Below are 56760 nucleotides of genomic sequence, written 5' to 3' on the forward strand. Positions count from 1 at the left end.
GCCCCCCGGGTGGACGCGGACGAGCGGCTCGAGCCCGGCGAGGAGGACCGCCTCTACCGCCACTACGGCCGCTCGGCTCCGACGGCGCTGGCGGACACCGAGCGCGCGCAGAACGAGGTGGCCCTGCAGGAGGGCCCAGTCGGGAAGCAGCTGCGGGAGGGCCGCCTCCGCAGGCACCCCCTCGGAACCAGCATGAACCAGCCGATCCCGGTGCAGACCACGCCCGCCGACGGCACCCCGGTCGAGACGGACAAGGAGTCCTCATGAGCACGGATCCCGCTGAGGGACACGACGTGACCAGGTCGCGGGTCCCCGAAGGCTCGTCCGTTCCCCCGCCCTCAGCTCGGCCGGCCTCCGGCCCCGCCTCCGAGACTCCGCCCTCCGGGGTCTCGGAGGAGCGGCCGGGGCGGCAGGGCGTGTCCCGCGCCGGGGCCACCTGGACCGCGGTTATCGCGGGGCTCGTGGTGTTCATCCTGCTCGTGGTGTTCTTCATCCAGAACCAGGACATGGTCCAAGTCCACTTCCTCGGCCTGATCGGGCCGGTGCCGCTGGGCCTGGCGCTGTTCATCGCGGCGGTCGCCGGCGGGGTGCTCGTGGCGATCGCCGGGGCCATCCGCATCATCCAGCTCCGCGCGGCCGCGCGCCGCGCCCGGCGCACCACGCCCCCGGGGCGTTAGGGAGCATCTGTCCTGAACCGGGGCGCTCCCGTCTTGGCGGGAGCGCCCCGGTTCAGCTGTGTCTGGGGCCGTCAGGGGCGCTCCGGGCCGGCTCGCCGCCTCCCGCCGCCGGCGAGCGCCGCGCGGACGTTGCCCGCGAGGTGGATGAGGAAGGCCACCACAAGGAAGGCGGCCAACACCTCGCCGGTGGTCACCAGCACGGCCGGCCAGCCGCCGTCGAGCGTCGGATCGAGGAAGCTGTACACGTACCAGCCGTCGATCCCTCCCCGGATCCACGAGAACGCGAGGAACGCCGCCGGGTACGCAATCCAGGCCAGGGGGCGCCACCAGCGGCCGCGGACGGTCCGGGTGACCAGGAGCCAGTCGATGGCCATCACGAGCGGGACGATCCGGTGGTGGATCATCTGCGGCCAGTACAGCTCAAGGGTCCACCATGGTTCCTCGGGCGGCGCCACGAGCACCACGTAGATGATGCCCGTCATGACCAGGTAGAAGGCCAGGGCGCCGAAGAGGTGGTCCCACCAGCGCGGGAGACGGGTGCGGGGCCAGGCCGCCGAGGCGACCAGGACGAGCGCTGCGGCCAGGTTGGACTGGACCGTGAACTCGGAGTAGAGCTGGGGGATGTCGACGTCGTTGGTCGGCAGGGTGGCATCGAGGGTCTTCTGGATGAGGGCAACCAGCGCCGCGACCCCCACCAGGGCGCGTGCGAGGCGGATCCAGAGGCGGTCCGGATCCAGCGCATGCTGTGCCCCCGGGGCATGGGCTCCCGAGGGGAGCAGGGTCGGTGTCCCGCGCATCGCCCCAGTGTGCTCCGGCTCCCGGGGCGGCGCCCAGAGACAAAAGTACTGTGGTCCCTGCCCCCTCAGGGGGTTGCGGCCCCCGCTCAGGGGACAGCCGCGCTCAGAACCCCGAGGGCATCCTGGGCGTGTAGTGCTCCTCGAGGACCGAGGCCTCTTCCTCGGTGAGCGCCAGGTCGAGGGCAGCCGCGGCATCCGCGAGGTGGTGGGGCTTGGTCGCGCCGACGATCGGCGCGGACACCACCGGATTGCGCAGCACCCAGGCGAGCGCGACCTGCGCCATGGGCACGCCGCGGTCCTGTGCGACCTTCTGGAGGGCGTCGACGATCGGCCTGTTCACCTCCCCTGAGTAGCGGCTCTGGAGCGGGTCCGTGGTGGCGCGCTCGGTCTGCTGGTCGCTCCAGGGCCGGGTCAGGCGGCCCTTCGCGAGCGGGCTCCACGGGATGCTGCCCACGCCGGTCTCGGCCAGCAGCGGCATCATCTCGCGCTCGTCCTCGCGTTCCACGAGGCTGTACTGGTCCTGCATGGACACGAAGCGGGTCCAGCCGTTGGCCTCGGCGGCGTGCTGCATCGCTTGGAACTGCCAGGCCCACATGGACGAGGCGCCGAGGTAGCGGGCCTTGCCGGCCTTGACCACATCGTGCAGCGCCTCCATCGTCTCCTCGACCGGGGTCTCGGGGTCGAAGCGGTGGATCTGGTACAGGTCCACGTAGTCGGTGCCGAGGCGGCTCAGGGACGCGTCGATCTGCTCCATGATGGCCCTGCGGGACAGGCCGCGGCCGCCGGGGCCCTCATGCATGGGGAAGAACACCTTGGTGGCCAGCACCACGTCCTCGCGCCGCGTGTACTCCTTGATGGCGCGGCCCACGATCTCCTCGCTCGAGCCGTAGCCGTAGACGTTCGCGGTGTCCCAGAACGTGATGCCGAGCTCGACCGCCTGGCGGAACAGCGGCTCGGCCGCCTCATCGCCGAGGGCCCACTCGTTGTAGCCCCGTGAGGGGTCGCCGAAGCTCATGCAGCCGAGGGCGAGGCGGCTCACGCGGAGCCCGGAGGTGCCGAGGCGGGTGTACTGCATGGGAGGGACGTCCTTTCGTCAGCGGTACGGATGAGACCGACGCTACGCCGCCGGGCCACCACGAGGGAGGCCCTGGCAGGGCGAGGATCGGACGGTTGAACCGCCCCGACCGGATGTCCGAGGCTGGGGGGATGAGTGAAACCGTCTGCCGTGTCCGCATCCGCTGCACACCCGAGGCCCTGTGGTCCGCGCTCACCGACACCGACGTGCCCCGGCCGTGGATGGGCGGTGGGACGGTCCACAGCTCCTGGGCTCCCGAGGCGGCCTACGAGATGCGGGCAGCCGGTGCAGAGGTGGCGCTCGGGCACCTCATCGCGATCGACCCTCCGCGGCGGCTCAAGGCGACCTTCGACCCCCGGTGGGACCCGGCCGTGGTGAACGAACCGCCGGGAACTCTCGAGTACCGCATCGAGGACGCGGAGGAAGGCCTCTGCGAGCTCACGGTCACGATTGCGGGCCTGCAGGGCGCCTCGGCGGCGAGGGTGGAGCGGGAGGCGCCGGGGACCTGCTCCCGCCTGAAGGAATGGATCGAGGCCGGCGGCGCCCGGGGCGGGCGGGGGTGACCGGGCGCCCCGGGGCGGGCGGGGGTGACCCCCAGGAGGTGACCCCCAGGAGGTGACTCCCAGAAGCTGATCCTCAGAAGGGGCGCTCACTCGGTCTCCTGCTGGCGGCCCAGGCGCACCTCCTCGGCGTCGAGCTCGCCCTCGATGGTGCGCAGCACCGTGTCGTCGATCGTCTTCTCGTCCCGCAGGCGCACCACCGTGGCCCGTTTGTGGCCGATCAGCGCCAGCCGCAGCCGGGCGTACTGGCGCGTACGCACCACGGCCGGGTGGTCCTCGTCGTCGAAGCCGGCGGTCATCGCCGCCAGATGTTCGTCGTACTCGGCATGAATGCGCTCGAGCACCTCGTCGTCCACGTTGATCTGGCGGGCCAGATCGGGCAGCGCCTTGAACGCCTCCTCCGTGGCCGTGCGCTTGGCGAGCAGGATCTCCTCGGTGACCTTCGTGTCCTCGGGGATGCGGGACCACCGGATGACCCTCGGCAGCACGGAACCCTGGAGCGCCAGTGACGCGACCACCACGAAGGCCGTGACGAACACGATGACGTCGCGCGCCGGGTAGTCCTGCGGGACCGCGAGCGCGACGGCGAGCGAGACCGCGCCCCGGACGCCCGCCGTCGTGCTCATGACCCGGGCGCGGTTCGTGGTGCGGAGCTTGCGCTGGTGGGGCCGGCGGTCCACGGCCCTGATCACGTACGCCGAGACCACGAGCACCGCCAGCCGCGTGACGAGGATCGTGCCGTACACCGCCGCGCCCACGAGCAGGACGGTGCCCAGCGGCTGCCCGTGCCCGGACTGCCCGGCGAGGATTCCGCCCATGGCAGAGGGCAGGGCGAGGCCCACCAGGACGAACAGGGCGCCGTTGAGGAGGTAGCTGCCGATCCGCCAGACGGCGGCCGTCTGCTGGCGGGTGTAGGCGGAGATGGTGAGCGGCGCGGCCTGGGAGATGTACAGCCCGCACGAGACGACGGCGAGCACGGCCGAGGCGTGGACGAGCTCGCCCCCGAGGTACGCCACGAAGGGGGTCAGGAGGGTCGCGGCGTTGCCGGCGAGCGGGTTCTCGATGCGCCGGCGCACGGACAGCGAGGCCCACGCGACGGCGACGCCCACCGCCACGCCGCCCACGAACGAGTACAGGAACTCGCCCGTGACCATGAGCGGGGTGATCTCCACGGACCCGGTGGCGAATCCGACCGCGACCCCGTAGACCACGAGCGCCGTGCCGTCGTTGATGAGGCTCTCGGCGTGCAGCACGGTCATCTGCCGGCGCGGGAGGAGCCCGTGGGCGATCGCCGCCACCGCTGTTGCGTCCGTGGGCGCGAGGGCCGCCCCGATGATCCACGCCGGCCCCCAGTCCATCCCGAGCGCGTGCGCCACCGCCGCGACGGCAGCCGCGGTGAGGACCACGAGCAGCGTCCCGCTGAGGATGATGCCGCGGATGAACCTGCGGATCTCGCGCAGCGACGTGGTGAGGCTCTCCCAGTACAGCAGGGCCGGGAGGAACAGCAGCAGGACCGTCTCCGGCGGCAGCCCCACACCGCGGAACTCCGGGACCAGGGTGAGCGCGAGGCCGAGGATCACGAGCAGGAGGGGCTGGGTGATCCTGATCCTGGGCGCGAGGAGGCTCGCGACGACCACCGCCGCCCCCAGGGCGACGACGAGTTCCAGACCGAGCATGTCCAACCTTTCGCGCAGGGCCCCGCACTGAATGTAACGCCGCGCCGCGGCCCGTGGGAGGCACTCCCCGTCCGAGGACCGGCCCTGCCTCCCGCCGACGGCCGCGAGCGCGTTGACTGGTGTGGTTACCCGCTGGACCCACGGAAGGAAACCCATGGACGCCTCACCCGTCTGGCTCATCACCGGCTGCTCCACCGGACTGGGCCGCGCCCTCGCCGAGGCGGTCCTCGCGCGCGGCGACCGCGCCGTGGTCACCGCGCGCGACGCCGGCTCGGTCGCCGACCTCGTCGAGGCCCACCCGGACACGGCCCTCGCGCTCGCGCTCGACGTCACCGACGCTGCGCAGGTGGCCTCCGCCGCCGCGGCCGCGCAGGACCGCTTCGGACGCATCGACGTGCTCGTGAACAACGCCGGCTACGGCTATCGGGCAGCCGTGGAGGAGGGCGATGACGCCGACGTGGCGCGCCTCTTCGCGACCAACGTGTTCGGCCCGGTGGCCCTGATGAAGGCCGTGCTCCCGGGCATGCGGGCCCGCCGCTCGGGCGCGATCGTGAACATCTCCTCGATCGGCGCCCGGCTCTGCCCGGTGGGCTCGGGCTACTACTCGGCCACCAAGGCCGCGCTCGAGGGCATCTCGGGCTCGGCCCAGAAGGAGCTCGCGCCGCTGGGGATCTCGGTGACGGCCGTCGAGCCGGGGGCATTCCGGACGGACTTCGCGGGCCGTTCGCTGACGCAGTCGGCCGAGCCCATCGCGGACTACGCCCAGACCGCCGGGCAGCGGCGCAAGGAGCACGACACCGTCCACGGGACGCAGGCCGGCGACCCGGCCAGGGCCGCCGAGGCCATCATCGCCGCGGTGGACGCAGAGCACACACCGGCGTTCCTGCTGCTCGGTCAGGACGCCCTCGCCGGCTACCGGGCGGTCGCCGAGGCTCAGGCGGCCGAGGTGGCCGCGTGGGGGTCGGTGAGCGCGTCCACGGGGTTCGAGGACTGAGGGGCTGAGAGTGCGGGGCTGAGGGCCAGGGCCGAGGGGGCACCGGACGGTTCTGCTCAGACTGGACGTGCTCGGACCCGTGGGCCCGGCGCGTCTGTCCCGCCACGCCGGGCCCTCCCCGCCAATCTGGGCAGGAGCGGACGGCGTCAGGCCCGGGTATGCTCGGCGGGCACCGCGCCGTCGTCCTCGTAGCGCTCGGCCCGGGCCAGCTCGCGGCCGGCGACGTACCCGAAGGTCAGCGCCGGCCCGAGGTTGATCCCTCCGGCCGGGTAGAAGCCGCCCATGATGCTGGCCTGGTCGTTTCCCGCCACGTACAGCCCCTCGACAGCGGAGCCGTCCGCCCGGAGCACCCGCGCCCGCCCGTCTGCCGCGAGACCGGCGAAGGTCCCGAACGAGCCGGGCACCACCTTGACCGCGTAGAACGGGCCCTGCTCGATCGGCGCGAGCGAGGGGTTCGGCCCGACCTTGGGGTCGCCGCCGTACCGGTTGAACTCGGTCTCGCCGCGCTCGAACTCAGGGTCTGCCCCGCGCCGGGCGCCCTCGTTGAACCGCTCGACCGTCTCGCGCAGCCCGGCGGGGTCGATGCCGCACGCCGCGGCGAGCTCCTCGAGCGTCCGCCCGCGCTTGAGGTAGCCGGAGCGCAGGTACGGGAACAGGGGCACGGGAAGCGGCTTGGCCATGCCGAGCGGGTACCTGCGCACGAACCGCGAGTCGGCGATCTGCCACGACTCGACCGCTTCGCCCTCGGGCGTCGCGGCGACGAGCGCGGAGACGTAGTCGTAGTAGCCGTTGGCCTCGTTGACGAACCGCTTCCCGTCCCGGCGCACGCCGATCGATCCGGGCTTGGCGCGGTCCATGATGTGCGGGAAGGTCCCGACCCGGCCGCTGCGGTACGGGACGAGCGAGACGGGGCACCACGCCGCGGGCGACTCGACGTCGGTGACGAACTGCGCCCCGACCGACTCGCCGAGCGTGATCCCGTCGCCGTCGGCCTCCTTCGGCGCGAGCGTCCAGTGCTCGCGCCCGGTGGGCGTCTTGGGGAACAGCGCGGCGCGCCGCTGCACATCGTTCGGGAATCCGCCGGCCGCGAGCACGACGCCGCGCGCGGCCTCGATCTCGTAGCGTCCTTCCGGTCCGCTCACCACGGCGCCGGTGACGCGCCCCGAGTCGTCGGTGGTGAGCCTGACGGCGGGGGTCGAGACCCGTACGTCGACGCCGAGGTCCTCCGCGCTCTGCAGGAGCCGCCCCACGAGCGCGATCCCGTTCACCAGGTGCATGCCCCTGCGGTGCACCGCGAGGTCGAGGATGTGCCGCCCCACCCGCCAGGCCGCGTACGCGAGGCCCTGCAGCGAGCCCTGGGACGCCGAGAGGAACCTGGTCAGGTCCGGGCCGGCCATGATGCCCATGCCGAGGAACGAGGTCTCGTAGAGCTGACCGCGCAGGAGCCTCCGCACACGGGGCGAGAGGCGGCGGGCGCTGATCGGCGCCGGGCCGACGGAGCGGTGTCCCGTCCCCGCGCCGGGGGTCTTGCCGTAGATGTCCCTGATCTTCGCGCCGGGGGTGAACTGCAGCCGCGTCCTGTCCTCGAAGAAGCCGACCATGTGAGGCACGGCCTCGAGGAACGCGTCGATGCGGGCGGCGTCGTACCGGTCTCCGAGCCGGTGGCGGAGGTAGGTGCGGAACTGCTCGGGATCCTCGTCCACGCCGTCGGCCTTCGCGAGCGGGTTGCCGGGGGTCCACGCCCAGCCGCCGGACCATGCCGTGGCGCCGCCGCAGACCTCGGCCTTCTCGACCACCACGACGCGCAGTCCGTGGTAGGCGGCCGTCACGGCCGCGGACAGGCCGCCGGCGCCGGAGCCGATGACGAGGACGTCGGTCTGGACGGCGGGGGCGGCAGAGGATGTCGGGGCGGGGGCGGTCATGCGGAGGCTCCGTTCGGTGCGGTGCGGGTGGGGTGGGCAGGCCCGGTGGCCCGTGCTCGGACGAGCGCCTCGGCGTCCGCGAGCACGCGGTCGGCGCCCTGCTTCAGGCGCCGCGCCCAGCCGAGCGCGCCGAGGCGCTCGACGTCTCGCGGTGACGGCGTCTCGACGCTCACCGGCAGCGCCGGGGCCAGGGCGGCGACGATCTCGGCGAGCGCGAGGCCTCCCTCGCCCGGGACCAGGCGGGCGGCGCGGGACTCGTGGACGAGGCCCTCGCGGTCGCCGGGGCGCTGGGCGGGGGCGTCGCAGAGCTGGAGCATCGGGACGAGGTCGGCGATGGCCGCGAGCTCCCCGAGCGTGCCGCCGAAGCGGCGGAAGTGCAGGGTGTCGACGACGACCTGGGCGCCGGCGGCCCGGGCGGCCGTCGCGGCGGCGGGCAGCGAGCTGATGCGCTGGTAGGAGATGGGCTCGAGCGTGGGGGTGATGCCGAATTCCCGTCCGTCCTCGGCCATCCGGGCGAGGTTCTCGGCGAACCGGGCAGGCTCGGGATCGGCTCCCGCCACGGTCATAGTCCGGGCGCCGAGGGCGTGCCCGGCCTCGAACATGCGCAGCCAGGCGTCGCGCTGGCCATGGGCCCCGCTTGTTCCGTCCATGAGGAGGAATTCGATGTCCACCAGGCGGACGCCGGTGGCGCGGGCGTTGGCGAGCGTCTGGGCGAGCATCGGCGAGCCGGGCTGCAGGTCGTACGGCCGCTCGGCCGAGGTCACGGGACGGACGCGGGCGCCGATGAAGTCGAACCCCGCCTCGGCGGCGACGAGGACGAGGTCGGGCGGGGCGGTCCCGAGGAGGGAGAGCTGGGCGAGGCCCACGGGGCGCCGCGGCGCGGAGGCGGTCTGGGCGGCGGTCATGCAGATGCTCCTTCGAGGATCGGGGCGGAGGGGGTGGGCGATGCGGCGGGTGCGAGGGCGGCGGCGAGGCGCTGGGCGGCGTCGTACCCGCTCTTGATCGCATTCGACGCCGTGGGCGGGGTCTGGTCGACCACAGTCCCGGCAAGCACCACCGGAACGCCCGCGCCGAGCCCGAGCGCGGCCTCGCGGCCCTCCCGGTCCACGGCCGCGCTGAGGGGCACCACGCCGCGGGAGACCAGGAGGGGTCCGGGCGCCCCGAGCCACCGCTCGCCGTCGGCCCCGACGACGCGGACGCGGCCTTCCGGCGTGCCGGGCGCAACCGCCTCGATGATGCGCGCGTCGAGCACGATCCGCACGTGCGGACTGGCCTCGAGCCGCGGGACGGCGAGGATCTTGGCGCGGCGCCCGGATTCCGGGGCGATGGCCTGCTCGGGCCCGATGAGCAGCACGCGCGTGCCGTGGGCCGCGAGGGTGTCCGCCACAGACAGGGCCACCGAGTCGGCGCCCCAGATCGTCACCGCGGCGGGCCAGGCGCCCTCTTCGGCGCGGCGGTCGCCGTCGAGGAGGCCCGGGCGGGCGGCGAGCCAGTCGCGGACGTCGAGCACGCCGTCGGGCGCCTCGGCGCGACTGCCGGTGACCGGAAAGCCGGGTGCGGGGCGGGCCCCGCCGGTGGCGAGGACGATCCCGTCGGCGCCGAGCGTCTGCGCGAGGCCTGCGAGGTCCCGGACGTCCGCGGCGGCGCCGAGGCGCACCTCGACCCCGAGGCGCGCGAGCTCGGCGCGGTTCCAGTCGAGGTAGCGGTGGAAGTCGGGAGTTGGGCGCATCCCGGCGGCGAGCGCGAACTGGCCGCCGATCCGCTCCCCCGCCTCGAGCAACGTGACGCGCGCACCGGCCTCGGCGAGCTCGCGCGCGGCGGTCAGGCCCGCGGGCCCGGCGCCGAGGACCACGGTGCGAGGCGGGGCGGGGCGCACGACGGCGCCCGGCCGCCCCGCGTCGTCGGCCGCCACGAGGCGCGGGGCCGCCACGGGAACCCGCGAGCGCCCGACCGCTGGATTGACGGTGCACGTCACCTGGCCAAGGCCGAGGTTGTCGATGCAGACGTTGCAGGCGATGCACGGCCGGTACGGCGAGCCGTCCAGGACGCCCCGGACGAAGGCCGGGTCGGCGTGCACCGCACGGCCGAGGGAGACGAAGTCGCACACGCCGTCGGCGAGCACCGCCTCGATGGCCTCGGGCGAGTTGAGCCGCCCCGCGAGGCCGAGGGGCAGGCCGAAGCGCCGGTAGGCGCGGGCGTAGTCGGCGAGGATGCCGGGCCTCCACTCCCCCGGCTGCACGATCCACTCGCCGGCCTCGTAGGAGCCGGCGGAGAGGTCCAGGAAGTCCAGCGCCGCCAGGTCGAGCCGCGAGACGACCTCGAGGGTCTGCTCGGCGCCGAGTCCGTCCGGGACGCCCTCGAGCACGGAGAGGCGGATCCCGACGAGTGCCTCGGGCGCGGCCGCCCGGACAGCCCGGATCACGAGGTTGGCGAACCGCTCCGGGGCGCCGAACTCGTCGGAGCGGCCGTTGGTGCGGGCGGACATGAACTGGTGGACGAGGTAGCCGTGGCCGCCGTGGATGCTGATGGCGTCGAACCCGGCCGCGACGGCCCGGCGGGCCGCCTGGGCGTAGGCGTCCACGAGCTCGTGGCACTCGCGCGTGCTGAGCGCCCGGGGCAGCTCGCCGCCTGCGACCTCGCACGCAACCGCGGCGGGCGCGACGGGCGGGAGCCCGCTCACCGCGGACTGCGCGGTGCATCCGCCATGGTTGATCTCGACGGCGGCGAGCGCACCCGCTGCGTGGATGGCGTCGGTGAGCTCCCGGAATCCCGGGAGGACGGCGTCGGTGTGCAGGCCGAGCTGGTGGGTGCGGCCCTTGCCGTCGGCGCGCACGTACGTGGCCTCGGTGGTGACGATGGCGAGGCCTGCCCGGGCGCGGGCCACGAGGTAGTCCGTGTACTGGGCGGTCATGCGACCGTCGGTGGTGCCGTAGTTGCGCTCCATCGGGGAGCTCACGAGCCGGTTGCGGAGGGTGCGCGCCGGGCGGCCGTTGCGGCCCAGGACGAGCGGCTGGGAGGCATGGTGGGTCATGAGGCACCTTCTGGGGCGGCGGCGGGCTGGGCCAGGCGGACCGGACGCCCGGTGCGGGAGGACTCGTAGACGGCGAGGAGGATCGTCAGGGCCGCGGTGGCGTCGCGACCCGTGACGGCGGGCGCGCGGCCGGCGCCGAGGGCCTCGACGAAGTCGCGGATCTGGGTGGTGTGGTGCGGGACGAGCTGGCCGTTGATCGTGGCCAGGTCCACGTCCGGGTCGATGCCGGCGGGGTGAGCGGGCTGGGACTCAATGGTGCGGCCGCGGGCGAGGATGGTCACCCGGCCGTCGGTGCCCTCGGGGAACTCCGTGAGCTCGGCGGTCGCGCCGGTCTCGCCCGTGATGCGGATGCTGACCCCGAGGCTCGGGGCGGCGGCAGTCGTCGCGGAGAGCGTGGCCATCGCCCCGGAGGCGAAGCGGAGCAGGGCGGCGGCGGTGTCCTCGACCTCGATCGCGTGCGTGAAGGTGCCGAGGCAGCCGTGCACCTCGACGACCTCGCCCATGAGCCACTGCAGGAGGTCGAGGTAGTGGATGGCCTGGGTCATGAGCACGCCGCCGCCGTCGGTGGCCCACGTCCCCCGCCAGGCGGCCGCGCTGTAGTACTCCGGCTCCCGGTGCAGCAGCACCGAGGCGTGGCCGAGGATCGGCCGCCCGAGCGTGCCGTCGTCCACCGCGGCGCGGAGGCGCTGCGCGGCCGGCCAGAAGCGGCGCTGGAACAGGACTCCCAGACGCACGCCGGCGGCGTCGCACGCGGCGACCATCCGCTCGGCGGAGGCGAGGTCGATCGCGATCGGCTTCTCGCAGAGGACGTGCGCCCCCGCCGCCGCGGCGGCGAGGACCACGGCCTCATGGGTGGGGTGCGGGGTGCACACCGAGACGAGGTCGACGCCGGCGGCCAGCAGCTCCCCGACCGAGCCGAACGCGTGGGGGATCCCCCAGCGCTCGGCGGTCTCGCGGGCGCGGCCCGGGTCGACGTCGCACACGGCCACCACCGCGGCCTCGGGGATCGCGGCGAACGCCTCGAGGTGGTTGCGGCTGATGGCTCCGCAGCCCACGATCCCGACGCGGTAGGGCGCGCTCATGACACCTCCGTTCCGGCCCGCGCGGCCAGCTCGAGGAAGTGGGCGCGCATGCGGGCACGGTCTGCGCGGCGGCCGGTGAAGAGCTCGAACGAGTCGGCGGCCTGCGCCACGGCCATCCAGCCGCCGTCGAGCACGCGGCACCCGGCGGCCAGGGCGGCCTTCACGAGCTGGGTCTCGAGGGGGCGGTAGACGACGTCGGCCACCCAGTGCCGCGGCGTGAGCGCGGAGGCGTCGAAGGGGGTGCCCGGGTGCCCGACCATGCCGATCGGCGTCGCGTTGACCACGCCGTCGGCCCCCGCGAGGCGGGTGGGCACCTCGTCGAGGACGACGGCGGCGACCCGCCCCGCGCCGTCGGCCGCGGCTGGGTTCCCGGCGCGGTGCCCGGCGAGGCGGGCAGCGAGCTGCTCGGCGCGGGCGGGCTCGGCGTCCGCCACGAGCAGGGTCCCGGCGCCGGCGTCGAGGAGGGCGCGGGCCACGGCCGAGCCGGCCCCGCCCGCGCCGACGAGCAGCACCGTGCCGAGGGCCGCCCCGGGCAGGCCCTCCAGGAGCGCTGCGCGGAAGCCCGTGTGGTCGGTGTTGCGGCCGGTGAGCCGCGCGGCGGCGCCGGATCCGCCGCGGCGCGGGCCGCGATCGTGCGTGTCGATGACCACCGTGTTGACCGCCCCCAGCTCCCGCGCGTCGTCGGAGAGCCCGTCGAGGCCGGCGATGACCGACTGCTTGCACGGGTGCGTCACGTTCAGGCCCGTGTAGCCGAGCCGGGCGGCGTCCCGCGCGAGCTGCCCGGCGTCGTCGGGCGCGAGGCCGAGCGCGTCGAGGTCCAGCGTGCGGTAGGCGTAGCGGAGGCCGTGGGCGGCGGCCTCGCGCTCGTGCAGGAGCGGGCTGAGCGAGCCGGCGACGTTGGCGCCGATGAGTCCGATGAGGTGGCTGGGGGCGGTCATGGTGGTCCTTGTCGGTGGGGGTCAGTAGGTGGCGCGGCCGCCGGAGAGGTCGTACACGAACCCGGTGGTGTAGGAGGCGCCCCGGGAGGCGATGTACTCGACGAGCGCCGCGGCCTCCTCGGCCGTGCCGAGCCGGCCCATCGGGATCCGGGCGAGGTCCGCGTCCGTCACCGCGAGGTCCCGGATGAGGGGCGTGGCGACCTTGCCGGGCGCCACCGCGTTCACGGTGACGCCCGAGGCCGCGCACTCCTTGGCCAGGGCCTTGGTGAGGCCCATGAGCCCGGCCTTGCTCGCGGAGTAGGCGGCCATTCCCGCCACGCCCTCCTTGCCGGCGGTCGAGGCGAAGTGGATGAGCCGGCCCGAGCCGCTGCGCGCCAGGTGCGGCAGGACGGCCCGGGAGACGAGGAACGCCCCCGTGAGGTTGACCCGCAGCATCCGCTCGAAGGACTCGACGGTCTCCTCGGCCGCCGGACGGACCTCGCCGACGATCCCTGCGGTGTTGACGACGACGTCGAGCCGCCCGCCGGTCTCGGCGAGGGCCTTGGCGACGCCCGCCTCGACGGACGCCTGATCGGAGACGTCGAGGTCCACGTGGGCCACGCCGGCGTCGGCGCCGTGCCGCGGGGCACCGGGCAGGTCGGCGGCGACCAGGGCCGCCGCGGCAGGGGCGAGGCGCTCGACCACCGCGCGGCCGATGCCCGACGCGGCCCCGATCACGAGGCACCGGCGCCCCGCAGGGACTGGCCCACTGCGCGCCATCAGTTCCCCGCCGTTCCAGGGGCCGGGACGGCGAGCGCCTGGGCCGGGTCCGCGCGGCGGGAGCGGCGGCCGAGCTCGTCCTTGGGCACCCGGTACGTCTCGCGGGCCGAGAGCACGGCCAGGGCGGAGACGAGGCAGAAGGCCACCGTCATCCAGCCCACGGGGCCCCAGTTGGCGGAGTTGCCCGCGGTGATCGCGGCGCCGATGGCCGGGGTGAAGCCGGCCACGACGAGGCCGAGCATGAGGCTCACTGCCATGCCGGAGTAGCGCGTCCTGGCCGGGAACAGCTCGGGGAAGTAGGCGGGGTAGACGCCGTTGGGCATGGCGTAGAAGATGCCCGTGAGGCCGATCCCGGCGGCGAAGATCAGCGGCCAGCTCCGGGTCGAGAGGGCTCCGAAGAACACGAAGACCATGACGGCGCTGCCCAGGGCGCCGACGATGAAGACCGGCTTGCGGCCGATCTTGTCTGCCAGGAGTGCGAAGAGCGGCTGCGTGAAGACCGTGACGGCATTGGCCACAGCGATGACCACCAGCATGGTCGGCTTGTCCAGCTTCACCACCGCGGTCGCGTAGGTCAGCGCGAAGACGGTGAAGACGGTGCCGACCATCGTCACGAGGGCGGCGAGGGTCACGCGGACCACGTTGGGGAAGTCGTTGCGGAACAGGTCCACGAGCGGGACCGCGGCAGTCTGGGCGTCCTCCTTGATCTCGGCGAACAGCTCGGGCTCCTCGAGCCGGCGGCGCAGGTAGAAGGCGACGAACGTGACCACTGCGCTGAGCAGGAACGGGATGCGCCAGCCCCAGGACATGAGGACCGGCTGCGGGAGCATGGTGACCGGGATGAACACGATGCTCGAGACCACGATGCCGAACTGGATCCCGCTCATGGTGAAGCTCGTGAAGAAGGCCCGGCGGCCCTCCGGCGCGTGCTCGAGCGTCAGGGAGCTCGAGCCCGGCGACTCTCCGCCGGCGGAGAGCCCCTGGATGAAGCGCAGCGCGATGAGCGCGGCCGGGGCGAGGCCCCCGACGGCGCTGTAGGTGGGGAGGCAGCCGATGAGGAACGTCGAGGCGCCCATGAGCACGAGGGTCAGCAGCAGGACGTTCTTCCGCCCCATCCGGTCGCCGAAGTGGCCCCAGATGACGGCGCCGAGCGGGCGGGCGACGTAGGCGACCCCGAGGGTGGCGAACGAGAGCAGCGTCCCGGCCGCGCCGGCGTCGGGGAAGAACAGCTTGCCGAAGAACAGGGCCGCGGCGGAGCCGAAGATGAAGAAGTCGTAGTACTCGAGCGTGCTGCCCAGGAAACCGGACAGGGCCGCAATCCGCGCGTTCTGGGTGCGCGGCGTGCGGGAGTCGGTGGATGTCGACGCTGACATGGATGCTCCCTTCGGGTGATGCCGCCCACGGGAGGTGGCGGCTCATCCAGCATGGGGGCGCCCATTGTGGCGCGTCCAACACTTAGTTGATCTAGGACTATGTGCGTATCACGCACAATTCTGGAGGGTCACTCCACGGCGGGGGCCGCGGCCTCCTCGGGCCGGGCCTGCGAGCGCGGGCGCCGGAACGTGAGCAGGAACGCGATCACGGCCGCCACGAACAGCAGGCCGGAGACCCAGGTGTTGACCCGGAGCCCGAGGATGAGGTTCGCGTAGTCCGAGCGCATGAGCTCGAAGACGAACCGCCCGGCCGTGTAGACGGCAATGTAGAGGGCGAGCACGCTCCCGGCGCCGAGCCGGACCTTCCGGTCGAGCCAGATGATCGCTGCCGCGGTCGCGAGGCACCAGATCGACTCGTAGAGGAAGGTGGGCTGGAAGTAGCCGAGCACGACGGGGTTGCCGGCGGCATCCGTGACCGCACGGCCCGTGGAGAGGTCCATCTGGTGGATCTGCAGCCCCCAGGGAAGGTCGGTCGGGTCGCCGTAGAGCTCGTTGTTGAACCAGTTGCCCCACCGTCCGATCCCCTGGGCAGCGAGCACCCCGGGCGCCACGGCGTCCGCGAACGCCAGGAAGGAGGCGCCCGCGCGTCGGCACCCGATCCACACGCCCACGGCGCCGAGCGCCACAGCGCCCCAGATGCCGAGCCCGCCGTCCCAGATCGCGAACGCGTTCCAGGGGTTCCTGCCCGGCAGGAAGTACAGCTCGGGGTCGGTGATGACGTGGTAGATGCGCCCGCCCACGATCCCGAACGGAATGGCCCACAGGCTGATGTCGATCGCCTCTCCGGCCCGCCCGCCCCGCTGCCGCCACCGGCGTGCCGTGATCCACACGGCGACGGCGATGCCGAGCATGATGCACAGGGCATAGAAGTGGATGGTCAGCGGCCCAAGGGGGAAGCCGCTCACTGTGGGGGAAGGGAAATAGGCCGGAACCGACGCGTTCACGCTCACTGCCGGATCCTACCAATTCCAGGTGGCCGGGAACCGGGCGCCGCGGGTCAGGCCGGGGTGGGCAGCACCTGCTCGGCAACCTCGAGCACGTGCGGCAGCACGCGCGAGGGGTTGGCGGGCGCCCACGCGAGCCCGTGCTGGAGGTAGGGCTGCGGGCCGGAGAGCGGGATGTACACGGCCCCGTGCGGCAGGATGTCGCTCATGCCCTCGCTCACGAGGCTCACGCCCATCCCGGCGGCGACGAACGTGAGGATCATGAACGGGTCGCCGATCGTCTGCACCACGCGCGGCCGGAACCCCGCCGCGACGCAGGCGGCCGTGGCCGTGCGCTCGAGGTCCGACCCGCCGCCGGAGGGCATCATGACGAAGTCCTCGCCGCGCAGCTCTGCGAGGTCGAGCGAGGGCCGGTGGGCGAGGGCGTGGTCCACAGGGACGACGGCGCCGAGCGCCTCCCGCGCGATCAGGCGGGAGGCGAGCGGGGACGGGTCGAGCGGGAGTCCCACGAAGGCCAGGTCGAGCGTTCCCTGCATGAGCTGCGCGACGGCGTCGCCCGTCACCACGCGGCCCTGCAGCGAGAGGACCACGTCCGGGTAGCGGCGGCGCAGCGCCCGGGTGAGCCGCGGGAGGGTGCGGTGGTTGATGGCGCCGGTGAAGCTCATGGTCAGGTGCCCGTAGACGGTCCCCACGGAGGCGTGGGCGGCCTGCCGGGCGACCTCGAGCTCGTCCAGGGCGCGGTAGGCGTGCGGCAGCAGGGAGCGGCCGGCGGGGGTGAGGGCCACGCTGCGCGTGCTGCGGTCGAACAGCGGCACGCCCATGTCCTTCTCGAGCTTGCGGATGGTCTGGCTCAGCGGCGACTGGGCCATGTGCAGCCGCGTGGCTGCGCGCCCGAAGTGCAGCTCCTCGGCCACGGCGACGAACGCCTCGAGCCACCTGATCTCCACGGGCCCATTCAAGCACCTGCCCAGCCGCTCCCGGCTCCCCGCCCCCGCCGGGCGGCTGAGTAGGGTGGACGGGTGACCGCGGCGAAGGACTCCCCCACAGCACTGCCCACCGAGGGGATCCCGGACCGGGTGCTGATGTCCATCGGCTTCCTGTCCTTCTTCGACCGGTTCGCCACTCCCCCGATGCTCGTGGTCCTCGCGGCCCGGACCGGCATGTCCCTCGCGGAGGCGGTGGGACTGGTGGCCGCCTACTCGCTCCTGTACGCCCTCGGGCAGCCCGTGTGGGGGTTCATCAGCGACCGGTTCGGCCGGGTGGCGGTGCTCCGCACGGCCCTGGCCGGCCTGGCCGTGGCGGCGGTGGCCAGCACGCTGTTCAGCGCGCACGTCCCGCTGCTCGTTGCCCGCTCGGCCGCCGGGCTCATGGCCGGGTGCCTGTACCCGACACTCCTGACCATCATCGGCGACACGCGCACCGGCGTCGCGAAGGCCCGCGGCCTCTCCGAGCTGCAGGTCTACTCGGCCCTCGGCACCACCGGGGCCACCCTCGCCGCCGGCACCATCGCGGCGTACACGGATTGGCGGGTGGTGTTCGGGCTGCCCGCCCTCGGCTGCCTCGCCCTCCTGATCCTCCTCCGCCGCGCGCACGACGGCGGCACGCACCGCCGCGGTCCCGTCGACTTCCGCGCGGCGTTCTCGGGCGCGGCCCTCGGCGTGTACGGGGTGGCCGTGCTCGAGGGCGCGGTGCTCATGGGCGTGCTGACCTACTTCGTGCCGGCACTGCAGCACGCGGACGTGCCCATCGCCCTCGCGGGAGTGCTCGCCGCCGGCTACGGCGTCGGGGTGATTGCGGGCGCCCGGCTCATGCGCCGGCTCGTGCAGCGCCTCTCGCGCACGCGGCTCATGGGCCTGGGCGGGGCGGTGCTGCTGGTGGGCTATGCGGCGTCGTCGGTCGTGCAGAATCCGGCGGCGATCACCGCCACCGCGGTCCTCGTCGGGGCCTCGAACGCGATCCTGCACTCCTCGGTGCAGGGCTGGGCCACCGAGGTCGCGCCGGCGGCCAGGGCCACCGCGGTGGCCCTGTTCGCCTGTGCGCTGTTCCTCGGCAGCTCGGTGGGGACCTTCCTCACGGCGCCGCTCGCCGGGGCCGGCCAGTACGGGGCGATCTTCCTGCTCGGGCTCGGCGCCACGGCGGTGCTCATCGCGGTGGTGACGGCCGGGCACTCGGCGTGGCAGCGGCGTCGGGCGCGGTAGGGGCGGCCAGGAGATCGCCCCGGTCAGAACATGTCCGGTGAGTCGACCCGCTCCCCGACGGTGATCTGCGGGGCCACGGTGAGGTCGGCGCCGACCGTGCCCATGAAGTCCCGCAGCGCCGGATCGCTGAAGAAGCTCTCGAACTCCTGCGCGGATTCCCACTCGTCGTTGATGAGGATGTAGCCCTCTCCCACACCGAACTGGTGGTGGAGGGCGCCGTGCTCCTTGGCACTCGCGGCAATCTTCCGGTACTCCTCAGCATGGTCCTCGAGGGACTTCGTGAAGACGCCTGTGTCCCCGGAAACCTTGACCGCGACGATGACAGACATGGCGATTGACCTCCTGCTAAGTGAGACCGCTGCTCATGGTAGGAAGCGGTGCCGCGGCCCGCAAGGGTGCAGGGCGGCCTTCCCGCGGGCGCCCGGCGGGCCTACCCTGAAACCGTCCACAGAGACCGTCCCCGCTGGGAAGCTGGAGGCTCGTCTGGGGCGGCTTCGAGTCCAAGGAGCACGCCATGAGCACCAACGCGTCCATCAACACCGTCACGAGCCTGAACGTGAAGTCCCACGACGACCCCGACGAGAAGCGCCGGCCCGACAAGTCCGAGATCGACCTCGTGACCGTGGGGGACTACACGATCGGGCGCCTCACGTTCGCCCCCGGCTGGCGCTGGTCGGACTGCATCAAGCCGGTCGCGGGTACCGACACCTGCCAGAACAACCACGTGGGCTATTGCGTTTCCGGCACCCTCGAGGTCCGCCTCGCCACGGGTGAAAGCGCAACGATCACGGCCGGCAGCTCGTACACGATCCCGCCGGGCCACGACGCCTGGGTCGTGGGCGAGGAGAAGTTCGTGGGGCTGGAGTTCCTCAGCGCCGCGGTCTTCGCGAAGCCGGAGTGAGCCACGCCGTGGGCGCCATTTGACGGCGGGGGCACCGCGCGGAAGCCTTGGCACCATGCGTGCCGAGAAGCTCTTCACCCCCGTCGACATCCGGGGCGTCCATGTCAGGAACCGCCTGTGGGCCTCGCCCATGTGCCAGTACTCGGTCGAGGAATGGGACGGGGTGCCCACCGACTGGCACCTCGCCCACCTCGGCTCCCTCTCCCGCGGCGGCGCCGGCCTCGTGATGACCGAGGCCAGCGCCGTCAACCCCGAGGGGCGCATCACCAACTGGGACACGGGCATCTGGAACGATGCCCAGGCGGACGCGTGGCGCCGGATCGTCGGCTTCGTCCACTCCCAGGGGGCCACCGCCGCGATGCAGCTCGCCCACGCGGGCCGCAAGGCCTCGACCTTCCGCGAGTGGAGCGGCAGGGGCAGCCAGCCGATCGAGGACGGCGGCTGGGAGACCGTGGCGCCGTCCGCGGTCGCCTTCGACGGCTACGCGACGCCGCGCGAGCTGAGCGTGGAGGAGATCGCGGGCATCGTCGCGGACTTCGCCGCCGCGGCCCGCCGGGCGCTGGACGCCGGCTTCGACGTGCTCGAGATCCACGGCGCCCATGGCTACCTCGTGCACCAGTTCCTGTCCCCGCTCTCCAACCTGCGCACCGACGAGTACGGCGGCAGCCTCGAGAACCGGGCCCGCATCCTGCTCGAGATCGTCCGGGCCGTTCGGGCAGAGGCGGGCGACGCCGTCCCCCTCCTCGTGCGCCTCTCGGCGACCGACTGGGTGGACGGCGGCTGGAACCTCGAGGACACCATCACGGTGGCCGGATGGGCGGCCGAGGAGGGCGCCGACTGGTTCGACCTGTCCTCCGGCGGCCTCGTGGCCCGGGCCAGCATCCCGGTCAAGCCCATGTACCAGGTGGGGTTCGCCACGGCCGTCCGCCAGGGCACCGGGATGCCGGTCAACGCCGTCGGCCTCATCACCACCCCGCAGGAGGCCGCGCAGATCGTGGGCAACGACGAGGCCGACGCCGTCATGGTGGCGCGCGAGTTCCTCCGCGATCCCCACTTCGGGCTCCGGGCCGCGCACGAGCTCGGAGTCGAGCTCGACTACTGGCCGCCGCAGTACACCCGCGCGAAGTGGCGCACCGAGGCCTGACCCCGGAACCCGACCGGAGGACCTCCATGCCCCTCGCCCAGCTCGCCGCCGTCGTCGAGTCCCTCCACGCAGCCCTGCCGGGCAGGGTGGAGGCCGACCCCGGGCGGCTCCTGCCGTACACCACCGACCGCTCGGGCCACCGCTCAGCCGGAGCCCCGCTGGCCGCGGTGTACCCGGCCAGCGTCGAGGACGTGCAGGCCGTGTGCCGGATCGCGTCCGCGGCCGGGGTGCCGATCGTGGGCCGCGGCGCCGGCACCGGGCTCGCCGGCGGGGCCATCGCCGGCCCGGGAGAGATCGTGCTGTCCCTGAGGGACATGGACCGGATCCTGGAGGTCTCCGAGGCGAACCGGCTCGCCGTCGTCCAGCCCGGCATCCTCAACGGCGACCTCAACCGGGCCCTCGCCGGGCACGGCCTGTGGTGGGCGCCCGACCCGGCGAGCAAGGACATCTCCACCGTGGGCGGGAACATCGCCATGAACGCCGGCGGACTGCTCTGCGCGAAGTACGGGGTCACGCGGGAGGCGGTGCTCGCCCTGAAGGTGGTCCTGGCCGACGGGCGGCTCATCTCCGTGGGCCACCGCACCGTCAAAGGGGTCACCGGCTACGACCCGTGCGCCCTCATGATCGGCTCCGAGGGGACCCTCGGGATCATCGTCGAGTGCACCCTCAAGCTCACCCCGCTCGTCACCGGGGAGACCGCCACGCTCGGGGCGTTCTTCGCCACGCTCGAGGACGCCGTCGCGGCCGTCACCGAGGTGACCCGGCAGGGGCACGTGCCCGCGATCATGGAGCTCATGGACCGCCGCACGCTCGACTGCGTGCGCCAGCACACGGGCCACGACGTGGCACCGGGCGCCGAGGCCTACGTGCTCGTCCAGTGCGACGGCCCCTCCGCCCTCGCCACCGCCGAGCAGATCGCCGCCCTGGCGCGCGGCGCCGGTGCCACTGTCCGGACCACCACCGACCCCGAGGAGTCCGCGCGCCTGGTCGGCTTCCGCCGCAGCGCCTTCCCGGCGCTCGAGGCGATGGGCACCCTGCTGGTCGAGGACATCGCCGTGCCCCGGGACAGGGTGGGCGAGGCCTTCGCCGCGGTCCGCCGGATCGAGGAGAAGTACCAGGTGATGATCCCGACCACCTGCCACGCCGGGGACGGGAACCTGCACCCCACGTTCGTCTTCACCGGCGAGGACGTCCCCGAGCACGTCTGGGCCGCGGCCGGAGAGATCTTCGCGACCGCCCTGGACCTCGGCGGGACGCTCACGGGCGAGCACGGCATCGGCCTGCTCAAGCGCCGGTGGCTCGGCGACGAGCTGGGCGCGGAACAGTACGCCCTCCAGCGCGAGATCAAGCGCGTCTTCGACCCCCACGGCATCCTCAACCCCGGCAAGGTCTTCGCCGAGTAGCGCTAGACGCCGGTCGCCCACGGGCGGCCGGCGCGGCCGGGCCCGCGCCGGTTGCGTGCCCCGCCCCTGTGTGCGATCGTTCAGAGGAATCGTGGCCCGTCGGCAGGAGGTGAGACCCATGAACGCACAGGAGTGGGTGCTCCCCCGCCGTCCACGAGCGCGCGACTGACGCAGTCGCCACCGGGAGCGCCCTGCAGGCACCGATCGCGAAAGGCGACTCCCATGGACGCAGCATCATCTTCACCCCTTCATCCCGAACCCCCGCACTCCGGCCCCGGGCAGCCTGGCGCCACCCGCCGGACCCCTGGCACCGGCGGCCGCGCACTGGTCCTCCACGGCGGCGGATCGGCGGGCAACGCGTGGGAGATCGGCATCATCGCCGGTCTTTCCGAGGCAGGCCTCGACGTGACCGCGGCCGACCTCATCATCGGCACCTCGGCCGGCTCGACCGCGGCGGCCCAGATCACGGCCGCGAGCCCCGCCGAGCTGATGGCCGCCATCCTCGACGCTGAGCACCAGCCGAGGACCCGGCCAGGCGGCGCCGGAGCAGCGCGCGGGCCGGGGCGGCCGGCCGTGGACCACCTGGAGCGCACGGGCAGGATCATCGCCGCCGCGCACTCGGCGGCGGACATGCGCCGCCGGATGGGTGCGGCCGCGCTGGAGCTGGAGGGGGCCTCCGACCCCTCCGTCCGGGAGCGCTGGCGCGCCACGGTCGGCGCGCGGCTGCCCCGTGAGGGCTGGCCGGAGCAGGAGGTCCTCATCACGGCCGTGGACGCCCGCACCGGCGAACCGGTGGTCTTCGACCGCCACAGCGGCGTCGGCCTCGTGGACGCCGTCGCGGCGAGCTGCTCGAGCGGCGTTCCGTACGCCATCGGGGACCGGCAGTACATCGACGGCGGCTACCGCCGCAACGAGAACGCCGACCTTGCACTGGGATATCGGCGGGTCCTGGTGCTCTCGCCGTTCGGCGGCCGGACCCGCCACCCGCTCGAGTGGGGCATGCAGCTCGCGGCGCAGGTCGCCGAGCTGCGCGCCGCGGGCAGCGAGGTCGAGACGGTCTTCCCCGACGGCCCTTCCCGTGAGGCGTTCGGCGGCAACATGATGGACCTGTCGGCACGGCCCCCGGCCGCCCGCGCCGGCCACCGCCAGGGAATGGCCCTGGCGGAGCAGCTCATCGCCTTCTGGCGCTGAGCTCCGCGGGATTGGGCGCCGTCCCGGCGGGTAAGTCGGCAGGTGCGGGACGCGGCAGCGCCCAGCACCTGCGAACCGAAGGAGTGGATCATGATCGAACGCGGCAGCAACAAGCACGGTCCGGAACTCGACGAGCAGATGAAGCACGAGGTCGAGGAGGAAGTCAGGGGCGGCCTCCCCTCCGGCGATCAGGACTGGCAGAACCCGGAGCCGTTCCCGGACGACACGGACGATGTGGAGACCCGGGCCGCCGTCGAACGGGACCTCGGGCCGGATTCCGATCCCGCGGCGCGGGCCGCCCGCGAGGCGGAGTGAGGCTCTGAGGGGCTGATCGGCACACAGCAGGTCCGGCCGCGCGGTGCAGAGCACTGCGTGGCCGGACCTGTGGTGTGTGGACCTCTGGTGCGCGCCCCCGCTCAGCCGGGCAGCGGCACGTTCGGCGGCTCGTCGTCGCCGCCGTAGGCCTTCTCCTCGAGGTCCTTGGCCTTCTCGTCGCCTTTGTCCGAGGCGATGCCGGTGTCGCGCTGGAACCCGTCGAGGCGCTCCTGGTCGGGCTGGATCTCGTCGGGGTGGACGTCCTCGGGACGGGTGCCCTTCGGCTGCTCTTCGCTCATCGTTCCTCTCCCTGTGCCGGTAGTCGGGTGCGGACGCCCTGACTCCTACCCGGCCGCGGGCAGATCAACCGCCGCGGGCAGGACGGCGCCGACGCCAGACCGGCCCCGCCGGAGCGCCCCTACCGGCCGCCCTCGACCTTGCGGCTGCGCTGCTGGATCGCCTGCGACCCATACGGGTACACCTCGTGCTCCGGCTCGCTCACTCGCGTGAGCTCGTCGTTCTCCTCCGGGGTCAGGCGCAGGTCCGCAGCCGCGAGGTTGTCGGCGAGCTGCTCGCGGGTGCGGGCGCCGAGGATCACCGACGTCACGGCGGGCTGGTCCGCGACCCAGCGCAGCGCGACCTGGGCGTGGGAGACGCCGTGGGCCTGGGCAACCGAGCCGACCGTGTCGATGATGTTCCAGGTCTTCTCGCGGGCGTTGCGCGGCCCCCACGCCTCCATGCCGCGCTGCGGGTTCTCGCCGAGGCGGGTCGCGCCGGTCGGCTCGGTGTCGCGCTGGTACTTGCCGCTGAGCCAGCCCCCGCCCAGGGGAGACCACGGCAGGAGCCCCATGCCGGCGTCGAGCGCGGCGGGCACGATCTCCGCCTCGATCCCGCGTACCAGCAGGCTGTACTGCGGCTGAAGGGTCACGGGTGCGGCCCAGCCGTGGGCCCTGGCCTCATAGACGGCCTTGGTGAGCTGCCAGCCGAGGAAGTTGGAGAAGCCGTAGTAGCCGATCTTGCCCGCGGCGACGGCGTCGTCGAGGAAGCGCAGCGTCTCCTCGATGGGCGTGTGCGGGTCCCAGGCGTGCATCTGGTACAGGTCGACGTGCTCGACGCCGAGCCGGCGCAGCGACGCGTCGAGGGCGGTGCGCAGGTGGCGGCGGGAGGTGCCGAGGTCGTTGGGGCCCTCCCCCATCGGGAACCGGCCCTTCGTGGCGACCACCATCTGCTCGGCCTTGGCGGGGTTCGCGGCGAGCCAGCGGCCCACGATCTCCTCGGACGTGCCGCGCGTGTAGACGTCGGCGGTGTCGAGGAACGTGCCGCCGGCGGCGGCGTAGTCGTCGAGGATGGCGTGCGATGTCGGCTCGTCGGCTTCCGCTCCGAACGTCATGGTTCCGAGGGCGAACTCCGAGACGATGGCGCCGCTGCGCCCGAGCGTGCGGTACTCCATGAATGCTCCTTCGAGAAAGGGGACTGGTGGGATCCCTGCCCACCCTAGGGGCCGCTGAGAGCCGCGGGAAGGGCGTTGCCGCCCCTGAGGGTGGGCCTGTGAGAACCCCCCAAACCCGGTCTGGGAGTCACCTCCTGGAGGTCACCTTCTGAGGGTCACCTTCTGAGGGTCACCTCCCGAGGGCACACCCGCAAGAGCTGACTCCCAGGAGGTGACCCTCAGACGGGAGGGGCGCCGCGGGTCAGCCGGTCACCCGGTCACGAGCGGGCCGCGCCGGCCGAGGGCCCACGCGGCGAGGGCCATGAGGCTCAGGGCGGCCCCGGCGAGGCTGACCGCCGTCCAGCCGCCGGCTGACCAGAGGAGCGCTGCGGCGCCCGAGCCCGCGGCGCCGCCGATGAAGTTGGACGTGATGTACGCCGTGTTGAGCCGGCTGCGGCCCTCGTGGGACAGCGAGAGCAGGCGGGTCTGGTTGAGCACGTTCTGCCCCTGGATCGCGATGTCGAGGAGGAACACCACGAGCACGAGCATCCACACGGCAGAGCCGGACAACGCCGCGATGGCGAACGAGGCGAGCACGAGCACCCACGCGATGCCGGTGGCCGGCAGGGACCAGCCCCGGTCGTGGAGGCGCCCGGCCCGCTGGGCCGTGACCGCCCCGGCGATCCCGACGAGCCCGAACAGGCCGATCACCGACACCGGGTAGTGGAACGGCGGCCCCGCGAGCAGGAACGTCAGCGAGGTCCAGAACAGCGTGAACACCGCGAACCCGGTGGTGGACAGGATGAGCGTCCACCGCACCGCCCGCTCGCGGACGACGACGGCCCCCACCGAGGCGATCAGCTTCGGGTACGCGACCCGCGCCTTGGGCGCGAGCGGCGGCAGCGCGCGCCACACGAGCCCGGCGAGGAGCACCATCGCGACGGCCGCCGCGCCGTACACGAGGCGCCAGCCGCCGATCCCGGCGACGAGGCCGCTGACGGCGCGCGAGGCCAGGATCCCGGTGAGGATCCCGGCCACGACGGTCCCGACCACCCGGCCCCGGTGGGCGTCCTCGGCGAGGTCCCCGGCGAGCGGGGTCAGGATCTGCCCGGCGATCGTCGTGACCCCGAGCAGGCACAGCGCCACGAGCAGGAACGGGAAGGACGGCGCGAGCGCGCACGCGACGAGCACCGCGGCCGAGACCAGCATCATCGCGGCCGTGAGCCGCCGCCGGTCGACCACGTCGCCGAGCGGGACGATGAGCAGGATCCCGACCGCATAACCGATCTGGGTGGCGGTCACGAGCCAGCCGGCCGAGGCCGTCGTGGTGTGGAACTCGCGGGCGATGGTCTCGAGCAGGGGCTGGGCCCAGTAGAGGTTGCCCACGGCGGCGCCGGAGGCGAGGGCGAACAGGAGCGTCAGGCCGCGCGTCATGGCCGGCTGGCGCGCGGCGGTCCCGGTCCCGGCGGGCACTAAGTCCAGGTCCCGGCGAGCGTCTCGGTCCGGTCCGTGGCCGGCGGCGGTGTCGCGGAGAGCTCGGAGACCTTCCGCCGCAGCTCGGGCGTCATCTCGACCTCGAGCGCGGCGAGGGAGCCCTCGAGCTGCTCGAGGTTCCGTGCGCCGACGATCGGGGCCGTGACGCCCGGGTGGCCCATCGCCCAGGCGACGGCGAGCGCGGCCGGTGCGATCCCGGCGTCGTCCGCGAAGGCCGCGAAGCGCTCCGCGGTGGCCCGGTCGCCCTCGAGGCCGTAGCGCCGGGCGTACCGCTCGTTCTCGACGAGCCGGCCGCCCTCGGGCCGCTGTCCGCCGCGGTACTTGCCGGTGAGCAGGCCGCCGCCGAGGGGGCTGTAGGTGATGACGCCGAGGTTCTCAGCCTGGGCCAGGGGCAGGATCTCGACCTCGGCCTGCCGCTTGACGAGGTTGTACATCGGCTCGATGAGCTCGAACCGGGCGAGCCCCTCGCGGGCCGAGATCCCGAGCGCGGTCGCAATCTGCCAGGCCGCCCAATTGCTCACGGCCGGGTAGAGGATCTTGCCCTGCCGTTGGAGGTCGTCGAGCGCCCGCAGCGTCTGCTCGATCGGCGTGCGGGGGTCGAAGGCGTGGACGAAGTAGAAGTCGATCCGGTCCGTCCCGAGCCGGGACAGGCTGGCCTCCACGGCCTGCAGGATGTGCCGGCGTGAGAGGCCTCCCGCGTTGGGGTCCTCGCCCGTGGGGAAGAAGACCTTGGAGGTGATGACGATGTCATCCCGCTCGTGGGCCGCGAGCCGGCCGAGGATCTCCTCGGATCGGCCGCCGCTGTAGATGTTGGCCGTGTCGAAGAAGTTGATGCCGAGCTCGCGGGCCCTGCGGTACATCGCTGCCGAGGTGTCCTCGTCGGCCTCCGAGCCGAACGACATCGTGCCGAAGCACAGCGGCGAGACCTGGACGCCCGTGGCGCCCACTGTCCTGTAGTCCATGGAACTCCTTCCGTCGGCCTCTGATGTACCCGGTCCGGGATCAGGCCGAACCAGATTCCCCCTCGCCCCTGCCGACCGCGCACAGCCGGGCCACGGTCTCGCGCAGGTCGGCCGGCGAGGCCGGCCCGGTGCCCCCCGAGTAGGAGGCGTCCGCGTGGAGCATGAGCGCGGCGAAGACCAGGCCGACGGCGAGGCGGGCGCGCTGCGGCGCGGCACGCTCCTCGGCGAGCCGGATCACGCCCTTGCGGGCCCCGGAGGACCACTGGTGCAGGGCGGCCAGGAGGTCCGGCTCGAACCCCATGAGCTCCTTGATCCGCGGGATGTCCCCCTCGGGGCCGCCGGCGATGCCCGAGACGAGCTCGCAGAGGTCGTCCACGAGGGTCCCGTGGCCGGCGAGGAACGTCCGCTCCTGCTCCTCGGAGAGCGCCGTGGCCGGCAGGCCGAGCACCGCGGCCGCCTTCGAGGGGAAGTAGTTGAAGAACGTCCGCTCCGAGATCCCGGCGCCCGCGCAGATGTCCGCGACGGTCACCTGCGCGAGCCCCCGCTCGGCCGCGAGCGCGAACGCTGCGTCGTGGATGGCGCGCCGGGTCAGCTGCTTCTTGCGTTCGCGCAGCGTCCCCGGCCCGTCCTCGACCGCGGCGCCGTGCTCCACCCCGCTCACCCCCGGTGGACCCGGATGGCGCCGGTGTCCGGGCTGGTCGGCGAGCCGGTCTCGGCCGCGGCCAGGGCCGCGTCGGAGCCGAGGTCGTCGGCGGTGCCGGCGGCGTCGGCCTGCTCCTGCAGGGCCGAGCGCTGGCGCAGCGGCGGGACCTTGAAGAACCACGAGAGGATGAACGCGAGGACGATCACCCCGAAGCCGACCCAGTAGATGACCACGGCGGAGCTGTTGAAGCCCGTCATGAACGGGCGGGTGAGCCGCGCGTCGGCGCCCTTGAGGAAGGACGTGTCCGAGGTCGTGGAGGACGAGGAGCTGTTCGAGGACGAGTTCTCCTTGAGCTTGTCGATCAGCGTCGGCGCGACCTTGTCCACGATCGCGTTGCGCTGGCCCTGGTCGGCGTAGTCGACGGCGAGCTTGCCGTTGACCACCGAGGCGCCGGCCTTCTGGGCGGCCGCCTGCAGCGCGGACTGCTCCGCGGCGGGCTTCGCTGCCGCGACCTGGCTGTCGATGATCCCCGGCGCGGCCGACGCCGGCACCACACCGGCGGCGACCTGCTTCTGGACGGCGGCGGTCACCTGGGCGGTGACGGCCTGGTCGGCTGCGGCCTTCGCGGCGGCCGCGCCCTGGTCGAGGCCGGACTGCACCTGGGCCTTGACGGGGGTGACGATCGGGGACCAGATCTGGTCCATGACGCCCTTGTTGGCCGGGTTCGCCGCGACGGAGGGGGTGAGGGCCGCGTCGAGCGCGCTCGTGAGGTCGCCCTTGTTCTGCATGGCCGTGGCGATGTTGGCCGGCATCAGGGCGAAGAGGATGGAGAGCAGGACGGCGGTGCCCATGGTTCCGCCGATCTGGCGGAAGAACGTGGACGAGCTCGTGGCCACGCCCATGTCCCGCGGGGCGACGGAGTTCTGCGAGGCGAGCACGAGCGACTGCATGAGCTGGCCGAGGCCGAGGCCGATCAGGAACATGGCGCCCATGAGGTACCAGAGCGGCTTGTCGATCGACATTCCCGTCAGGACGAGGTAGCCCAGGGCCACGAGGAACGTGCCCGTGATGGGGAAGATGCGGTACTTGCCGGTGCGGGAGACGATCTGGCCCGAGGCGATCGAGGCGATCATGAGGCCGCCGATCATGGGCAGCGTCGCGAAGCCGGACTCGGTGGGCGTCAGGCCCGTGACGAGCTGGAGGTAGAGCGGGAGGGTCAGCATGGCGCCGAACATGGCGAAGCCCACGAGGAAGCCGAGGACGGTGGCCATGGAGAACGTGCGGGAGTGGAAGAGGCGCAGCGGGATGATCGCGTCCGCCCCCATGGCCCGCTCGATGAGGATGAAGGCGATGAGCCCCACGCCGCCGACCACGAAGCACGTGATGGACGCGGCGGATCCCCAGCCCCATTCGCGGCCCTGCTCGGCCACGAGGAGGAGCGGGACGAGGGTGACGACCACGGCGGTGGCGCCCCACCAGTCGATGCGCGGCGCGGCGTGCTTGTGGAACTTGGGCAGGTGCAGGAAGGCGAGCACCATGAGCAGGGCGACGACGCCGATCGGGACGTTGATGAGGAACACCCAGCGCCAACCGGTGATCCAGGCGATCTGGCTCGCGTCGGCGAAGACGCCGCCGATCAGCGGTCCCACCACCGAGGAGACGCCGAAGACGGCGAGGAAGAAGCCCTGGTACTTGGCGCGCTCGCGCGGCGCGAGGATGTCGCCCATGATCGCGAGCGGCAGCGACATGAGCGCGCCCGCGCCGATGCCCTGGAAGGCCCGGAACGCGGCGAGCATGATCATCGACGTCGAGAACGAGGACAGGAACGAGCCCAGGATGAACACGACCAGGCCGAAGATGTACAGCGGGCGGCGGCCGAAGATGTCGGAGAGCTTGCCGTAGATGGGCGTCGCGATCGTCGAGGTGATCAGGTAGGCGGTGGTGACCCAGGCCTGCTGGTCGAGGCCGTGGAGGTCGTCGCCGATCGTGCGGATGGCGGTGCCGACCACCGTCTGGTCGAGCGAGGAGAGGAACATGCCGGCCATGAGGGCGTAGATGACCAGCATGATCTGCCGTTGGGTCATCACGGCGCCGGACGGCGCGGCACTCGTCGAGGGGCCTGTCGCTGCTTGAGACATGAGGGGTCCGAATCTTCTCGGGTGGGATGTGGGAGCCACGCAACTTTGCAGGCTCTGCAAGTTTACACACTCTGCAAGAAGCTGCCCACCCCTCGGGCGGTGTGATCCCTACGACTCGTCGATCCGCTTGAGCAGGTCGCCGAGCGCCTCCCGGATCTCGTCGTGGTCGTACTGGGATGCCCGGCTCTCCCCCGAGATCACGGCGCAGCGGTGCACCTTCTTCAGGTCACTGAAGGGGAACTTGTACCTGGACTTGCTGCCCTCGGGGGCGTCGTCGTCAATCCCGAGGAACCACTGCGAGTACTCGCCCTCACCGTGCTTGTCGAGGAATGCGCTCAGCTCCTTCGTGGCCGGCGAGTGCTCGCTCCAGTCGTCGCGCGAGTCGCGCACCACTTTGCCCTCGCGCACGAGCGCCTTCGCGTGCTCGTAGGCCTTCTTGTTCAGCTTCATGCTGGCTCACCTCCCTGGCGTCCGGCGGACGACGACGGCGCGCCGCCCCTTCCGCAGGGAGGGTTACCCGCGGCGGAGCTACTGAACCGCGGCGACCGGGATGCCGTGGAGGGCGCGGGCGAGGACCGCGAGCTCGGGCCGGTCCTCAGCCTCGGCGAGGACGCGCTCCAGGGTCTCGTCGTGGACGGGCCTGGCCTCCAGGTACAGCTCGCGCCCCGCCGCGGTGAGCTCGGTGTAGATCCCGCGGCGGTCGTCAGCGCAGAGGATCCGGGTGAGCAGACCTCGGTCCTCGAGCCGCGTCACGAGGCGCGTCGTGGCACTCGGACTGAGGGCCGTGGCGCGCGCGAGCTGCTGCATGCGCATGTGCCAGCCGTCCTGGCGGCTGAGGGCGTCGAGCACTGTGTACTCGACCACCGAGAGCCTGAGCGCCGTGAGGGAGCGCTCGAGCTCCGACTCGATCATCCCGTGCAGCGCGGCGAGGGTGCGCCACCCCTGCGCGCGCACCTCGACGGCGCCGTCGTCGATGCTCATGCGGACCTCCTCGGGGACGGGTATGCAGACCAGGCTTGCGGGCAAGTCTTTGCGTGTGCAACTATTGCGTCTGCAATCGCAATATCCAGCGTCTGCAACTATCTCGAGTCTAGCAGAGGGGTCATCTGCCATGCCCATGGGGCTTCTTGCGCTGTCGATCGGCGCGTTCGGAATCGGGCTCACCGAGTTCGTGATCATGGGGCTGCTGCCCGAGGTGGCCGCCGACTTCGCCGTCTCGGAGGCGACCGCCGGCTGGCTCATCTCCGGGTACGCGCTCAGCGTCGTGGTCGGCGCCCTCCTCCTCACCGCGGCCACCACCCGGCTGCCGCGCAAGCGCGTGCTGCTGGGGCTGCTGGTCCTCTTCATCGTGGGCAACGCCCTCTCCGCCGCGGCCGGCGACTACGGCACCATGATGGCCGGGCGCATCATCGCGGCCCTGTGCCACGGGGCGTTCTTCGGCATCGGCTCCGTGGTCGCCACGGGGCTCGTCCCGGCGGCGCGCCAGGCCCGTGCGGTCGCGATCATGTTCACCGGCCTCACCGCCGCCAACGTGCTCGGCGTCCCGTTCGGGACCTTCCTCGGCCAGCAGGCCGGCTGGCGCGCCACCTTCTGGGCCATCTCCGCCATCGGCGTTCTCGCCCTGGTCGGCATCGCCGCGCTCGTCCCGGCCGATTCCCCCGCCCAGCAGGCACCCAGCCTGCGCCGCGAGCTCGCGGCGTTCCGGAACGGCCAGGTGTGGCTGTCCCTGCTCGTGACGATCCTGGCCTACGGCGGGATGTTCGGGGCCTTCACCTACATCGCCTACACGCTCACGGACGTCTCGGGCTTCGCGGCGGCCGCCGTGCCGTGGCTCCTGGTCCTGTTCGGGGTGGGCCTGTTCGCGGGCAACGCGCTCGGCGGCCGGCTCGCCGACCGGGGCATCGACCGCACCCTCATCCTCTTCATCGCCGCCCTCCTGGCCGTCCTCGTGCTCTTCGCGCTCCTGGCAGCGGATGCGGCAGCCGCCGCCGTCGCCCTCTTCCTGATGGGCGGGTTCGGCTTCGGCACCGTGCCCGGGCTGCAGGCGCGGATCATGCGCTATGCCTCCCACGCGCCGACCCTGGCCTCGGGCGCGAACATCGGGGCGTTCAACGTGGGCAACGCGCTCGGCGCATGGGCCGGCGGGCTCGGCATCAGCGCCGGGCTCGGCTACACCTCTCCCCTGTGGATCGGGGCGCTCATCACCGCGCCGGCGCTCGTGGTCATGGTCGGCGCAGCGTGGGCGGCCCGGCGTCGTACGGCTGTCCGGCCCGCTACCGACCTGCCCGGACTCGAGGCCGACCGGGTGGGGTGAGCGCCTGAGGGAACAGACCGCGCGGTCTGGGGAGAACTCCCCGCGAGGTGTTGCCCGTCCACTGCGGGACGGTAGGGTGACGCGGGGCGCGGCGCGACCGGGCGCGCTGCTCGCAGGGGGGATCACGTGGGAATCAGGGCATGGCTTGACCGGCGCCGTCGTGGCGTCGCCGCGGCGGCGAGCATCACGACGGCGAGCGCGGTCACCGCCGCGGCCCTCCTGTACCCGGGCTTCACCCAGACGAACCTCGACCTCTCGGACGGCGGGTGTGGGTGACCAACAACGGCCGCAACGCGGTCGGGCGACTCAACTTCGCGTCGAAGACGCTCGACGGCGCAGTGGTCGCCGCCTCGCCGTCGTTCGACGTCCTCCAGCACGAGAAGACGGTGGTGGTCGACGACTCCGGGGCGTCGGCTGCGCAGAAGATCGATCCCGCGGAGGTCAGGCTCGGCAGCATCCAGTCCCTCCCGGCCGGGACGCACGTGGCGCTCGGGGCCTCGAGCGTGGCGGTCGACGATCCGGGCACCGGGCGGGTCTGGACCCTGCCCGAATCGGCGATCCCGGGCACGGACCTGTCCCAGACTCCCCCCTCCCTCGAGGGCGGCAAGGGCGCCGTCGCCGCGATCGGCCCCACGGATGCCGTGGCCGTCGCCCAGCCCGCGACCGGCGTGGTCTCGACCGTCCGGGCCGCCCCAGGCGCCCCGGCCGTGTCCGAAGATTCCTACACACAGCTCAAGGGCGTCCGGGACGTCCAGTCCGCCGTGGTCGGGGAGCAGGCCGTGGCCTACGATCCCGGGGCCGGGCGGCTGTTCCTGCCCGGTGGCAGGACCGTGGACGTCCCGGGCGGCGTGGACGGGAAGCTCCAGCAGAGCAGCGCGGCCAGCGGCTCGGTCGCCGTCGCGACGCCGACGGGGCTCGTCCTCGCCCCGCTCGACGGCGGGCAGCCCACCGTCATCCCCGCCAATGCCAAGGGGCTCCCCGCTGCACCCGTGGACGTCAACGGCTGCGTCCACGCCGCGTGGGCCGGCCCCGGCGTGTACGTTCGCGCCTGCGGGAGCGACGTCGAGCGCAGGCCGATCCCGTCCGCCACGCCCAAGTCGGACTTCGTGTTCCGCGTGAACCGCAACCTCGTGGTCCTCAACGACGTCGCTGCCGGAACCGTGTGGCTCGTCACAGAGAACATGTACATCGTCAACAACTGGGACGAGGTCATCCCGATCCAGTCGAGCACGCAGGACGCCGAGAAGGAGTCCCCGGACGAGGTCCAGACCACGCAGCTCCCGGACCGGACCAAGCCGAACCAGCCGCCGGTCGCGAAGCCGGACCACTTCGGCGTCCGCCCCGGCCGCACCACCCTGCTGCCGGTCCTCGACAACGACTCGGACCCCGACGGCGACCTCCTCACCGTCAAGGCGCAGTCGCAGCCCTCGGTCGGCACCCTCGAGCAGGTCTACGGCGCCACCGGGTTCCAGGTCACCGTGCCGCCCGACGCCCACGGCTCGACGTCCTTCACGTACACCGCCGACGACGGCCGGGGCGGCACGGCGACCGCGCCGGTGAACGTCGACGTCGTCCCGCTCGACACGAACCGGCCCCCGCAGCTCAAGCCCGGTCGCAACAACCCCATGATCGTGGGCCTCGGCAAGGAATCCTCCCGCAACGTCCTCGACGACTGGGCCGATCCCGACGGCGACGACATGTTCCTGGCGTCCGCCACGACGAAGGACCCGGCGGACAAGGTCAAGTTCACCCCCCAGGGCACACTCACGTTCACCGACTCGGGCACGGCGCCCGGCCGCAAGGCCGTGACGATCACCGTCTCAGACGGACGCTCGACGACGACCGCGGACATCGCGGTCGAGGTCCGTGCCGGCGGCAAGGACGCCCCCGCCGCGGTGGCAGACCACGTGACCGCGATCGCCGGCATCGACACCAAGGTCTCCCCCCTCCTGAACGACTCCGATCCCGAGGGCGGGAACCTCCGCCTGGCCCTCGTCACGCCGCCCGCGGGGGTCACCTCGACGATCGACGCGAACCAGCAGACCTTCACCTTCCGCTCCGACACCGCCGGCACGTACTACGTCGAGTACGTGGTGACCAATGGGCCGGCGAGCGCCAAGCAGTTGGTGAGGGTCGACGTCGTGCCTCCCGACGGCCAGGGCAAGCCGGTCGCGGTCCGCGACCTCGCGGCGGTGCCCGCCGGAGGCAGCACGCTCGTGGACGTGCTGGCGAACGACTCCGACCCGGCCGGCGGCGTCCTGGTGGTCCAGTCCGTCGATGCGCCCCAGCAGTCCGGGCTGAGCGTGTCCATCCTCGACCACTCGGTGGTGCGCGTGACGGACGTCCACGCGCAGGATCCCGTGACAGTCCACTACACGATCTCCAACGGCCACGACAGCGCGGTCGGCGAGATCTCCGTCCTCGTGCTGCCTCCGCCGGAGAAGCCGCTGCCCCCCGAGGCCGTCCCCGACTCGGCAGACGTGCGTGCGGGAGACCTCGTGACGGTCCCGGTCCTCGCGAACGACTCCGACCCCAACGGCGGCGACCTCACCCTCGACCACAAGCTCGTGCAGACCCCCGACCCGGCGGACGGGACCATGTTCGTCTCGGGCAAGGCCCTGCGGTTCATCGCCGGGCCGACCGCGAAGACCGTCTACGCGATCTACCAGGTGCGCAACGCCTCCGGGCAGGTCAACTCCGCCCAGGTCGCGATCCGCATCCACGCGCGGGACAGCTCGAACGTCGCGCCGCAGCCGCGCAGCCTCACCGCGCGGGTGATCGCCGGGCAGACCGTCCGCATCCCGGTCCCGCTCGACGGGATCGACCCGGACGGGGACTCGGTCAAGCTCATCGGGCTCGACCGCGGGGCCGCGCAGGGCACCGCGAGCGCCGGGGCACTCGCGTTCGACTACACCGCCGGCCCCAAGGCCGCAGGAGTGGACACCTTCACGTACCGCGTGCGGGACCGCGTCGGCGCCGAGGCCATCGGCACCGTGATCGTCGGGATCGCACCGCCGAGCGCCGTCAACCATGCCCCCCAGCCTGTCGACGACCGCCTGCTGGTGCGGCCCGGGCGGCACGTCGCCGTCGACGTCCTGCAGAACGACTCCGACCCGGACGGAGATCCGCTCAGCCTCGTGCCGGACGGGTTCGAGGGCAGCCAGGCGCTCAAGGCCGAGGCGGACAAGCACGGCTTCGCCGAGGTCGTCACGCCCTCGACCCCGAGCGTCGAGAACCTGCGCTACACCGTGCAGGACCCCAAGGGTGCCCGCTCCTCCGCGACCCTGCGGGTCGAGTCGAAGGCCGATGCCCCGCTGCTGGCCCCGACCGCCGTGGACGACTTCGTGACCAATGCTGAGGCCGAGGGGCACACCACCGCCCAGGTCCCGGTGCTCGCCAACGACTACGACCCGGACGGCCGCGCCGAGGACCTGAAGGTCTCCCTCCCGGCAGGCTCCCCCGCCCACCTCGCCCCGGACCAGACCGTCGTGGTGCCGCTCACTGCGGGCGACCAGATCCTCCCGTACACCGTGACCGATGTGGACGGCCTCACCGACACCGCCTTCATCTGGGTCCCGGGAGTGGACCTCCAGCGGCCGCACCTGTCCAAGGAGGACGTGACGGAGGTCAAGGCCGGAACGTCCGTGGACTTCAACCTCAGGGACTGGGTGGCCGTCCGGGACGGGCGCACGCCGCGCATCACCTCGGTGGACCGGGTGAGCGCGGTCGGCGCGTCGGACCGCGGCCTCGTGGCCTCGGACAGCGTGCTGCACTACGCAGCGCTGCCCGACTTCGTGGGCCCGGGCTCGGTCACGTTCGAGGTCACGGACGGCTCGGGGCCCGACGACCCGACCGGCCTGAAGTCCACGATCACGCTCCAGACCAAGGTGCTGCCCTCGGACGCGAACCACCCGCCCGCGTTCCAGGGCTCCGCCGTGGACGTCCCGGCCGGCGAGGAGGCCCGGCTCGACCTCGGCCCCCTCGCGCAGGACCCGGACTCCGCCGACCAGGGGCACCTCGCCTTCGCCCTCCGGGGCGCGGTGCCGGACGGCTTCACGGCGTCCGTGGACGGCTCCACGCTCAAGGTCCGCACGAAGGACGGCGTGCTGGCCGGCCGCACCGGAGCGCTCACCGTCACGGTGACCGACGGGCACTCCGAGCCTGTCGCCGCACAGTTCACGCTCACCGCGACGGCGTCGAACAGGCCGCTCGCGATCGCAAACGACGTCCTCGTGCCGGACGCGAACGCGGGACGGACCGAGCGGGTGGACGTCCTCTCCCACACGGTGGACCCGTTCCCCGAGGCGCCGCTGACGATCGTCTCTGCGGTCGTGGAGGCGGGCCAGGCCGAGGGCGGCGCCCAGATCGACGGCGGGAACGTCATCGTCACGCCCGCCAAGGACTACCGCGGCATGCTCGTGGTGCGCTACACGGTCCAGGACAAGACCGGCGACCCGGGCCGCCAGGTGGACGGGCGCATCCGCCTCACCGTCCGCGGGGTGCCCGACGCGCCCGGGGCGCCCACCGCCACGGACATCCGCGACCAGACCGCGGTGCTGCACTGGGCCCCGGCCGCGGACAACGGCGCGCCGATCCTGAAGTACACGGTCCGCGGCGACGGCTTCAGCCAGGACTGCCCGGCCACGACCTGCACGCTCTCCGGGCTGACGAACAACAAGGTGTACCACTTCACCGTGACGGCGACGAACGACGTCGGCGAGTCGGCGCCGTCGTCCGCCTCGCCGGAGGTGCGGCCCGACGCCCGTCCCAGCGCCCCCGGCGCGCCCGTGGCGGTGTTCGGCGACGGCAGGCTCGACCTCTCGTGGGGCGCCGCGAAGACCACCGGCTCGCCCGTGACCTCGTACAACCTCGAGATCTCGCCCCCGCCGGCGAGCGGGAACTCGGGCAAGCAGGGCGTCACCGGGACGTCCACCACGTGGACGGGCCTGACCAACGGGGTGAAGTACACGGTGCGGGTCCAGGCGGTGAACAACGCGCCCAAGCCCTCGGACTGGAGCCCGTACTCGGCGCCCGTGAGCCCCGCGGCGCCGCCCGGGCAGCCGGCGGCCCCCCTCGCGCAGAGCGCCCCCGCGCTGGGCAGCACGGCGCAGGTGTCCGTGTCCTGGAAGGAGCCGGCCACGAACGGGGACGCGATCAGCGCGTACTACGTCACGATGAGCGGCGGGGGCGGAGCGGACCGCACGCAGAAGGTCGCCGGCACCTCGACCACGGCCACGTTCGACGCGCCGACGTCGGAGAACCCGTACACGTTCACCGTGCAGGCCGAGAACAAGGCCGGCAAGGGCTCGGCCAGCCCGCCCTCGGCGCCCCGCCGTGCGGTCGGGAAGCTCGGGCCGGTGACGAACGTGAGCGCCACTCCGGCGAACACCGGCGGCACCGGAACCCAGCTGACGGTCAACTTCACCCCGCTCACGGCCAGCCAGCGCAATGGCTCGGCGGCCAACGAGGTCAGCTACACCTACTCGGCCTCCACGGGCCAGTCAGGACCGATCGCGCCGGGCCAGACCGTGGGCGGCTTCCAGAACGGCGCGGCCACAACCATCTCGGTCATCGCCCACTCGAGCACGGGCGCGGCGGACTCCGACCCGGCGAGCGCGCCGCAGACCAGGCCCTACGGGTCGCCGGGGACCCCCTCGGCGTCGGGCCAGGACGGGGCGACGAACCAGCGCTCGCTCACCCTGAGCTGGTCCTCTCCATCGACCTCGACCAACGATGTGGCCCGGACAGCCATCAGCATCGACGGCGGGGCGTGGGAGAACGTCGCGGCGTCCGGCTCGCGCACCGTCAACACCTCGGGCTACAGCGAGACCCACTCCATCCGCGTCCAGACCTTCAACTCGGTCGGCACGGGCGGCGGGGTGGCGAGCGCCTCGGCGCGCAGCGGCCCGCAGCAGACCTCGTGGCAGACGCAGCTCTCGGGCTCCGCCACCCGAAACTGCACGGACAACGGCTCGGGGCAGTCGTGGTACAGCCCGACCACCACCGCCCACACCTGCGACGGGGTCACCAACGGCTTCCCCTGGCTCTACCCGGGGACCACCATCACGGTGAACTGCTGGAGCACCATCAACACGCGGTATGGTCCGAAGGACTTCTACCACATCATCGCCGGCAGCTATCAGGGCAGGAGCTACGCGAACCGCTGGCAGGAGGACAACAACGTGACCATCGGCGGGCCGGCGCAGAGCGGCGTGCCGCACTGCTGACGGGCCGGCCCGCTGGCCCCGGACCAAGGAGGACGATGATGGCTTCCCGCCTCATCTATGGATGCATGGGCCTCGGCGGCCCCTGGGACGCCCCGGACTACGGGTCCGAGCAGGTCCGCCAGGCGGAGGCGGCCGTCGAGGCCGCCCTGGCCCTCGGCATCACGCGGTTCGACCACGCGGACATCTACGGCATGGGCAAGTCGGAGGCGGTGTTCGGCGAGCTCCTGCAGGGCAGCCCGGGCCTGCGGGACCGGATCCAGCTCCAGAGCAAGGTCGGCATCCGGCTCGGCGAGGGCGGCGGATTCGGGCACTACGACCTCAGCGCCTCGGCGATCCTCGACGGCGTGGCCGGGACGCTCCGCCGGCTGCGCACGGACTACCTCGACCTGCTCCTCCTGCACCGCCCCGATCCGCTGCTCGACCCCGCCGAGGTGGGCTCCGCGCTGACCCGCCTGCTCGCCGACGGTGCGGTCCGCGCCGTGGGCGTCTCGAACATGTCCGCGGCGCAGATGGGCGCCCTCCAGGACCACCTCCACGTGCCGCTCGCCGCGGACCAGCTCGAGCTGAGCCTGCACCACCACTGCTTCGTGGACAGCACGGTGCTCGTGAACCATGCGGACGGCGCCGCCACGGGCTTCCCCCACGGCACCCTCGAGCACTGCCTCCGGCACGGGATCGAGGTCCAGGCGTGGTCGCCGCTCGCGGGCGGCCGCTACACGGGGCGCAACGTCGCGGAGCCGGGCCCGCACGACGGCGCCGTGGCGGCGCTCGTCTCCGAGCTCGCCGCCGCGAAGGGCACCACTGTCGAGGCCGTGGTGCTCGGCTGGCTCCTGCGCCACCCGGCGCGGATCGCCCCTGTCATCGGCTCCGCCACTCCGCAGCGCATCGCGGCGTGCGCCGACGCCGAGGCCGTGGGCGGCGCGATGACCCGCGAGGAGTGGTTCGCGCTCTACCAGACCGCGCGCGGGCGCAGCATTCCCTGATGCGTCAGACGCCGAGCAGCTCGCTGCCGGCCGGGGCATCCGTCCTCAGAGCCCGGAAGTGCTCGACGAGCGCCAGCTCCGGGCGCCCGGGATGCTGGGCGATGAGGAGGCGGAGGCGGTCCTTGGAGTCCTCCGGGAGGCGAGGGCCTTCGAGGACCTCGTGGAGGATGGCCCACACCTGGCCTGCGAGCGCGCTGTCATCCGGGCGGAGGCCGGTCACCTGCGTCATGGGGTGAGACTACGTCGCCGGGGTGGCCGCGGCCGTCAGGGCGCGCCGCGCCGATGCGGCCGAGCACCCGGACAGGAACGGCAGTCCACCGAGGTGCTACCGGCGAGATGCCGAAGCGTCTCGCTCGCGCGCCTTGGAGGCGGCGGCAAGAACCTCGTCCATGTAGGGAGCGCGAACGGCTGGACTGATGCGGCAGTCGACGAGGTGGAGGCCACGCGCGCCGAGGGCGATCCACTCCCTCAGACCCTCGAGGTCTTCGAGGCGGGTCACCGTGGTGCCCGTGGCGCCTACGGCCCGGGCGAGGGAGGCGAAGTCCACATCGGGGATGAGCATGGGGGCCCTGCTGAGCCCCTGGCTGGCGTACTGGTGGATCTCGGCGCCGTAGGCGCCGTCGTTGAAGACGACGATGACGGCGCTCGTGGCGGTGCGGGCGACGGTCTCGAGGTCGGCGAGTCCCATGAGCAGGCCGCCGTCTCCTGTCGTGAGGACCGCGGTGCGGCCCGGGGCAGCAGCCGCCGAGGCTCCGGCAAGGCTGGCGAGGCCAAGCCCGATGGTCTGGTACGCGGTGCCGACCATGGCCAGGTCCTGGGGGCGCTGGATGTCCCAGTACATGGGTACCCACCCGCTGAAGTGCCCGCCGTCCTGAACGACGACCCGGTGGGCGGGCAGCAGTGCGTTCAGGGCCCGGGCGGTCGAGCGCGGGTCGAGCCTGCCATCCTCTGCGAGCTCCTCCCCCTGCGCGCGGTCGGAGGCGCGGGCGGTACGGGGCGCAGACTGCGTGCGCCACGTCGTTGGAGGCGCCTCTTCAGGGACCAGGCGGGTGAGGATCTCGACGGCGTCGCGCGCGTCGGCGTGGATGAAGTGGTCCACGCGCGGGCTGGTCGGCTCAGGCGCAGTGTCGATCTGGATCAGGGTGGCCGTCTCTCCGACGAGGTCTCCGAAGCGCATGGTGAACTGGTTGAGGCGGGCCCCGACAGCCAGGACGACATCGGCCTCGGCCATCAGCTCCGCCGAGACCTCGCTTGAGAATCCGCCGGCGACCCCGAGGTCGCCCTCGTGGGCGAAGATGCCCTGGCCGAGCACGGTGCCGGCGGTGAGCGCGCCGGTCGTGGCCGCCAGGACGCGCAGGGCGGGCCCGGCTCCGGCGAGGTGTGCCCCTCGGCCGGCCAGGATCAGCGGGCGCCGGGCGCTGGCGAGGAGCTCGGCGGCCATCTCGAGGAGCTCGTGGACGAGTGGTGGCTTCGTCCTGGCGGGAAGGGGTGATGCATCCACCTGTTCGTCTTCTGCCGGCTCTGCGGCGAGATCGTAGGGGATGGCGAGGACAACGGCGGTCCTGTGCTCGATGGCGTGCTCGATGGCCTGGCGGGTGATGGAGGCGGCTGCGGAACGGGTGACGGTGAAGGTCGGCGCCCCGACGGCCTCTGCGACGGCAGGCTGGTCGATGTCCCAGGGCCGCGGGCCGCCCGTGGGGATGTCGCCGGTGATCAGTACGGCGGGGATCTGGGCGCGGACGGCCTCGATCAGGCCCGTGAGGGAGTTGGTGTAGCCGGCCCCGTAGGTGGTCGTGGCGGCGGCGAGGCGGCCGGAGGTGCGGTAGTAGGCGTCGGCCGCTGCCACTGCTGCGCCTTCGTGGCGGACTGCCGTGAACGTCAGGCCGAGGCGTTCGGCGGCGTCGAGGAAGTAGGCGTTGCCGTTCCCCATGACTCCGAAGATGTCGCTGATGTGCGGGACGAGGGCCTGCGCGACGCGCTCCGAGACAGTTGGTGAGGTCATGTGGGTTCCTTGGGATGGGAGGGGACTCGTCGGTGGTGGGCCGGTTTCGGCTCGGAAAGTCTTTCTCAGATCCCGCGACCGGGCGTGAGGATCTGCTTCGGGTCGAGCGCGTGTTTGACGGCGCGCTGGACCTCGAGGAGGCCTGCATCGAGCTGGAGGTGCAGTTCGTGGTGCTTCACCGCGCCGATGCCGTGTTCGCCGCTGATGGTGCCCCCCAGGGACAGGGCCAGCCTTGTGATGTCATCGAGGACGCCTTCGGCGAGGCGGTGCTCCTCTGGGGTGTCCCCCGCTTCGACGGTGGGGTGCAGGTTTCCGTCGCCGGCGTGCGCGACGATGGAGATCCTGCGCCTGTGCCTCTCCGAGATCTCGCCGATGCCGTGGAACATTGCGGCGAGCTGGGCGACGGGGACGCCCACGTCGCAGGACACCCGGAGTCCTTGGGCGGTGAGGGCGGGATTCGCCAGCCGGCGGGCCTCCAGGAGTTCGTCGCCCTCCGAGGTGCCCACCTCGACCGCCCCGTGGGTCCGGCACACCGCGACGAGCACCTCAGCTGCCTCGGCGGCGTCGTGGCCGACGGTCTGGCCGATGAGCACGGCCGCTTTCGGCATCGGAAGCCCGGAGGGGCTGTACTGCTCGATGATGGCCACGCTCTGTGCGTCGAGGAGCTCGAGCACTTCCGGCTGGGCTGTTCCGGCGGCGATGGCCGTCACGGCCCTTCCGGCTGCTTCGATGGAATCGAAGCTCGCCCGGAAGGTGCGGGGCCTGCCTGGGGGGACGGGCTTGAGGCGGACGGTGGCAGCAGTGATGACGCCGAGGGTTCCCTCCGAGCCGACGAAGAGGCTCGTCAGATCAAGGCCGACGACGTTCTTGCGCGTCCTGGCACCCGTGCGGATGATCCTGCCGTCGGCGAGGACGACTTCGAGGGCCGCAACCGCGTCACGGGTGACACCATGGGCGATGCACCTGAGCCCGCCGGCATTCGTCGCGATGTTGCCGCCGATCGTGGATGTCTGGGCGCTTGCCGGATCGGGCGGGAAGAAGAGTCCGTGCTCCCGTGCGGCCGCGTCGAGGTCCGCGGTGACGACCCCCGCCTGAACCGTTGCAAGACAGTTGGGTACATCGAGCTCCACGATGCGGTCCATCCGTTCAAGGGAGAGGACGAGGCCTCCCTGGTAGGCCACCGCCCCCCCTGCAAGCCCGGTGCCGGCCCCGCGCACCGAGACAGGAACGGAATGGGCGTGCGCCCAGGAGAGCGCCAGGGAGACGTCTTCCGTCGATTCCGCCCGCACCAGGGCCAGCGGGAGGCCCGCGGGCTGGAAGCGCGAGCTGTCCCGGGATGCGCGGGCGAGCTGGACGGGATCAAGGACGACCCGCTCCCCGATGAGCTGCTGCAGCTCGTCGAGTGCAGCGATGGCCGGCGGCCTGACGGTCCGCGTGGTTGTTTCCATGAGTCGTTTCATTCCTTGAAGGGGTGGATGACGGAGGTGTCTGCACTTGGGGCCTGAGCCGTTTCAGTGCTTGGCGAGCCCAAAGATCGGGCTACGGGCCTGCTCTTCCTCGTGCTCGGGCCCGAGGGGAATGCCGCTGCGGTCGCGGAGGATGAGGGTCGCCGCCAGGCCGACGAGTGTCATTCCGGCCAGGTACCAGCTCACGGCGTCGGTCGAGCCTGTCTGCTGCACGAGGAGGGTGGCGATCGTCGGGGCGAAGGCCCCCCCGAGGATGCATCCGAGGGCGTAGGCGATCGACACCCCTGAGAAGCGCACGGAGGCAGGGAAGAGCTCCGCGTACAGGGCTGCCTGCGGCCCGTAGGTGAACCCCAGCCCGACCGTGAGCAGGGCCACTCCCAAGAAGAGCATGCCGACGTGCCCGGTGTTCACGAGCGGGAAGACTGCCAGGACGCCGACCAGCTGCAGCACCCAGCCGAGGATGTAGGTGGTGCGGCGATTGATCCTGTCGCTGAGCCAGCCGGCGAACCAGGTGGAGAGCAGCCAGGTCACCCCTGAGGCTGCCACCGCGAGCAGCACCTGGCCGCGATCCAGGTGCAGCTTCCCGGCGGGGTCGGTGGCGTAGTTCTGGATGTATCCCCCGGTCGTCATGTAGCCCACGGCGTTGTTCCCTGCCACGAGCAGCGCAGCCACGAGTACCAGGAGGGTGTGCCTTTTGAACAGCTTCGCGACGGGCCGGCTCGTGCGCTGGCGCCGCTCGGCGATCTCAAGGAAGACCGGACTCTCCTCGACCCTCCGGCGGACGTAGTAGCCGACGAGGATCAGCACGACAGAGAACAGGAAGGGGACCCGCCAGCCCCACTGGCTGAAGGCGGCGCCCGGGGCGAGGGCAGCCATGAGGGCCATCGCGCCCGAGGCCAGGAGCAGTCCGATCGGCACACCGACCTGAGGGGAGGATCCGAAGAGTCCCCGGCGCTCCTTGGGAGCATGCTCCACGGCCATCAGGACCGCTCCGCCCCACTCCCCTCCGGCGGAGATGCCCTGGAGTACGCGCAGCAGGATCAGCAGAGCTGGGGCTGCGAGACCGATCACCGAGTAGTCGGGGAGAAGGCCCACGAGCGCGGTCGCGAGACCCATGAGGACGAGCGTGAAGACGAGGACCATCCGGCGCCCGTGCCGATCGCCGAAGTGACCTGCGAGGAAGGCGCCAAGAGGCCGGAACAGGAAGCTGATCCCGACCGTGATGAACGACAGGACCGTGGCGAACTCGGGGCCAGCGGGCGCGAAGTACAGCTTTCCGAACACCAGGCCGGCCGCCGAGGCATAGATGAAGAAGTCGTACCACTCGACAGTTGTGCCGACCACCGTGGCGAAGGCGACCCGGCGGCGGTCCCGGGCAGCGGAGATGGACTCGGCCTCGGAGAGGGCTGAGGAGAGACTCATGGACGAATGACTCCTTTGTCATCGGGAACTGGGAGCAGCGGAGCGCTGCTGAACCGATATTATATTATAATATCCTCGAGTCAAGGGCTCGGCCGGGTGCGTTATCGTCGGACCGTCAGCTCGGCATGGGCGTGGCTTGGCCGCTGGCCCAGAGTGGAAGGTGGAGGCATATGGCCCCCGCAGGCATCGGCCCTGCCAACGCGCGCCCGACGAGCAAAGCAAGGAGGGCCTACGATCACCTGCGCGGTCTGATCGAACGCGGGGAGCTGGAGCCTGGGGAACGCATCCTGGCCGGCCAGATCGCGGCTGAGCTGGAGATCAGCATCGTCCCAGTGAGGGAGGCGATCCGCCGCCTCGAAGCGGAGCGATTCGTCACTGTCGAGCACAACGTCGGTGCGAGGGTCGCAGCCTTGGACGACGCGGCCTACCGGCATGGCATGGAGGCGCTCGCGATCATCGACGGCGCAGCGACCGCCTTGGCCGCCGGGGAGCTCACCTTCGACGACCTTGCCCGCGCGGAGGCGATCAACGAGGAGATCATCGCGCTCCTCGAGGACTTCGACCCCGGCCGCTACAGCGCCTTGAATATGGCCTTCCACGAGGCCCTCTTCGGCCGCTGCCCGAACGACCGGGTGCTAGAACTGGCCCGGGCCGAATGGGCACGCTTCGCCAACGTCCGCTCCCCGTCCCAGATTGTCGATGAACCCCGTGCGCGGGAGACGGTGCACGAGCACCGTCATCTCCTCGACCTCATCGCGCGCCGGGCACCCGACGACGAGGTCGAGCGTGCCGCCCGGGAACATGTCCTCGCTACGCTGGCCTGGACCCTGCAGGCGGGTACCGGCGGCACCGAGGATCGGTGATCCTCAGAAGCGCGGCACAGCCGTTCCCCCTGCCTCGGGGGGCGGGCAGGGGCCGCCGGCCACGGTCCGGCGTGTGCCTCCTGACGGCGCCGCTCAGGTCAGCCGGTCGGGGCAGCCGGTCGGACATGCCGTCCGACCAGCCCCCGCTCAGCCCCCGTGCCGCGCCGCGTGCTGCACCGCGTGGCGCACGGGCGCGTTGGGCGCGCCGAAGCCGTCGTACCCGCCGAGCCGCTGCACCACCTCGAAGAAGACGCTGCCCACGCTCGCGGTGTAGAAGTGCAGGAATGCGCCCTGGGCGTCCCGGTCGTAGAGCAGGTCGAGCTCGCGCAGCGTCGCCAGGAACCCGGGCTCGAGGCCGTACCGCGCGTCGAGGTCCTCGTAGTAGTTCTCGGGGATCGGCAGGAACGGCAGGCCGCGGCCCCGGCAGGCCCGGGCGTGGGCCACGAGGTCGTCCACCTCGATCGCCACGTGCTCCTGGAAGGTGTCCGTCCGTGCGCCCTTGACCGAGTCCGACTGGATCCACGGCGCGAGGTTCAGCGCGAGCCGCACGTCCCGCCGGCCAGCCTCGTCCTCGGGCCGGGCCGTCTGCATCACCTGCGAGCGCACGAGCCCCGAGGGGCTCGAGACGTCCTGCGACGCCTCGGGCGTGAGGGCGAGCACCGAGGAGTAGAACAGCACCGCCTCGTCGAAGTGCTGCCAGGGCTGGGCGAGGTTGATGTGGTCGATCCGCGCGGCGCCGGATCCCGCCGGCGGCGCGCCGGCGGACGACGGCGACCACTCGCCGTCCTCCGTCCCCCCGGCTGCCGCCGGGGTGCGGGCCTGGTCCTCGCCGAACTCGGCGATCCAACGGGTATCCTCGCAGAGGAAGACCTCGGTGCCGTCCGGGGCGTTGACAGCCTGGAGGATCTCCTCGTTGGCCTGCGAGGGCCGGGGCACGGGCACGGCCCGCAGCTGCACGGCGCGGGCGGCGGCGGCGACGCCGTCCTCGACGTCGAAGCCGAGCGCGGAGATCGCCGGCTCGAGCCCGCGGGCCTGCTGCCGGTTGAGCACGATCCGGGCGTCGCCGAGGGTCCACAGCGAGACGGGCTTGGTGCGGTGCTCGCCGCGAGAGGCGAAGCCGAGCTGGGCCAGGAGCCGCTCGAGCTCGGCCGTGCGGGGCGCGCCGTCGGCCGAGATGACCTCGGCGAAGTTGATGCCGGTGGGCGGGGCGACCTGCGGGAGCGTGGTGAGGGGCATGGCGTAGGCGCGGGAGGCCCGGGCGAGCTCGGCAGGCGAGGGCGCGTCGGCGCCGGGCCCCGAGGCCTCGGCGGCGAGGTGCCGCGCGGTGCGCTCCTCGAGCCAGATGAGCGAGCGCATGGCGTCCACGGCGGTGCGCGCCACGTCGGCCTGGCGGAAGGTGTCGTTGAAGACCTCGAGGGATACCGGGCCGTTGTAGCCCGCCCGTGCTACATGGCCGAGGAACTTGGGCAGGTCGAACTGCCCCTCCCCCGGGAACACGCGGTAGTGGCGGCTCCAGGAGAGCACATCGAGAGAGAGCTTGGGGGCGTCGGCGACCTGGACGAAGAAGATCTTCTCCCCGGGGATCTTCTCGATCGGCTCGGTGTCCCAGCCGCGGGAGAGGATGTGGAACGTGTCGAGGCACGTGCCGAGGTTCGGGTGGTCGGCGTCGGCCACGATCTTGACGGCGTGCTCGTAGTCGTTCACGTACGTGCCCCACGCGAGTGCCTCATACGCGACCTTCACGCCGTGGTCCCCAGCGAGTTCGGCGAGCCCGTGGAGCTGCTCGGCGCGCAGGGCGTCGTCGTCGATGCTCGCGGTGGCCACGTTCGAGCACACGAGGACCGTGTCCATCCCGAGCCGGCCCATGAGGCGGAACTTCGCCTCGGCGCGGCGCAGGTTGGCGCGGTAGAGCTCCTCGGGCACGGAGTCGAAGTCCCGGAACGGCTGGTACAGGTCCAGCCCGAGGCCGAGGTCCGCGGCGAGGGCACGCACGCGCTCGGGGCTCAGGGGTGAGGTGACGAGGTCCGTCTCGAAGATCTCGACGCCGCCGAACCCGGCCTTCGCGGCCGCGCGCAGCTTCTCCTCGAGCGTGCCCGAGAGGCAGACGGTCGCGATCCCGGTGCGCATCAGGCGGCCCCCGCCGCGAGCGCCCCGCGCCCGTTCTCCTCCTCGATGAGCGCGAGGAAGTGCGCGCGCATCCGCTCGGCATCAGGCTCGAGGCCGGTGAAGATGCGGAACGCGTCCACGGCTTGGCCCACGGCCATGCGGCCGCCGTCGAGCACGCGGCAGCCGATCGCCCGGGCCTCGCGCACCAGCTGGGTCTCGATGGGCCGGTAGACGATGTCCGCGACCCAGTGGCGCGGGGTCAGGAGCGAGGTGTCGAAAGGGGTGCCCGGGTGGGCGGCCATCCCCACAGGGGTGCAGTGCACGACGCCGTCCGCCTCCGCGAGCAGCGTGGCGAGGGCCGGCGTCGTGCCCGCCGTGACGGACGCCGCGGGGAAGAGCGCGGCCAGCTCGGCGGCGCGCTCCCCGGCGCGTGCCGGGTCGAGGTCCACGATGGTGAGGCGCCGGACGCCGGCGGTGAGCAGGGCGTAGGCCACGGCGGAGCCGGCGCCGCCCGCGCCGAGCTGGACCACCCGGCCGAGCGCGGCGTCGGGCAGGCCCGCGCGGAACGCGGTGAGGAAGCCGGAGAAGTCGGTGTTGTGGCCCACGGTGCGCCCGTCCGCGCCGACCACCACGGTGTTCACGGCGCCGAGCCGGGCGGCGTTCTCGTCCACCTCGTCGAGGTGGCCGATCACGAGCTGCTTGCACGGGTGGGTGATGTTCAGGCCGTTGTAGCCGAGGCTCCGTGCCGCCCGGACCAGCTCGCCCACGCTCTCGGGCGGGAGCCCGAGGACCTCGAGGTCGATGGGCCGGTACAGGTAGAGGAGCCCGTGCGCGGCCCCCTCGCGCTCGTGCATGGCCGGGGTGAGGGAGGGGGTGACGCCGTCACCGATCAGGCCGATCAGGTACGACTCGCTGGGCAGGCTCACGTCGGAGTCCTTTCGAAGGTCCGGGGAAGGTCAGGGGCGGGGCAGGCGTGCCGCGAGCTCGTCGGCTGCCTGGCGGAGGGCCGGGAGCTGGGCGACGAGCTCGTCCACGCCCATGCGGACGGTGGGCGCGGAGCAGGCGATGGCCGCGAGCAGACGCGGCTCGCCGTCCGCGGCCGCCTCGAGGACGGGCACGGCGATGGCGCGCATGCCCACCTCGTTCTCCTCGTCCATGACGGCGTAGCCCTGGGCGCGGACGCGCTCGATCTCGGCGCGGAACCGGGCGCGGTCGGTGATGGTCCTCGGGGCCACCGGGACCAGCTCGACCGAGTCCACGAGGTGCTCCCGCTCCGGCTCGGGCGCGAAGGCGATGAGCGCCTTGCCGAAGGCCGAGCAGTGGAGGTGGCCGCGGTAGCCGGGATCGCTCGTGACGCGGAAGGCCTTGGGGCCGTCCACCTTGGCCACGGTGAGGAAGCGGTCCCCGTCGAGGACGGCGAGGATGCTCGCCTCTCCGGTCGTCGCGGTCAGCCGCTCGAGCACGGGGGTCGCGGTGCCCGCGAAGCCGAGCGTGTTGGAGACGTGCAGGCCGAGCTGGAACACGCGCAGGCCGAGGCTGTACTTCTTGCCCTCCGGCTCGAAGTCCACGAAGCCCGCGCGCTGGAGGGACTGCAGGAGGCGGTACGCGGTGCTGAACGGCAGCTCGGCGCGGCGGGACAGGTCCGCGGCCGTGGTGGCGCCGGGGCCGTCGCCGAGCATGACGAGCAGGCTCAGCGCCTTGCCCACCATGTCGGTCTTGCCGCGCTTCTCGTCGCCGACGGCGGCGTCAGCGGCGTCGTCGGACGTGATGGAGGTCATGCACCGATGGTCGCACGATTTTCATATCGTGGCAACGTCGTTCGCTCTGTGGCAATAGCCGGGTCGCGGACGACGGCGGGAGCCGGGGCGAGGACCGTCACCTCCGGCGGTCGAAGAAGGCGGCGATGCGCGGCGGGAAGTCCTCCGCGTCGACGGCGGGGCCGGGCGGCTCCCGCCGGGCCGGCCCGGTGAGCGGCTGCAGCCCGCGGTCCACGGCGGCCTTCGCGGCGCGCAGGGACGCCGGCGCGAGCGCGGCCCACTGGGCGAGGAGCCGCTCGAGCTCGGCCTCGGCGCCGCCGTCCTCGACGAGCGTGCTCACGAGGCCGATCCGGTGGGCCTCCTCCCCGCTGAGCATCCGGCCGCCGTACAGCAGGTCCTTGGTCCGCGAGGGCCCGATCCGCAGCGCCATGCGGGCGGCGAAGGAGGCCGAGGGCAGGATCCCCAGCCGGGAGATGGGCATGCCCACCTGCGCCGTCGCGGCGGTGATCTGCAGGTCGCACGCGAGCGCGAGCTGGCAGCCGCCCCCGGCGGCCACGCCCTCGATCACCGCGACCGTGGGCATAGGCAGGTCCTCGATGGCCCGCAGCGCCTGCTCGAGCTGCCAGAAGCTGCGGTCCACCTCGGCCATCGGCGCGTGCTCCCACTCGCGCAGGTCGGACCCGGCGCAGAACACGCCGCCGCGGCCGCGCAGCACCACCGCGCGCAGCCCGCTGCGGCCGGCCAGGGAGGCGGCGGCCCGGGCGAGCGCCTCCCAGTGCTCGGTCCGCAGCGCATTGAGGCGCCGCCCGCTGCCGAAGGTGATGACGGCGAGCGAGCCGTCGTCGTCGACCGTCACGTCCGCGGCCTGCACCGCCACGCCCGTCATCCCAGCGCCCCCGTGGCGTGGAGGCGCTCGAGGTCGTCCTGGCTGTAGCCGAGGCCCGCGAGCACCTCGTCGCTGTGCTGGCCGAGCAGCGGCGGGGGCGTCCGCACGGCGGCGGGGGTGCGCGTGAGGCGGATGGGGCAGGCCAGCGTCCTGAGGCGCCCCGCGGTGGGGTGCTCGATCTCGGCGACCATCCCCCGGGCCAGGACCTGCGGGTCCCGGACCGCCTCGGCGACGGTCTGGATCGGGCCCACGGGGACGCCTGCGTCGGCGAGCGCGGCGAGCCAGTCCGCCGTCGGCCGTGTCCGCAGGATCTCCTCGAGGAGGGGGATGAGCTCGTCGCGGTGGGCCACGCGGAGCGGGTTGGCGCGGAAGCGGGGGTCCTCGGCGAGGTCGGGGCGCCCCACGGCGTCGGTGAAGCGGCGCCAGAGCCCGTCGTTGCCCACCGCGACCATGATCCAGCCGTCGGCGGTGGGGAACGCCTGGTAGGGGGCGATGGTGGGGTGGGCCGAACCGTACCGCTTCGGAGTCTCGCCGCTGGCGAAGTAGCCGCTGGCCACGTAGGTGAGCCAGGAGACCGAGCCGTCGAGCAAGCTGATGTCCACCCATTGGCCGCGGCCCGTGCGGTCGCGCTCGTGCAGGGCCGCAAGGATGCCGATCACGGCCCAGGTGCCCGCGATGAGGTCCGAGCCGCTCACGCCGAACCGCACCGGGGGGCCGTCCGTCTCCCCCGTGACGCTCATGATCCCGCTGCGGGCCTGGGCGATCGCGTCGTACCCGGCGCTGGAGGCCTCGGGCCCGGTCTGCCCGTAGCCGCTGATCGAGGCGTAGATCAGGCCCGGGTTCTCGGCGGCGAGGTCCTCGTAGCCGAGGCCGAGCCGCTGCGCGGTCCCCGGGCGGAAGTTCTCCACCACCACGTCGGCGCGGCGTGCGAGGCGGCGGACCGCGGCGAGCCCCTCCTCGGACTTGAGGTCCACCGCGAGGCTGCGCTTGTTGCGGTTCACGGAGAGGTAGTAGGCGGCCTCCTCGCCCTGGAACGGCGGGCCCCACTGCCTCGTGTCGTCGCCGTGGCCGGGCTGCTCGACCTTGATCACGTCCGCCCCGAGGTCCGCGAGGGTCATGGTGGCGAACGGGCCCGAGAGGATGCGGCTCAGGTCCAGGACCACGAGGTCGCGCAGCGGACCCTCCGGGGCGGAGGACTGGTCTGGGCTGGTGCCGGGCGCGGTGCCCCGGGCCGCGCCGGGCGCCACCGGGTGGGCCGCGCCCGGGCGGACGCCGGTCTGGTGCACCGTCATGCGTGCCTCATGGACTTGTGCGAGCGGGCCGCGGGCGCCGCGGCCCCCGCCGTCCGCCTGCTGGGCAGCAGCAGGAGCGCCGCCATGCTGACCGCCGCGCAGATGATGATGTAGATCGAGATCGGGACGGAGCTGCCCGTGCCCGCCAGGAGGGCGGCGGCGATGAGCGGAGCCGGGCCGCCGGCGATCACGCTCGCGAGCTGGTAGCCCAGGCCCGCCCCGGTGTACCGGATGTCGGCGTCGAAGCTCTCCGCGATGAGGGCGGCCTGGGGCCCGTACTGGATGTCGTGGAAGATGAGGCTCACCACCACGGCGATGCCGATGAACAGTGCGTTGCCGGTGTTCATCAGCCCGAAGTACGGGAAGGCGTAGAGGGCGGTGAGCACCACGCCGATGCCGTAGATGAGCTTCCTGCCGAACCGGTCGGAGAGCCTGCCGAACACCGGGATGCTGATGAGCCCGAGGGCCGCGGCGATGAGGGTGTCCACGAGGATCGCGTCGCTGTTGAACTTCAGCTGCTTGGTCGCGTAGGTGATGACGAACGTGATGAACAGGTAGAACGGCGCCTGCTCGGAGGTGCGCACGAGCGCGGTCAGGAGGATCTCCTTGGGCTGGCGGCGGATGGCCTCGAGCAGCGGCACGCGCACCACCTTGTCCTGGGTGCGGACCTCCTCGAACTCCGGGCTCTCCACCACGCGCAGCCGCACGAACAGGCCGACGCCGACCAGGATGATGCTCAGCAGGAAGGGCACGCGCCAGCCCCAGGCGGAGAAGTCCGCGCCGGTGACCCCGGAGGTCAGGCGGACCAGGCCGGTCGAGAGCACGAGGCCCAGCGGGACGCCCATCTGCGGCCAGCTCGCCGAGAGGCCGCGGCGCTCCTTGTGGCCCCACTCCATCGCGATGAGCACGGAGCCGCCCCACTCGCCGCCCACGCCGATGCCCTGGATGATGCGCAGCACGGTCAGGAGGATCGGGGCCCAGACGCCGATGACCTGATAGGTCGGGAGCACGCCGATCAGCACGGTGCCGAACGCCATGAGGAACAGGGTGACCATGAGCGTCGTCTTGCGCCCGATCCGGTCGCCGTAGTGCCCGAAGATGGCCGCACCGACGGGGCGGGCCACGAAGCCGACGAACTGGGTGCCGAAGGCGGCGATGATCCCGGCGAAGTTGTCCCCGCCCGGGAAGAACAGGTGCGGGAACACGAGGGCGGCCGCCGTCCCGTAGAGGAAGAAGTCGTACCACTCGATCGTGGTGCCCACCACGCTCGCATAGGTGGCTCGGCGCACGGCCTGTTCGCGGGTTACTGCGTGAACACTCATCAGTCCTCCATTGGCATGATGCGGGGTCCAGTGGGCCCTGTCTTCGGGGCGATCTCCCGGCTCGTCTGCAAGCGCTTTCCCTGCTCGTCTTCGAGCTGCGAAACCCGTATTGTGATTTGCGTACCCATATTCCGGGTTGAACAATCGGCATGTCAACGGTTTTTCATCAGAGAATGTGAGCTGGGCCACGGCAGCCAGCCGCCCAGGAGGAGGCATCGCAGTGATGGCGAAGGAATCAGGCAGCGTCGGCGCACCCCTCCTGGTGCTCGCCAAGGTCTCGGCGATCCTCGACTGCTTCTCGGCGGAGGCGCCCGAGCCCACGCTGCAGCAGATCATCCGGGGCACGGGCCTGCCCCAGAGCACGTGCCAGCGCCTCGTGCAGAACATGGTGCGCGAGGGTTTCCTCGACAAGGACGGCGACACGTACCGGATCGGGATCCAGCTCGTCCGGTGGGCAACGCCGGGCACGATCGGCCTCGACATCGTGCGCACGGTTCGGCCCATCCTCCACGCCCTGCGCGACGAGACCGGGGAGACGGCCTGCCTCTACGTGCGAGACGGCGCGCACCGCACCGTGGTGTCCGTGGCCGAGACCCGCCACGTGGTCATGCGGCCGTTCTACGTGGGCCAGGTGATGCCGATCCACGCCGGGGCGCCGGGGAAGATCTTCCTCGCGTTCGACCCCGAGGCCCGGGCCGCGATCGAGGACGCCGAACTGACCAGGTTCACGGCCCACACCCCGGACAGCTGGGAGCAGCTGGACGAGCAGGTGGAACAGGCCCGCCTGCAGGGGTTCTTCGCCGCCTTCGGCGAGCGCAACAGCGACGTCGGCTCCATCAGCGCCCCGGTCTACAGCCACACCGGAGACCTCGCAGCCGTGCTCGGCGTCGGCTTCCCCGTCCAGCGGGTCGGCCCGGACGACGTCGACAGGCTGGGGCCCGCGGTGGCGCGCGCCGCCCGCGAGGCGAGCGAGGCCATGGGCTACCGGGCGCCCGAACCGCACCCGACCGCCGCTCCGCCCGCGCCCGCGGGAGGCGGCCGCGGCAGCCGGAGGCTCTCCGCCGCAGAAGCGTAGGTCGCCACTGCACCGGTTCCAGCCGATTTCTGCAACGGCTTGACGCGTTGCAGAAACGGTGTCAATCTGGAGTGGTCGCTGTGATGGCGGCCACAGGATGTGAACCGGAACGAGGAGGTCCCGATGGCGACGATCGCTGACATCGCCAGCGCCGCCGGCGTCTCCAAGTCCACGGTCTCCCGGTCCTTCACGCGCCCCGACTCGGTCAACACCGAGACGCGGGAGCGGGTCCTGGCCGTGGCCGCGGAACTGGGCTACAGCGCCGCTCCGGCCAAGGCCGAGTCGACCGGGACCGTCGCCCTGTACATCCCGGACATCTCCAACCCCTACTACCCGCCGCTCGTGCGGGCCATCCAGTCCTCGTGCCGCAGGCAGTCGCTCTCGCTCATCATGGTCGACGGCGACGACGACCCCGAGGCCGACGCCGAGGAGCTCGAGCGGATCATCGGGCGCGTGGACGGCGCGATCGTCTTCGCCCCGAGGCTGGACGCCGCCCGCATCCACGCGCTCGACGCCGTCTCGCCCGTGGTGCTCATCAACCACGTGGTCGAGGGCCTGCCCTCGGTGATCCTCTCCGCACCGGAGGGGGCCCGCCAGGCGGTCGAGCACCTTGCGGCGCTCGGCCACCGGGCCATCGCGTACCTCGCCAGCTGGGAGGACAACTACACCTCCCGGGTACGCCTGGCCGCCGCGGAGGAGGCCGCCGACCACCTCGGCGTCACCCTGCGCGTGCTCACGCACGCCGAGCCGACCTACATCGCGGGGGTGCGGGGAGCGGACCTGGTCCTGGCCGAGCCCGTCACCGCCGTGATCGCGCACAACGACCTCATGGCCTTCGGGTGCATGAACCGCCTCGCGGACCGCGGGATCCGCGTGGGCAAGGACGTCAGCGTCATCGGGTTCGACGACGTCTGGCTCGCCTCCGCCTCCCGTCCCACCCTGACCACGGTGAACACACCGTACGAGCGGGGCGGCGCCGTCGCCCTCCGCATGCTGACCGAGCGCATCGGCGACCCCGATCGCCCGGCCAGCACGGTCCATCTGTCGGGGGACCTCGTGGTCCGCGACAGCACTGGCCCCGCCCCCGCGCTCGCCTGACCGGCCCCGCGCTCCCCCTTCTCCGTTCCGCCCTCAGTGACGAAAGACGAGCTCATGAGCAGCTACTCCGACACGCCGTCCGGCATCGTCGATCCCGACATCGCAACCCCCGAGGAGCAGACGCGCCGCGTCCGTCGGGCCAAGAAGGCCGCCCTCGCCGCCTTCCTCGGCGGCGCCCTCGAGTACTACGACTTCTTCGTGTACGCGACCGCGGCGTCCCTCGTGTTCTCCAAGATCTTCTTCCCCGCCGGTGATCCGGTGGTCGCGCAGATCTCCTCGTTCGCCACCTTCGGCGTGGCCTACGTGGCACGGCCGTTCGGCGCGATCGTCTTCGGGCACCTCGGCGACCGGATCGGGCGCAAGAACACGCTCGTGCTCACGCTCGTGCTCATGGGCGCATCGACGTTCCTCATCGGCGCGCTGCCGGACTTCCATGCGGTCGGCTACCTCGCACCGGTCCTGCTCGTGGCCCTGCGGCTGCTGCAGGGGCTCTCGGCCGGGGCCGAGACCGCGGGCGCATCGGCCCTGACCATGGAGGAGTCCCCGGTGGGACGCCGCGCATTCTTCCCGTCGTTCTCGATGAGCGGCATCTCCACGGGCATCGTCCTGGCCTCGCTCGTGTTCCTCCCCGTCGCCGCGATGTCCAACGCCGACCGCCTCGCCTGGGGCTGGAGGATCCCGTTCTGGTCCTCGATCGTGGTCCTGATCGTCGCGTTCCTCGTCCGGCGCACCCTCGAGGAGCCCGAGGTCTTCGAGGAGAAGGCCCAGCACCACGAGCTGGTCAAGCTTCCCTTCCTGGACATGCTCCGGACCCACCCGGCGCAGTTCATCCAGGTCGCCCTGATGTCCTTCGAGACCGTGACCAACACGTTCATGCAGTCCTTCGGCCTGGCCTACGCCGTCTCGGTGGGCATCAACGCCCAGACCATGCTGTGGGTCAGCATCGTCGGCAACGTCATCGCCATCGCCACCCAGCCGCTCTCCGCGATGTTCGCCGACAAGTTCGGCCGGAAGCCGATCTTCATCGCCGGCGTCAGCGGCTCGGCCGTGCTCATCTTCGTCTACTTCTGGGCCATCTCGACGGCGAACATCCCGCTCGTCTTCGTGGTCTCGACGCTCATCACGGCGGGCACGTACGCGATGTCCAACGCCATCTACCCGGCCTGGTTCGCCGAGCTGTTCAACGTCCGCGTCCGCTACTCGGGAATGGCCGTCGGCCTCCAGATCGGCATCCTCTGCGCAGGCTTCACGCCGCTGCTCGGCACCGCCCTCGTCGGCAAGGTCGCGGCCAACTGGGGACCGGCCGCCTGGATCGTGGCAGGCTCCACGATCCTCGCCCTCATCGGCGCCATCTGGGCCCGCGAGACGTTCCGGACGCCGATCCACGAGCTCGGCAACCCCGTCCGCGGCAGCAAGTAGGCCCCCGGCCCCCAGCGGCCGGCGGACCTGACCCCTCAGACGGGCGGATCCCACTCCTCACCATCAGGGACATGACCCCTCAACGCGAACACCGTTGAGGGGTCATGTCCCTGCGTTGAGGGGTCATGTCCCTGTCGATGCGGGGTCCTTCTGGGGGTGCCGGCGCCGCTTGTGTCCGCCCACGGGCGCGTCGCTGCCGTGGGCGCGCCCGTGGTGGAGCTGCATCGCCGTCGTGATCAGCGCGAAGTGGCTGAATGCCTGGGGCGTGTTGCCGAGCTGACGGCGCGCGTCCGGGTCCCATTCCTCGCTCAGCAGGCCCACGTCGTTGCGCAGCTCGAGCAGGCGGGAGAACAGCTTCTCGGCCTCGTCCCTCCGGCCGGCCCCGAGGAGGGCCTCGACGAGCCAGAACGAGCAGGCCACGAAGATGCCCTCGCGGCCCGGGAGCCCGTCGTCGCTGCTCTGGGGGTTGTACCTGAGCACGAAGCCGTCCTGCGTCAGGTCGCGCTGGATGGCCTCGATCGTGCCGATCACGCGGGGGTCGTCGCGCGGGAGGAAGCCCACGCGCGGGATGAGCAGCAGGCTCGCGTCGAGCTGGTCGCTGCCATAGGACTGGACGAACGTGTTCCGCTCCTGGTCGAAGCCGTGCTCGAGTATGTCGGCGTGGATGCGGTCGCGCAGCGCACGCCAGCGGTCCACCGGCCCGGGCAGCCCTGACTCCTCAACCCCTTTGACCATGCGGTCGGCGGCGACCCACGCCATCACCTTCGAATGGGTGAAGTGCCGGCGGGGCCCCCGCATCTCCCACAGCCCGTTGTCCGGCTG

General features: G+C 72.4%; 50 protein-coding genes (2 of these 50 running past the window's edge). 18 read left to right on the forward strand and 32 right to left on the reverse strand.

The annotated features are described in order from the left end of the window. Together J2W20_RS14905 and J2W20_RS14910 are read left to right on the forward strand one after the other, a co-directional pair. Positions 1-267, forward strand: partial view of a PRC-barrel domain-containing protein gene (locus J2W20_RS14905; RefSeq protein WP_307007477.1) — the 3' portion only. It extends 240 nt beyond the left edge of the window; the window shows 267 of its 507 coding nt (coding positions 241-507); its start codon lies beyond the left edge, outside the window; the stop codon is at positions 265-267. Beyond that, a complete protein-coding gene (locus J2W20_RS14910; RefSeq protein ID WP_307007478.1) occupies positions 264-677 on the forward strand; it encodes a LapA family protein in 414 nt (137 codons plus the stop codon). The genes J2W20_RS14905 and J2W20_RS14910 overlap by 4 nt, the downstream gene beginning before the upstream one ends. A 71-nt stretch (positions 678-748) precedes the next feature. Here J2W20_RS14910 and J2W20_RS14915 read toward each other — a convergent pair whose 3' ends face one another. After that, positions 749-1474 (reverse strand): Pr6Pr family membrane protein, encoded by a 726-nt coding sequence (locus J2W20_RS14915; protein ID WP_307007479.1) that lies wholly within the window; start codon positions 1472-1474, stop codon positions 749-751. Between the two features lie 103 nt (positions 1475-1577). Beyond that, the gene (locus J2W20_RS14920) at positions 1578-2549 is read right to left on the reverse strand and encodes an aldo/keto reductase (RefSeq protein ID WP_307007480.1); all 972 of its coding nucleotides are present in this window, start codon (positions 2547-2549) and stop codon (positions 1578-1580) included. A 131-nt stretch (positions 2550-2680) separates the two neighbouring features. Here J2W20_RS14920 and J2W20_RS14925 point away from each other — a divergent pair, with 131 nt between their 5' ends. Continuing rightward, entirely contained in the window at positions 2681-3112 is a 432-nt protein-coding gene (locus J2W20_RS14925) for an SRPBCC domain-containing protein (RefSeq protein ID WP_307007481.1), read from the forward strand. Between the two features lie 86 nt (positions 3113-3198). On the opposite strand, the gene J2W20_RS14930 is transcribed toward J2W20_RS14925, so the two are convergent. Continuing rightward, on the reverse strand, positions 3199-4785 hold the full coding sequence (locus J2W20_RS14930; RefSeq protein WP_307007482.1) for a Na+/H+ antiporter: 1587 nt from the start codon (positions 4783-4785) through the stop codon (positions 3199-3201). A 154-nt stretch (positions 4786-4939) separates the two neighbouring features. Between J2W20_RS14930 and J2W20_RS14935 the strand changes: the two genes are divergently transcribed. Next, a complete protein-coding gene (locus J2W20_RS14935) occupies positions 4940-5779 on the forward strand; it encodes an oxidoreductase (RefSeq protein ID WP_307007483.1) in 840 nt (279 codons plus the stop codon). A 146-nt stretch (positions 5780-5925) separates the two neighbouring features. Here J2W20_RS14935 and J2W20_RS14940 read toward each other — a convergent pair whose 3' ends face one another. The 9 genes from J2W20_RS14940 to J2W20_RS14980 all read right to left on the reverse strand — a co-directional run bounded on the left by J2W20_RS14940 (position 5926) and on the right by J2W20_RS14980 (position 16835). Continuing rightward, on the reverse strand, positions 5926-7701 hold the full coding sequence (locus tag J2W20_RS14940) for an FAD-dependent oxidoreductase (protein ID WP_307007484.1): 1776 nt from the start codon (positions 7699-7701) through the stop codon (positions 5926-5928). After that, on the reverse strand, positions 7698-8606 hold the full coding sequence (locus J2W20_RS14945; protein ID WP_307007485.1) for a sugar phosphate isomerase/epimerase family protein: 909 nt from the start codon (positions 8604-8606) through the stop codon (positions 7698-7700). Before J2W20_RS14945 ends, J2W20_RS14940 begins: the two co-directional genes overlap by 4 nt. Further along, positions 8603-10732, reverse strand: a complete 2130-nt coding sequence (locus tag J2W20_RS14950) for an FAD-dependent oxidoreductase (RefSeq protein ID WP_307007486.1) — start codon at positions 10730-10732, stop codon at positions 8603-8605. Before J2W20_RS14950 ends, J2W20_RS14945 begins: the two co-directional genes overlap by 4 nt. Beyond that, positions 10729-11814: a Gfo/Idh/MocA family protein gene (locus J2W20_RS14955; RefSeq protein ID WP_307007487.1), complete on the reverse strand. Its 1086-nt coding sequence runs from the start codon at positions 11812-11814 to the stop codon at positions 10729-10731. The genes J2W20_RS14950 and J2W20_RS14955 overlap by 4 nt, the downstream gene beginning before the upstream one ends. Then, complete coding sequence (locus J2W20_RS14960; protein ID WP_307007488.1) at positions 11811-12752, reverse strand: shikimate dehydrogenase; 942 nt, start codon at positions 12750-12752, stop codon at positions 11811-11813. Before J2W20_RS14960 ends, J2W20_RS14955 begins: the two co-directional genes overlap by 4 nt. Positions 12753-12773: 21 nt before the next feature. Next, a complete protein-coding gene (locus J2W20_RS14965) occupies positions 12774-13511 on the reverse strand; it encodes an SDR family NAD(P)-dependent oxidoreductase (RefSeq protein WP_307007489.1) in 738 nt (245 codons plus the stop codon). After that, positions 13511-14884 carry an MFS transporter gene (locus J2W20_RS14970; protein WP_307007490.1) on the reverse strand — a complete coding sequence of 458 codons (1374 nt, stop codon included), beginning with the start codon at positions 14882-14884 and terminating at the stop codon, positions 13511-13513. Before J2W20_RS14970 ends, J2W20_RS14965 begins: the two co-directional genes overlap by 1 nt. 128 nt (positions 14885-15012) lie before the next feature. Further along, positions 15013-15894 carry a prolipoprotein diacylglyceryl transferase gene (gene lgt / locus J2W20_RS14975; protein ID WP_307007491.1) on the reverse strand — a complete coding sequence of 294 codons (882 nt, stop codon included), beginning with the start codon at positions 15892-15894 and terminating at the stop codon, positions 15013-15015. Positions 15895-15941: 47 nt separating this feature from the next. Further along, positions 15942-16835, reverse strand: a complete 894-nt coding sequence (locus J2W20_RS14980; RefSeq protein WP_307007492.1) for a LysR family transcriptional regulator — start codon at positions 16833-16835, stop codon at positions 15942-15944. A 72-nt stretch (positions 16836-16907) separates the two neighbouring features. Here J2W20_RS14980 and J2W20_RS14985 point away from each other — a divergent pair, with 72 nt between their 5' ends. Further along, the gene (locus J2W20_RS14985) at positions 16908-18086 is read left to right on the forward strand and encodes an MFS transporter (RefSeq protein WP_307007493.1); all 1179 of its coding nucleotides are present in this window, start codon (positions 16908-16910) and stop codon (positions 18084-18086) included. A 23-nt stretch (positions 18087-18109) separates the two neighbouring features. Here the strand turns inward: J2W20_RS14985 and J2W20_RS14990 are convergent, their stop codons facing one another. Continuing rightward, positions 18110-18415 carry a hypothetical protein gene (locus J2W20_RS14990; protein ID WP_307007494.1) on the reverse strand — a complete coding sequence of 102 codons (306 nt, stop codon included), beginning with the start codon at positions 18413-18415 and terminating at the stop codon, positions 18110-18112. Between the two features lie 185 nt (positions 18416-18600). Here J2W20_RS14990 and J2W20_RS14995 point away from each other — a divergent pair, with 185 nt between their 5' ends. The 5 genes from J2W20_RS14995 to J2W20_RS15015 all read left to right on the forward strand — a co-directional run bounded on the left by J2W20_RS14995 (position 18601) and on the right by J2W20_RS15015 (position 23040). Further along, on the forward strand, positions 18601-18987 hold the full coding sequence (locus J2W20_RS14995) for a cupin domain-containing protein (protein ID WP_307007495.1): 387 nt from the start codon (positions 18601-18603) through the stop codon (positions 18985-18987). Between the two features lie 55 nt (positions 18988-19042). Beyond that, entirely contained in the window at positions 19043-20131 is a 1089-nt protein-coding gene (locus tag J2W20_RS15000; RefSeq protein ID WP_307007496.1) for an NADH:flavin oxidoreductase/NADH oxidase, read from the forward strand. A gap of 26 nt (positions 20132-20157) precedes the next feature. Then, positions 20158-21534, forward strand: coding sequence for an FAD-binding oxidoreductase (locus J2W20_RS15005; RefSeq protein WP_307007497.1), 1377 nt, complete (start codon positions 20158-20160; stop codon positions 21532-21534). A gap of 222 nt (positions 21535-21756) precedes the next feature. After that, the gene (locus J2W20_RS15010; protein WP_307007498.1) at positions 21757-22725 is read left to right on the forward strand and encodes a patatin-like phospholipase family protein; all 969 of its coding nucleotides are present in this window, start codon (positions 21757-21759) and stop codon (positions 22723-22725) included. A 90-nt stretch (positions 22726-22815) separates the two neighbouring features. Beyond that, positions 22816-23040 carry a hypothetical protein gene (locus tag J2W20_RS15015; protein ID WP_307007499.1) on the forward strand — a complete coding sequence of 75 codons (225 nt, stop codon included), beginning with the start codon at positions 22816-22818 and terminating at the stop codon, positions 23038-23040. A 101-nt stretch (positions 23041-23141) separates the two neighbouring features. Here J2W20_RS15015 and J2W20_RS15020 read toward each other — a convergent pair whose 3' ends face one another. The 8 genes from J2W20_RS15020 to J2W20_RS15055 form a co-directional block, all read right to left on the reverse strand. Continuing rightward, the gene (locus J2W20_RS15020; protein WP_307007500.1) at positions 23142-23339 is read right to left on the reverse strand and encodes a hypothetical protein; all 198 of its coding nucleotides are present in this window, start codon (positions 23337-23339) and stop codon (positions 23142-23144) included. A 119-nt stretch (positions 23340-23458) separates the two neighbouring features. Then, positions 23459-24490, reverse strand: a complete 1032-nt coding sequence (locus J2W20_RS15025) for an aldo/keto reductase (protein WP_307007501.1) — start codon at positions 24488-24490, stop codon at positions 23459-23461. 249 nt (positions 24491-24739) lie between these two features. Beyond that, positions 24740-25942 carry an MFS transporter gene (locus J2W20_RS15030; protein ID WP_307007502.1) on the reverse strand — a complete coding sequence of 401 codons (1203 nt, stop codon included), beginning with the start codon at positions 25940-25942 and terminating at the stop codon, positions 24740-24742. Then, positions 25942-26925 carry an aldo/keto reductase gene (locus tag J2W20_RS15035; RefSeq protein WP_307007503.1) on the reverse strand — a complete coding sequence of 328 codons (984 nt, stop codon included), beginning with the start codon at positions 26923-26925 and terminating at the stop codon, positions 25942-25944. The genes J2W20_RS15030 and J2W20_RS15035 overlap by 1 nt, the downstream gene beginning before the upstream one ends. A 40-nt stretch (positions 26926-26965) precedes the next feature. Next, positions 26966-27577: a TetR/AcrR family transcriptional regulator gene (locus J2W20_RS15040; RefSeq protein ID WP_307007504.1), complete on the reverse strand. Its 612-nt coding sequence runs from the start codon at positions 27575-27577 to the stop codon at positions 26966-26968. Positions 27578-27582: 5 nt separating this feature from the next. After that, positions 27583-29706, reverse strand: a complete 2124-nt coding sequence (locus J2W20_RS15045; protein ID WP_307007505.1) for an MDR family MFS transporter — start codon at positions 29704-29706, stop codon at positions 27583-27585. 108 nt (positions 29707-29814) lie between these two features. After that, positions 29815-30156: a hypothetical protein gene (locus tag J2W20_RS15050; RefSeq protein WP_307007506.1), complete on the reverse strand. Its 342-nt coding sequence runs from the start codon at positions 30154-30156 to the stop codon at positions 29815-29817. 78 nt (positions 30157-30234) lie between these two features. Continuing rightward, positions 30235-30687: a MarR family winged helix-turn-helix transcriptional regulator gene (locus tag J2W20_RS15055; RefSeq protein ID WP_307007507.1), complete on the reverse strand. Its 453-nt coding sequence runs from the start codon at positions 30685-30687 to the stop codon at positions 30235-30237. A gap of 130 nt (positions 30688-30817) precedes the next feature. Between J2W20_RS15055 and J2W20_RS15060 the strand changes: the two genes are divergently transcribed. The 4 genes from J2W20_RS15060 to J2W20_RS15075 all read left to right on the forward strand — a co-directional run bounded on the left by J2W20_RS15060 (position 30818) and on the right by J2W20_RS15075 (position 39230). Next, entirely contained in the window at positions 30818-32020 is a 1203-nt protein-coding gene (locus J2W20_RS15060; RefSeq protein ID WP_307007508.1) for an MFS transporter, read from the forward strand. Positions 32021-32146: 126 nt separating this feature from the next. After that, a complete protein-coding gene (locus tag J2W20_RS15065) occupies positions 32147-32296 on the forward strand; it encodes a hypothetical protein (RefSeq protein WP_307007509.1) in 150 nt (49 codons plus the stop codon). After that, positions 32293-38247 carry an Ig-like domain-containing protein gene (locus tag J2W20_RS15070; protein ID WP_307007510.1) on the forward strand — a complete coding sequence of 1985 codons (5955 nt, stop codon included), beginning with the start codon at positions 32293-32295 and terminating at the stop codon, positions 38245-38247. Before J2W20_RS15065 ends, J2W20_RS15070 begins: the two co-directional genes overlap by 4 nt. A 38-nt stretch (positions 38248-38285) precedes the next feature. Further along, on the forward strand, positions 38286-39230 hold the full coding sequence (locus tag J2W20_RS15075; RefSeq protein WP_307007511.1) for an aldo/keto reductase: 945 nt from the start codon (positions 38286-38288) through the stop codon (positions 39228-39230). A 4-nt stretch (positions 39231-39234) separates the two neighbouring features. On the opposite strand, the gene J2W20_RS15080 is transcribed toward J2W20_RS15075, so the two are convergent. From J2W20_RS15080 to J2W20_RS15095, 4 genes are all read right to left on the reverse strand, one after another. Next, positions 39235-39459 carry a hypothetical protein gene (locus J2W20_RS15080; RefSeq protein ID WP_307007512.1) on the reverse strand — a complete coding sequence of 75 codons (225 nt, stop codon included), beginning with the start codon at positions 39457-39459 and terminating at the stop codon, positions 39235-39237. 96 nt (positions 39460-39555) lie between these two features. Next, positions 39556-41232, reverse strand: a complete 1677-nt coding sequence (locus J2W20_RS15085; protein WP_307007513.1) for a thiamine pyrophosphate-binding protein — start codon at positions 41230-41232, stop codon at positions 39556-39558. Between the two features lie 65 nt (positions 41233-41297). After that, the gene (locus J2W20_RS15090) at positions 41298-42680 is read right to left on the reverse strand and encodes an FAD-binding oxidoreductase (RefSeq protein WP_307007514.1); all 1383 of its coding nucleotides are present in this window, start codon (positions 42678-42680) and stop codon (positions 41298-41300) included. A gap of 63 nt (positions 42681-42743) precedes the next feature. Then, complete coding sequence (locus tag J2W20_RS15095) at positions 42744-44120, reverse strand: MFS transporter (protein ID WP_307007515.1); 1377 nt, start codon at positions 44118-44120, stop codon at positions 42744-42746. 170 nt (positions 44121-44290) lie between these two features. Here J2W20_RS15095 and J2W20_RS15100 point away from each other — a divergent pair, with 170 nt between their 5' ends. Next, entirely contained in the window at positions 44291-44983 is a 693-nt protein-coding gene (locus tag J2W20_RS15100; RefSeq protein ID WP_307007516.1) for a GntR family transcriptional regulator, read from the forward strand. Between the two features lie 147 nt (positions 44984-45130). On the opposite strand, the gene J2W20_RS15105 is transcribed toward J2W20_RS15100, so the two are convergent. The 6 genes from J2W20_RS15105 to J2W20_RS15130 all read right to left on the reverse strand — a co-directional run bounded on the left by J2W20_RS15105 (position 45131) and on the right by J2W20_RS15130 (position 52346). Beyond that, complete coding sequence (locus J2W20_RS15105) at positions 45131-47110, reverse strand: bifunctional sugar phosphate isomerase/epimerase/4-hydroxyphenylpyruvate dioxygenase family protein (RefSeq protein ID WP_307007517.1); 1980 nt, start codon at positions 47108-47110, stop codon at positions 45131-45133. Next, positions 47110-48015, reverse strand: a complete 906-nt coding sequence (locus J2W20_RS15110) for a shikimate dehydrogenase (RefSeq protein WP_307007518.1) — start codon at positions 48013-48015, stop codon at positions 47110-47112. Before J2W20_RS15110 ends, J2W20_RS15105 begins: the two co-directional genes overlap by 1 nt. Before the next feature lie 30 nt (positions 48016-48045). After that, positions 48046-48867 (reverse strand): IclR family transcriptional regulator, encoded by an 822-nt coding sequence (locus J2W20_RS15115; protein WP_307007519.1) that lies wholly within the window; start codon positions 48865-48867, stop codon positions 48046-48048. Positions 48868-48964: 97 nt separating this feature from the next. After that, the gene (locus J2W20_RS15120; protein ID WP_307007520.1) at positions 48965-49723 is read right to left on the reverse strand and encodes an enoyl-CoA hydratase/isomerase family protein; all 759 of its coding nucleotides are present in this window, start codon (positions 49721-49723) and stop codon (positions 48965-48967) included. Between the two features lie 5 nt (positions 49724-49728). After that, entirely contained in the window at positions 49729-51024 is a 1296-nt protein-coding gene (locus J2W20_RS15125; RefSeq protein WP_307007521.1) for a CaiB/BaiF CoA transferase family protein, read from the reverse strand. Then, positions 51021-52346 carry an MFS transporter gene (locus J2W20_RS15130; RefSeq protein ID WP_307007523.1) on the reverse strand — a complete coding sequence of 442 codons (1326 nt, stop codon included), beginning with the start codon at positions 52344-52346 and terminating at the stop codon, positions 51021-51023. The genes J2W20_RS15125 and J2W20_RS15130 overlap by 4 nt, the downstream gene beginning before the upstream one ends. A gap of 223 nt (positions 52347-52569) precedes the next feature. Between J2W20_RS15130 and J2W20_RS15135 the strand changes: the two genes are divergently transcribed. From J2W20_RS15135 to J2W20_RS15145, 3 genes are all read left to right on the forward strand, one after another. Then, positions 52570-53421, forward strand: a complete 852-nt coding sequence (locus tag J2W20_RS15135; protein WP_307007524.1) for an IclR family transcriptional regulator — start codon at positions 52570-52572, stop codon at positions 53419-53421. Positions 53422-53544: 123 nt separating this feature from the next. After that, positions 53545-54519: a LacI family DNA-binding transcriptional regulator gene (locus tag J2W20_RS15140; protein ID WP_307007526.1), complete on the forward strand. Its 975-nt coding sequence runs from the start codon at positions 53545-53547 to the stop codon at positions 54517-54519. Between the two features lie 54 nt (positions 54520-54573). After that, complete coding sequence (locus tag J2W20_RS15145; protein WP_307007528.1) at positions 54574-55938, forward strand: MFS transporter; 1365 nt, start codon at positions 54574-54576, stop codon at positions 55936-55938. 123 nt (positions 55939-56061) lie between these two features. Here J2W20_RS15145 and J2W20_RS15150 read toward each other — a convergent pair whose 3' ends face one another. After that, on the reverse strand, positions 56062-56760 hold the 3' portion of the coding sequence (locus J2W20_RS15150) for a glycoside hydrolase family 15 protein (protein ID WP_307007529.1). Its footprint extends 1140 nt past the window's final position; the window shows 699 of its 1839 coding nt (coding positions 1141-1839); its start codon lies off the right edge, out of view; its stop codon occupies positions 56062-56064.

Origin of the sequence: Sinomonas atrocyanea (genome assembly GCF_030812675.1) — a bacterium.
In the GTDB taxonomy this organism is placed as follows: domain Bacteria; phylum Actinomycetota; class Actinomycetes; order Actinomycetales; family Micrococcaceae; genus Sinomonas; species Sinomonas atrocyanea_B.

Bases quoted from the DNA above. Each gene is read 5' to 3' on its own strand.
- J2W20_RS14910 (WP_307007478.1), top strand. From the start codon at position 264: ATGAGCACGGATCCCGCTGAGGGACACGACGTGACCAGGTCGCGGGTC.
- J2W20_RS14915 (WP_307007479.1), bottom strand. From the start codon at position 1,474: ATGCGCGGGACACCGACCCTGCTCCCCTCGGGAGCCCATGCCCCGGGG.
- J2W20_RS14920 (WP_307007480.1), bottom strand. From the start codon at position 2,549: ATGCAGTACACCCGCCTCGGCACCTCCGGGCTCCGCGTGAGCCGCCTC.
- J2W20_RS14925 (WP_307007481.1), top strand. From the start codon at position 2,681: ATGAGTGAAACCGTCTGCCGTGTCCGCATCCGCTGCACACCCGAGGCC.
- J2W20_RS14930 (WP_307007482.1), bottom strand. From the start codon at position 4,785: ATGCTCGGTCTGGAACTCGTCGTCGCCCTGGGGGCGGCGGTGGTCGTC.
- J2W20_RS14935 (WP_307007483.1), top strand. From the start codon at position 4,940: ATGGACGCCTCACCCGTCTGGCTCATCACCGGCTGCTCCACCGGACTG.
- J2W20_RS14940 (WP_307007484.1), bottom strand. From the start codon at position 7,701: ATGACCGCCCCCGCCCCGACATCCTCTGCCGCCCCCGCCGTCCAGACC.
- J2W20_RS14945 (WP_307007485.1), bottom strand. From the start codon at position 8,606: ATGACCGCCGCCCAGACCGCCTCCGCGCCGCGGCGCCCCGTGGGCCTC.
- J2W20_RS14950 (WP_307007486.1), bottom strand. From the start codon at position 10,732: ATGACCCACCATGCCTCCCAGCCGCTCGTCCTGGGCCGCAACGGCCGC.
- J2W20_RS14955 (WP_307007487.1), bottom strand. From the start codon at position 11,814: ATGAGCGCGCCCTACCGCGTCGGGATCGTGGGCTGCGGAGCCATCAGC.
- J2W20_RS14960 (WP_307007488.1), bottom strand. From the start codon at position 12,752: ATGACCGCCCCCAGCCACCTCATCGGACTCATCGGCGCCAACGTCGCC.
- J2W20_RS14965 (WP_307007489.1), bottom strand. From the start codon at position 13,511: ATGGCGCGCAGTGGGCCAGTCCCTGCGGGGCGCCGGTGCCTCGTGATC.
- J2W20_RS14970 (WP_307007490.1), bottom strand. From the start codon at position 14,884: ATGTCAGCGTCGACATCCACCGACTCCCGCACGCCGCGCACCCAGAAC.
- J2W20_RS14990 (WP_307007494.1), bottom strand. From the start codon at position 18,415: ATGTCTGTCATCGTCGCGGTCAAGGTTTCCGGGGACACAGGCGTCTTC.
- J2W20_RS14995 (WP_307007495.1), top strand. From the start codon at position 18,601: ATGAGCACCAACGCGTCCATCAACACCGTCACGAGCCTGAACGTGAAG.
- J2W20_RS15000 (WP_307007496.1), top strand. From the start codon at position 19,043: ATGCGTGCCGAGAAGCTCTTCACCCCCGTCGACATCCGGGGCGTCCAT.
- J2W20_RS15005 (WP_307007497.1), top strand. From the start codon at position 20,158: ATGCCCCTCGCCCAGCTCGCCGCCGTCGTCGAGTCCCTCCACGCAGCC.
- J2W20_RS15010 (WP_307007498.1), top strand. From the start codon at position 21,757: ATGGACGCAGCATCATCTTCACCCCTTCATCCCGAACCCCCGCACTCC.
- J2W20_RS15015 (WP_307007499.1), top strand. From the start codon at position 22,816: ATGATCGAACGCGGCAGCAACAAGCACGGTCCGGAACTCGACGAGCAG.
- J2W20_RS15020 (WP_307007500.1), bottom strand. From the start codon at position 23,339: ATGAGCGAAGAGCAGCCGAAGGGCACCCGTCCCGAGGACGTCCACCCC.
- J2W20_RS15025 (WP_307007501.1), bottom strand. From the start codon at position 24,490: ATGGAGTACCGCACGCTCGGGCGCAGCGGCGCCATCGTCTCGGAGTTC.
- J2W20_RS15035 (WP_307007503.1), bottom strand. From the start codon at position 26,925: ATGGACTACAGGACAGTGGGCGCCACGGGCGTCCAGGTCTCGCCGCTG.
- J2W20_RS15045 (WP_307007505.1), bottom strand. From the start codon at position 29,706: ATGTCTCAAGCAGCGACAGGCCCCTCGACGAGTGCCGCGCCGTCCGGC.
- J2W20_RS15050 (WP_307007506.1), bottom strand. From the start codon at position 30,156: ATGAAGCTGAACAAGAAGGCCTACGAGCACGCGAAGGCGCTCGTGCGC.
- J2W20_RS15055 (WP_307007507.1), bottom strand. From the start codon at position 30,687: ATGAGCATCGACGACGGCGCCGTCGAGGTGCGCGCGCAGGGGTGGCGC.
- J2W20_RS15060 (WP_307007508.1), top strand. From the start codon at position 30,818: ATGCCCATGGGGCTTCTTGCGCTGTCGATCGGCGCGTTCGGAATCGGG.
- J2W20_RS15075 (WP_307007511.1), top strand. From the start codon at position 38,286: ATGGCTTCCCGCCTCATCTATGGATGCATGGGCCTCGGCGGCCCCTGG.
- J2W20_RS15080 (WP_307007512.1), bottom strand. From the start codon at position 39,459: ATGACGCAGGTGACCGGCCTCCGCCCGGATGACAGCGCGCTCGCAGGC.
- J2W20_RS15085 (WP_307007513.1), bottom strand. From the start codon at position 41,232: ATGACCTCACCAACTGTCTCGGAGCGCGTCGCGCAGGCCCTCGTCCCG.
- J2W20_RS15090 (WP_307007514.1), bottom strand. From the start codon at position 42,680: ATGGAAACAACCACGCGGACCGTCAGGCCGCCGGCCATCGCTGCACTC.
- J2W20_RS15095 (WP_307007515.1), bottom strand. From the start codon at position 44,120: ATGAGTCTCTCCTCAGCCCTCTCCGAGGCCGAGTCCATCTCCGCTGCC.
- J2W20_RS15100 (WP_307007516.1), top strand. From the start codon at position 44,291: ATGGCCCCCGCAGGCATCGGCCCTGCCAACGCGCGCCCGACGAGCAAA.
- J2W20_RS15105 (WP_307007517.1), bottom strand. From the start codon at position 47,110: ATGCGCACCGGGATCGCGACCGTCTGCCTCTCGGGCACGCTCGAGGAG.
- J2W20_RS15115 (WP_307007519.1), bottom strand. From the start codon at position 48,867: ATGACCTCCATCACGTCCGACGACGCCGCTGACGCCGCCGTCGGCGAC.
- J2W20_RS15125 (WP_307007521.1), bottom strand. From the start codon at position 51,024: ATGACGGTGCACCAGACCGGCGTCCGCCCGGGCGCGGCCCACCCGGTG.
- J2W20_RS15130 (WP_307007523.1), bottom strand. From the start codon at position 52,346: ATGAGTGTTCACGCAGTAACCCGCGAACAGGCCGTGCGCCGAGCCACC.
- J2W20_RS15135 (WP_307007524.1), top strand. From the start codon at position 52,570: ATGGCGAAGGAATCAGGCAGCGTCGGCGCACCCCTCCTGGTGCTCGCC.
- J2W20_RS15140 (WP_307007526.1), top strand. From the start codon at position 53,545: ATGGCGACGATCGCTGACATCGCCAGCGCCGCCGGCGTCTCCAAGTCC.
- J2W20_RS15145 (WP_307007528.1), top strand. From the start codon at position 54,574: ATGAGCAGCTACTCCGACACGCCGTCCGGCATCGTCGATCCCGACATC.